At 65.9% G+C, this 55456-nt stretch carries 50 protein-coding genes and 2 tRNA genes (2 of these 52 running past the window's edge); 28 read left to right on the forward strand and 24 right to left on the reverse strand.

All coding sequences use genetic code 11. The features are described from left to right. Positions 1-675, forward strand: the 3' portion of a protein-coding gene (locus ACN6PJ_RS06060) for an N-acyl-D-amino-acid deacylase family protein (RefSeq protein WP_427994989.1). 777 nt of this gene lie to the left of the window's left edge; the window shows 675 of its 1452 coding nt (coding positions 778-1452); its start codon lies beyond the left edge, outside the window; the stop codon is at positions 673-675. Between the two features lie 60 nt (positions 676-735). Beyond that, positions 736-1173, forward strand: coding sequence for a RidA family protein (locus ACN6PJ_RS06065; protein WP_427994990.1), 438 nt, complete (start codon positions 736-738; stop codon positions 1171-1173). A gap of 466 nt (positions 1174-1639) precedes the next feature. Here the strand turns inward: ACN6PJ_RS06065 and lolA are convergent, their stop codons facing one another. Next, positions 1640-2263, reverse strand: a complete 624-nt coding sequence (lolA, locus tag ACN6PJ_RS06070; protein WP_427994991.1) for an outer membrane lipoprotein chaperone LolA — start codon at positions 2261-2263, stop codon at positions 1640-1642. Then, positions 2263-4641: a DNA translocase FtsK gene (locus ACN6PJ_RS06075; RefSeq protein ID WP_427994992.1), complete on the reverse strand. Its 2379-nt coding sequence runs from the start codon at positions 4639-4641 to the stop codon at positions 2263-2265. The genes lolA and ACN6PJ_RS06075 overlap by 1 nt, the downstream gene beginning before the upstream one ends. Before the next feature lie 42 nt (positions 4642-4683). Between ACN6PJ_RS06075 and trxB the strand changes: the two genes are divergently transcribed. From trxB to ACN6PJ_RS06090, 3 genes are read left to right on the forward strand one after another with little or no spacing between them, the layout of a single operon-like run. After that, positions 4684-5643, forward strand: a complete 960-nt coding sequence (gene trxB / locus ACN6PJ_RS06080) for a thioredoxin-disulfide reductase (protein WP_427994993.1) — start codon at positions 4684-4686, stop codon at positions 5641-5643. After that, the gene (locus ACN6PJ_RS06085) at positions 5630-6298 is read left to right on the forward strand and encodes a Smr/MutS family protein (protein ID WP_427994994.1); all 669 of its coding nucleotides are present in this window, start codon (positions 5630-5632) and stop codon (positions 6296-6298) included. The genes trxB and ACN6PJ_RS06085 overlap by 14 nt, the downstream gene beginning before the upstream one ends. Further along, positions 6295-6624: a DMT family transporter gene (locus ACN6PJ_RS06090; RefSeq protein ID WP_427994995.1), complete on the forward strand. Its 330-nt coding sequence runs from the start codon at positions 6295-6297 to the stop codon at positions 6622-6624. The genes ACN6PJ_RS06085 and ACN6PJ_RS06090 overlap by 4 nt, the downstream gene beginning before the upstream one ends. Positions 6625-6759: 135 nt before the next feature. Here ACN6PJ_RS06090 and ACN6PJ_RS06095 read toward each other — a convergent pair whose 3' ends face one another. Both ACN6PJ_RS06095 and ACN6PJ_RS06100 read right to left on the reverse strand, forming a co-directional pair. Beyond that, positions 6760-8868 carry a sodium:solute symporter family protein gene (locus ACN6PJ_RS06095; protein WP_427994996.1) on the reverse strand — a complete coding sequence of 703 codons (2109 nt, stop codon included), beginning with the start codon at positions 8866-8868 and terminating at the stop codon, positions 6760-6762. Continuing rightward, complete coding sequence (locus tag ACN6PJ_RS06100) at positions 8868-9146, reverse strand: DUF4212 domain-containing protein (RefSeq protein WP_427995249.1); 279 nt, start codon at positions 9144-9146, stop codon at positions 8868-8870. The genes ACN6PJ_RS06095 and ACN6PJ_RS06100 overlap by 1 nt, the downstream gene beginning before the upstream one ends. Before the next feature lie 731 nt (positions 9147-9877). Between ACN6PJ_RS06100 and kdpF the strand changes: the two genes are divergently transcribed. From kdpF to ACN6PJ_RS06145, 9 genes are all read left to right on the forward strand, one after another. Beyond that, positions 9878-9967, forward strand: coding sequence for a K(+)-transporting ATPase subunit F (kdpF, locus tag ACN6PJ_RS06105; protein ID WP_427994997.1), 90 nt, complete (start codon positions 9878-9880; stop codon positions 9965-9967). Then, positions 9967-11760 (forward strand): potassium-transporting ATPase subunit KdpA, encoded by a 1794-nt coding sequence (kdpA, locus tag ACN6PJ_RS06110; protein WP_427994998.1) that lies wholly within the window; start codon positions 9967-9969, stop codon positions 11758-11760. Before kdpF ends, kdpA begins: the two co-directional genes overlap by 1 nt. Before the next feature lie 96 nt (positions 11761-11856). Continuing rightward, positions 11857-14016, forward strand: coding sequence for a potassium-transporting ATPase subunit KdpB (gene kdpB / locus ACN6PJ_RS06115; protein ID WP_427994999.1), 2160 nt, complete (start codon positions 11857-11859; stop codon positions 14014-14016). Positions 14017-14040: 24 nt separating this feature from the next. After that, positions 14041-14649 carry a potassium-transporting ATPase subunit KdpC gene (gene kdpC, locus ACN6PJ_RS06120; protein WP_427995000.1) on the forward strand — a complete coding sequence of 203 codons (609 nt, stop codon included), beginning with the start codon at positions 14041-14043 and terminating at the stop codon, positions 14647-14649. Between the two features lie 23 nt (positions 14650-14672). Continuing rightward, complete coding sequence (locus tag ACN6PJ_RS06125) at positions 14673-17459, forward strand: DUF4118 domain-containing protein (protein ID WP_427995001.1); 2787 nt, start codon at positions 14673-14675, stop codon at positions 17457-17459. A gap of 12 nt (positions 17460-17471) precedes the next feature. Beyond that, positions 17472-18164, forward strand: coding sequence for a two-component system response regulator KdpE (gene kdpE / locus ACN6PJ_RS06130; RefSeq protein WP_427995002.1), 693 nt, complete (start codon positions 17472-17474; stop codon positions 18162-18164). Between the two features lie 106 nt (positions 18165-18270). After that, a complete protein-coding gene (locus ACN6PJ_RS06135; RefSeq protein ID WP_427995003.1) occupies positions 18271-19050 on the forward strand; it encodes a TorF family putative porin in 780 nt (259 codons plus the stop codon). A gap of 142 nt (positions 19051-19192) precedes the next feature. Then, the gene (locus tag ACN6PJ_RS06140; protein ID WP_427995004.1) at positions 19193-19516 is read left to right on the forward strand and encodes a hypothetical protein; all 324 of its coding nucleotides are present in this window, start codon (positions 19193-19195) and stop codon (positions 19514-19516) included. Between the two features lie 2 nt (positions 19517-19518). Next, positions 19519-20418 carry a dihydrodipicolinate synthase family protein gene (locus tag ACN6PJ_RS06145; RefSeq protein ID WP_427995005.1) on the forward strand — a complete coding sequence of 300 codons (900 nt, stop codon included), beginning with the start codon at positions 19519-19521 and terminating at the stop codon, positions 20416-20418. A 21-nt stretch (positions 20419-20439) separates the two neighbouring features. On the opposite strand, the gene ACN6PJ_RS06150 is transcribed toward ACN6PJ_RS06145, so the two are convergent. Next, positions 20440-21699: an O-antigen ligase family protein gene (locus ACN6PJ_RS06150; RefSeq protein WP_427995006.1), complete on the reverse strand. Its 1260-nt coding sequence runs from the start codon at positions 21697-21699 to the stop codon at positions 20440-20442. A gap of 109 nt (positions 21700-21808) precedes the next feature. After that, positions 21809-23065: an NADP-dependent isocitrate dehydrogenase gene (icd, locus tag ACN6PJ_RS06155; RefSeq protein WP_427995007.1), complete on the reverse strand. Its 1257-nt coding sequence runs from the start codon at positions 23063-23065 to the stop codon at positions 21809-21811. A gap of 203 nt (positions 23066-23268) precedes the next feature. Here icd and ACN6PJ_RS06160 point away from each other — a divergent pair, with 203 nt between their 5' ends. Next, positions 23269-23694: a DUF1841 family protein gene (locus ACN6PJ_RS06160; RefSeq protein WP_427995250.1), complete on the forward strand. Its 426-nt coding sequence runs from the start codon at positions 23269-23271 to the stop codon at positions 23692-23694. A gap of 129 nt (positions 23695-23823) precedes the next feature. Here the strand turns inward: ACN6PJ_RS06160 and ACN6PJ_RS06165 are convergent, their stop codons facing one another. Together ACN6PJ_RS06165 and ACN6PJ_RS06170 are read right to left on the reverse strand one after the other, a co-directional pair. Then, positions 23824-24186 (reverse strand): c-type cytochrome, encoded by a 363-nt coding sequence (locus ACN6PJ_RS06165; RefSeq protein ID WP_427995008.1) that lies wholly within the window; start codon positions 24184-24186, stop codon positions 23824-23826. A gap of 11 nt (positions 24187-24197) precedes the next feature. Next, positions 24198-24551: a c-type cytochrome gene (locus ACN6PJ_RS06170; protein ID WP_043543710.1), complete on the reverse strand. Its 354-nt coding sequence runs from the start codon at positions 24549-24551 to the stop codon at positions 24198-24200. Positions 24552-24726: 175 nt separating this feature from the next. Here ACN6PJ_RS06170 and ACN6PJ_RS06175 point away from each other — a divergent pair, with 175 nt between their 5' ends. Next, a complete protein-coding gene (locus ACN6PJ_RS06175) occupies positions 24727-25608 on the forward strand; it encodes an AAA family ATPase (protein ID WP_427995009.1) in 882 nt (293 codons plus the stop codon). Between the two features lie 24 nt (positions 25609-25632). Continuing rightward, on the forward strand, positions 25633-26805 hold the full coding sequence (locus ACN6PJ_RS06180) for a vWA domain-containing protein (protein WP_427995010.1): 1173 nt from the start codon (positions 25633-25635) through the stop codon (positions 26803-26805). A 9-nt stretch (positions 26806-26814) separates the two neighbouring features. Here the strand turns inward: ACN6PJ_RS06180 and ACN6PJ_RS06185 are convergent, their stop codons facing one another. From ACN6PJ_RS06185 to ACN6PJ_RS06195, 3 genes are all read right to left on the reverse strand, one after another. Next, a complete protein-coding gene (locus ACN6PJ_RS06185) occupies positions 26815-27372 on the reverse strand; it encodes an N-acetyltransferase family protein (protein WP_427995011.1) in 558 nt (185 codons plus the stop codon). 85 nt (positions 27373-27457) lie between these two features. Further along, positions 27458-27835, reverse strand: a complete 378-nt coding sequence (locus ACN6PJ_RS06190; RefSeq protein ID WP_427995012.1) for a hypothetical protein — start codon at positions 27833-27835, stop codon at positions 27458-27460. 233 nt (positions 27836-28068) lie between these two features. Beyond that, a complete protein-coding gene (locus ACN6PJ_RS06195) occupies positions 28069-28668 on the reverse strand; it encodes a GNAT family N-acetyltransferase (protein ID WP_427995013.1) in 600 nt (199 codons plus the stop codon). A gap of 106 nt (positions 28669-28774) precedes the next feature. On the opposite strand from ACN6PJ_RS06195, the gene ACN6PJ_RS06200 reads away from it, so the two are divergent. Further along, positions 28775-31531: a M16 family metallopeptidase gene (locus ACN6PJ_RS06200; protein ID WP_427995251.1), complete on the forward strand. Its 2757-nt coding sequence runs from the start codon at positions 28775-28777 to the stop codon at positions 31529-31531. A gap of 287 nt (positions 31532-31818) precedes the next feature. Then, entirely contained in the window at positions 31819-32208 is a 390-nt protein-coding gene (locus ACN6PJ_RS06205) for a DUF4148 domain-containing protein (protein WP_427995014.1), read from the forward strand. 260 nt (positions 32209-32468) lie between these two features. Here the strand turns inward: ACN6PJ_RS06205 and dnaJ are convergent, their stop codons facing one another. The 7 genes from dnaJ to hrcA form a co-directional block, all read right to left on the reverse strand. Then, positions 32469-33593 carry a molecular chaperone DnaJ gene (gene dnaJ / locus ACN6PJ_RS06210; protein WP_043543720.1) on the reverse strand — a complete coding sequence of 375 codons (1125 nt, stop codon included), beginning with the start codon at positions 33591-33593 and terminating at the stop codon, positions 32469-32471. Between the two features lie 109 nt (positions 33594-33702). Beyond that, a complete protein-coding gene (gene dnaK / locus ACN6PJ_RS06215) occupies positions 33703-35628 on the reverse strand; it encodes a molecular chaperone DnaK (protein WP_427995015.1) in 1926 nt (641 codons plus the stop codon). A gap of 80 nt (positions 35629-35708) precedes the next feature. Further along, the gene (locus tag ACN6PJ_RS06220; RefSeq protein ID WP_427995016.1) at positions 35709-36113 is read right to left on the reverse strand and encodes a thioredoxin family protein; all 405 of its coding nucleotides are present in this window, start codon (positions 36111-36113) and stop codon (positions 35709-35711) included. A gap of 14 nt (positions 36114-36127) precedes the next feature. Beyond that, positions 36128-36685 (reverse strand): nucleotide exchange factor GrpE, encoded by a 558-nt coding sequence (gene grpE, locus ACN6PJ_RS06225; protein ID WP_427995017.1) that lies wholly within the window; start codon positions 36683-36685, stop codon positions 36128-36130. Positions 36686-36803: 118 nt separating this feature from the next. Continuing rightward, the gene (locus ACN6PJ_RS06230; RefSeq protein ID WP_427995018.1) at positions 36804-37040 is read right to left on the reverse strand and encodes a hypothetical protein; all 237 of its coding nucleotides are present in this window, start codon (positions 37038-37040) and stop codon (positions 36804-36806) included. 12 nt (positions 37041-37052) lie between these two features. Next, on the reverse strand, positions 37053-38144 hold the full coding sequence (gene hemH / locus ACN6PJ_RS06235; RefSeq protein ID WP_427995019.1) for a ferrochelatase: 1092 nt from the start codon (positions 38142-38144) through the stop codon (positions 37053-37055). A gap of 45 nt (positions 38145-38189) precedes the next feature. After that, positions 38190-39194 (reverse strand): heat-inducible transcriptional repressor HrcA, encoded by a 1005-nt coding sequence (hrcA, locus tag ACN6PJ_RS06240; RefSeq protein WP_427995020.1) that lies wholly within the window; start codon positions 39192-39194, stop codon positions 38190-38192. Between the two features lie 142 nt (positions 39195-39336). Between hrcA and ACN6PJ_RS06245 the strand changes: the two genes are divergently transcribed. Together ACN6PJ_RS06245 and recN are read left to right on the forward strand one after the other, a co-directional pair. Then, positions 39337-40236: an NAD kinase gene (locus tag ACN6PJ_RS06245; RefSeq protein WP_427995021.1), complete on the forward strand. Its 900-nt coding sequence runs from the start codon at positions 39337-39339 to the stop codon at positions 40234-40236. Positions 40237-40249: 13 nt separating this feature from the next. Continuing rightward, positions 40250-41911: a DNA repair protein RecN gene (gene recN / locus ACN6PJ_RS06250; protein ID WP_427995022.1), complete on the forward strand. Its 1662-nt coding sequence runs from the start codon at positions 40250-40252 to the stop codon at positions 41909-41911. Between the two features lie 100 nt (positions 41912-42011). On the opposite strand, the gene fur is transcribed toward recN, so the two are convergent. Continuing rightward, on the reverse strand, positions 42012-42431 hold the full coding sequence (gene fur / locus ACN6PJ_RS06255) for a ferric iron uptake transcriptional regulator (protein WP_427995023.1): 420 nt from the start codon (positions 42429-42431) through the stop codon (positions 42012-42014). A gap of 154 nt (positions 42432-42585) precedes the next feature. Here fur and ACN6PJ_RS06260 point away from each other — a divergent pair, with 154 nt between their 5' ends. Both ACN6PJ_RS06260 and dapB read left to right on the forward strand, forming a co-directional pair. Next, the gene (locus tag ACN6PJ_RS06260) at positions 42586-43122 is read left to right on the forward strand and encodes an outer membrane protein assembly factor BamE (protein ID WP_427995024.1); all 537 of its coding nucleotides are present in this window, start codon (positions 42586-42588) and stop codon (positions 43120-43122) included. A 16-nt stretch (positions 43123-43138) separates the two neighbouring features. After that, positions 43139-43930 carry a 4-hydroxy-tetrahydrodipicolinate reductase gene (gene dapB / locus ACN6PJ_RS06265; RefSeq protein WP_427995025.1) on the forward strand — a complete coding sequence of 264 codons (792 nt, stop codon included), beginning with the start codon at positions 43139-43141 and terminating at the stop codon, positions 43928-43930. Between the two features lie 67 nt (positions 43931-43997). Here the strand turns inward: dapB and murB are convergent, their stop codons facing one another. Beyond that, a complete protein-coding gene (murB, locus tag ACN6PJ_RS06270) occupies positions 43998-45044 on the reverse strand; it encodes a UDP-N-acetylmuramate dehydrogenase (protein WP_427995026.1) in 1047 nt (348 codons plus the stop codon). A 202-nt stretch (positions 45045-45246) separates the two neighbouring features. On the opposite strand from murB, the gene ACN6PJ_RS06275 reads away from it, so the two are divergent. Then, positions 45247-45322 (forward strand) — tRNA-Gly (locus tag ACN6PJ_RS06275). 175 nt (positions 45323-45497) lie between these two features. Here the strand turns inward: ACN6PJ_RS06275 and ACN6PJ_RS06280 are convergent. From ACN6PJ_RS06280 to ACN6PJ_RS06290, 3 genes are all read right to left on the reverse strand, one after another. Next, positions 45498-48392: an autotransporter domain-containing protein gene (locus ACN6PJ_RS06280; protein WP_427995027.1), complete on the reverse strand. Its 2895-nt coding sequence runs from the start codon at positions 48390-48392 to the stop codon at positions 45498-45500. A 398-nt stretch (positions 48393-48790) separates the two neighbouring features. Continuing rightward, positions 48791-49852 carry a 2Fe-2S iron-sulfur cluster-binding protein gene (locus tag ACN6PJ_RS06285; protein ID WP_427995252.1) on the reverse strand — a complete coding sequence of 354 codons (1062 nt, stop codon included), beginning with the start codon at positions 49850-49852 and terminating at the stop codon, positions 48791-48793. Positions 49853-49919: 67 nt separating this feature from the next. Continuing rightward, positions 49920-50942: a hypothetical protein gene (locus ACN6PJ_RS06290; RefSeq protein ID WP_427995028.1), complete on the reverse strand. Its 1023-nt coding sequence runs from the start codon at positions 50940-50942 to the stop codon at positions 49920-49922. 347 nt (positions 50943-51289) lie between these two features. Between ACN6PJ_RS06290 and ACN6PJ_RS06295 the strand changes: the two genes are divergently transcribed. After that, positions 51290-51365 (forward strand) — tRNA-Gly (locus tag ACN6PJ_RS06295). Between the two features lie 133 nt (positions 51366-51498). On the opposite strand, the gene ACN6PJ_RS06300 is transcribed toward ACN6PJ_RS06295, so the two are convergent. Continuing rightward, a complete protein-coding gene (locus tag ACN6PJ_RS06300; protein WP_427995029.1) occupies positions 51499-52431 on the reverse strand; it encodes a LysR family transcriptional regulator in 933 nt (310 codons plus the stop codon). A 112-nt stretch (positions 52432-52543) separates the two neighbouring features. Here ACN6PJ_RS06300 and ACN6PJ_RS06305 point away from each other — a divergent pair, with 112 nt between their 5' ends. From ACN6PJ_RS06305 to ACN6PJ_RS06315, 3 genes are all read left to right on the forward strand, one after another. After that, positions 52544-53356, forward strand: a complete 813-nt coding sequence (locus tag ACN6PJ_RS06305) for a phytanoyl-CoA dioxygenase family protein (protein WP_427995253.1) — start codon at positions 52544-52546, stop codon at positions 53354-53356. 85 nt (positions 53357-53441) lie between these two features. Continuing rightward, the gene (locus ACN6PJ_RS06310; protein ID WP_427995030.1) at positions 53442-54629 is read left to right on the forward strand and encodes a M20 aminoacylase family protein; all 1188 of its coding nucleotides are present in this window, start codon (positions 53442-53444) and stop codon (positions 54627-54629) included. Between the two features lie 83 nt (positions 54630-54712). Then, positions 54713-55456 carry the 5' portion of an MFS transporter gene (locus ACN6PJ_RS06315; RefSeq protein ID WP_427995031.1) on the forward strand. The gene runs 588 nt beyond the window's last position, so 744 of the gene's 1332 nt are visible here — the first part of the coding sequence; it begins with the start codon at positions 54713-54715; its stop codon lies off the right edge, out of view.

The following is a 55456-nucleotide window of genomic DNA, read 5'->3' on the forward strand; positions in this document are numbered from 1 at the left end:
GTGCTGTCCACGCTGGAAACCGCGGGCCGGCTGCAGCACGTGGGCTGCGACTGCTACCCCTACTCCGCCAGTTCGTCCACGCTGGATCTGAAGCAGGTCACGGACGAGTTCGACATCGACATTACCTGGTCCGTGCCGCATCCCGAGCAGGCCCGCCGCAAGCTGGCCGCCATCGCCGCCGACTGGGGCGTGAGCCTGATGGAGGCGGCCGCGCGCCTGCAGCCGGCCGGGGCGGTGTACCACAACATGGACGAGGAAGACGTGCGCCGCGTGCTGTCGCACCGGCTCACCATGGTGGGATCCGACGGCCTGCCCAACGATCCGATGCCGCATCCGCGGCTCTGGGGCGCCTTCCCTCGCGTGCTGGGCCATTACAGCCGGGAGGTGGGCCTGTTTCCGCTGGCCGAGGCGGTCCACAAGATGACCGGCCTGTCCGCGGCGCGCTTCGGCCTGGCCGAACGCGGCCTGGTGCGCGAGGGCTATCACGCGGACCTGGTGCTGTTCGACCCCGCCACCGTCATCGACCGCGCGACCTTCGCGGCGCCGGTGCAGACGGCCGCGGGCATAGAGGCAGTGTGGGTCAATGGCGCGCTGTCGTACCGGCACGGTCAACCCACCGGCGATCGCGCCGGCCGCTGGCTGCCCCGCACCGGCGACCTGAGAAAGAATTACTAACCGGACGCCCGGCGCCCCGCGCGTCCGGCGCCTGTCGAATCCATCCCCCAAGGAGCCCCCATGACCACTACCCCCACTCCCGACAAGAACGGCATCACGCGCTACGGCGTCGCTGGCGGCACCGGCCAGGGCGGCTCGCACATGCCCTTCGCCCGCGCGGTCGCCGCCGACGGCTGGCTGCAGGTATCCGGCCAGGTGCCGATGGAAAACGGAGAAGTCATCGAAGGCGGCATCGTCGCGCAAAGCCACAAGGCCATCCAGCAGGTGCTGGCCATCCTGAAGGAAGCGGGCTACGGACCCGAACACGTCGTGCGCTGCGGCGTGTGGCTGGACGATGCGCGCGACTTCGCATCGTTCAACAAGGTGTTCAGGGAATACTTCGGGGAAAATCCCCCCGCCCGCGCCTGCGTGCAGTCGTCGCTGGTGGTGGACGCCAAGGTCGAAGTGGACTGCGTGGCGTATAAGAGCCCCCACGCCGCGCCCACTAACGTGGGCTAGCTGCCCCCCCAAGGGGGCTGGCCCGCCTTGGGACGGCCCGGCGGCGGGGCGGAGCCCCCACGCCGCGCCCACTAACGTGGGCTAGCTGCCCCCCCAAGGGGGCTGGCCCGCCTTGGGACGGCCCGGCGGCGGGCCGGCGCCCCCACGCCGCGCCCACTGACGTGGGCGAGCTGCCCCCCAAGGGGGCTGCCCCGCCTTGGGACGGCCCGACGGCGGGGCGGAGCCCCCACGCCGCGCCCACTGACGTGGGCGAGCTGCCCCCCAAGGGGGCTGCCCCGCCTTGGGACGGCCCGGCGGCGGGGCGGAGCCCCCACGCCGCGCCCACTGACGTGGGCTAGCTGCCCCCCAAGGGGGCTGGCCCGCCTTGGGACGGCCCGGCGGCGGGGCGGAGCCCCCGCGCCGCGCCCACTGACGTGGGCGAGCTGCCCGAGGTTTCAGGTGTCTGACACCATGGGCAAGGCGCTTGCTACATCTTCACCACGTCGACGCCCTTGGGCGCGACGAATTCGAATTCCTTGGCGGGAAGCCGCGGATTGGCGGAGATGCCGGACAGGTCTACGCGGGTTGTCTGGCCGAACGAATCCAGCAGCTCCACGCGCACGGGCAGGTTGTCTTTCATGCCGATGTCCACCCGCGAGAAGCCCGCGTCCGCGGTGCGCGGCTTGGCGCGCAGCCATTCGACACCGTCCTTGGCCGGCAGGGCCGACACGTCGAACGACTGTTCGAGCGAGCCCGAACCGAACAGAATGGCGGCGGGCGAAGTGCCGATGGCGGCGTCCACCTTGCGCTCGGTCACCTGGGCCAGGTCGGGATCGAACTGGAACACCTTGCGGCCGTCGGAAATGACCAGCTGCTCATAGGGCTTTTGCACCGCCCACTTGAACTTGCCGGGGCGCTGGAACGAAAACACGCCGGTCTGGGCCGGCTGCGTGCGGCCCTGGTTGTTCACCGTGTACTGCGAGAACGAACCGGTGGCGGCCGTGACCGTGGCCACGAAGGCGCGCAATTGCTCCTGCGCGCTGGCTGCCAGCGCCATGGCGGGCGCCAGGGCCAGGGCCGCGACGGCGGCCAGTCGGCGAAACGTCTTCATCAGGCTTCCTCTCGGGCGGCTGCCGCGGGAACGAGGATCTCGCGGTTACCATTGGACTGCATCGCCGACACCATACCCGATTGCTCCATCTGCTCCAGTAACCGCGCCGCACGGTTGTAACCAATCCGCAGGTGGCGCTGCACCAGCGAAATGGACGCGCGGCGATGCTTGAGCACCACTTCGCAGGCCTGGTCGTACATCGGATCGGATTCGGCGTCGCCACCGATGCCGGTGACGCTGCTGGCGCCTTCGCCGTCTCCGTCCAGGCCGCCTTCCAACAGGCCTTCGATGTAATTGGGCTCGCCCTGCGCCTTCAGGCTCTCCACCACGCGGTGCACTTCGTCGTCGTTCACGAAGGCGCCGTGCACGCGCACCGGCAGGCCGGTGCCCGGCGGCATGTAGAGCATGTCGCCCTGGCCCAGCAGGGTTTCCGCCCCCATCTGGTCAAGAATGGTGCGCGAGTCGATCTTGGATGACACCTGGAACGCGATGCGCGTCGGGATGTTTGCCTTGATCAGGCCGGTGATGACGTCCACGCTGGGGCGCTGGGTGGCCAGGATCAGGTGGATGCCGGCGGCGCGCGCCTTCTGTGCCAGGCGGGCGATCAGCTCTTCGATCTTCTTGCCCACGACCATCATCAGGTCGGCCAGTTCGTCGATGACCACCACGATGGTGGGCAGCGGCGCCAGGGGTTCGGGCTCGTCGGGAGTCAGCGAGAACGGATTGGGGATCGGCTCTTCGCGCTTGATCGCGTCGCGGATCTTGGTGTTGTAGCCCGCCAGGTTGCGCACGCCCATCTTGCTCATCAGGCGGTAGCGCTTTTCCATTTCGCCCACGCACCAGTTCAGCGCGTTGGACGCCTGGCGCATGTCCGTGACGACGGGCGCGAGCAGGTGCGGAATCCCCTCGTAGACGCTCATTTCCAGCATCTTCGGATCGATCAGGATCAGGCGCGTGTGGGACGCGTCCGCCTTGTACAGCAGCGACAGGATCATGGCGTTGATCCCGACCGATTTGCCCGAACCGGTCGTGCCCGCCACAAGCAGGTGGGGCATCTTGGCCAGGTCGGCCACCACCGGGTTGCCGGCGATGTCCTTGCCCAGCGCCATCGTCACGACGGAATGGCTGGCATGATAGGTCTGCGAACCCAGGATCTCGGACAGGCGCACCATCTGGCGGCGCGGGTTCGGCAATTCCAGGCCCATCAGGTTCTTGCCGGGAATGGTCTCCACCACGCGGATGCTGACCAGGCTCAGCGCCCGCGCCAGGTCCTTGGCCAGGTTGACGATCTGGCTGCCCTTCACGCCGGTGGCCGGCTCGATTTCGTACCGCGTGATGACCGGTCCGGCCTGCGCCGCCACCACCGTGACGGACACGCCGAAGTCGGCCAGTTTCTTTTCGATCAGGCGCGAGGTGAATTCGATGGTCTCGGCCGACACCGTTTCCTGATTGGCCTGCGGCGGATCCAGCAGACTGATGGCCGGCAGGTCGCCTTCGGCGCCGCCCGAGGGCGCGAAGAACAGCGACTGCTGCTTTTCCTTTTCGACGCGTTCGGACTTGGGCACCACGGTAATGGCGGGCTCGATCCGCACCGGCTGCTCGTGGACCAGCTTTTCCTGCTTGGCCACGACCTGTTCGGTGCGCACGGCCTTGGCCACCTCGCCGACCTTGCGGTCTTCGCGGGCGGCGTAGGAATTGCGGATGCGGCGCACCAGGCCTTCCAGCCACGAACCGACCCGTTCGGCGACGGACAGCCACGAGAACGAGAAGAACAGGCTCAGGCCGATCGCCACCATGACGAGGAATGCCAGCGTGCTGCCGGTGAAGCCGATGCTGCGGCCGATCAGGTCGGCCAGGGTCTGGCCGATGACGCCGCCCGCGCCGCTGGCGCTTTCCGAGGCTCCCGGCAGGTGCGTGCCCCGGCTGGCCAGGCGCAGGGCTTCCATGCCCAGGGAACCGACCAGCAGCAGGAAAAAGCCGATGCCCTCTTCCCAGTGGACGCGAGGCAGCACTTCCGGTTGCTTACCATTCGTAACGCGCAAATGGCTGGCCAGGCGGCGGTACCCCGCGCGCACGCGGTGCAGCAGCAGGACGACCCACCACCAGGCGGAAAAGCCGAACAGATAGAGGAGAATGTCCGCCAGGTAGGCGCCCAGGGTGCCGCCACGGTTGTGGATGGCCCCGGCGGGGACGGAGTGCGACCAACCTGGGTCGGACGGGCTCCAGGTGGCGAGCACCAGGGTGAGCCACGCCGCCAGCGCGGCGAAGAGGATCCAGCGGGCTTCGCGCAGCAACGCGGAAAGACGCGTCTGCAGGGGCGAGGGCCCGTTTCGGGTATTGCGCGAGGCGCGCGGAGAAGCAGTCGAGATACGCGGCATGCGGCTCATTATAATTGGGCGTTAACCTAAAGATACCCGCCCATGTCCACGCCTACGCACGCTAAAGTTTTGATACTCGGTTCCGGCCCCGCCGGTTACACGGCGGCCGTCTATGCGGCACGCGCCAATCTGAGCCCCGTTCTTGTTACAGGTCTGGCCCAAGGCGGCCAGCTCATGACCACCACGGACGTCGACAATTGGCCGGCGGACGCGGACGGCGTGCAGGGTCCGGACCTGATGCAGCGCTTCCAGAAGCACGCCGAGCGCTTCAACACCGAGATGCTGTTCGACCACATCGCCAAGGTGGACCTGTCCAAGCGTCCGTTCACCCTGACGGGCGACACCGGCAAGGTCTATACCTGCGACGCCCTGATCATCGCCACCGGCGCCTCGGCCAAGTACCTGGGCCTGCCCTCCGAACAATCCTTCATGGGCCGCGGCGTGTCGGGCTGCGCCACCTGCGACGGCTTCTTCTACCGCAACCAGGACGTGGTCGTGGTGGGCGGCGGCAACACCGCCGTGGAAGAGGCCCTGTACCTGTCCAACATCTGCCGCAAGGTCACCCTGATCCACCGCCGCGACAAGTTCCGCGCGGAACCCATCCTGGTCGACAAGCTGATGAGCAAGGTCGAGAACGGCAACATGGAACTCAAGCTGTTCCATACGCTGGAAGAAGTGCTGGGCGACGACAGCGGCGTTACCGGCGTGCGCGTACGCCACGTGGACACCGGCGTCACCGAGGACATGGCGGCCACCGGCGCGTTCATCGCCATCGGCCACCAGCCCAACACCGAGATCTTCCAGGGCCAGCTCGAAATGAAGGACGGCTACATCGTCACCAAGAGCGGCCTGTCCGGCATGGCCACGATGACCTCCGTCCCGGGCGTGTTCGCCGCCGGCGACGTCCAGGACCACGTCTACCGCCAGGCCATCACCAGCGCCGGCACGGGCTGCATGGCCGCGCTGGACGCACAACGGTGGCTGGAGAATGCGGGGCAGTAAGGTCGGCCTGGCCGACCTGAAACGCCTGAAGAAAGACCTCCAGGAAGAGCGCGAGCGCGCCGCGCTCGCGTCCCGGGTGGCGGCGGTCCGCAAGGCCGAGGCCGCCCCCGTGGACGCGATGGCGGCGTTCAAGCGCAGCATGCAATCGGTCACGCCGCTCAAGCAATCCGCCCGCGTGGAGCACAAGCCGGCGCCGCAGCCCTCGCCAGCGTTGCGCCGCGCCAACGCGCTGGGCGAAACGCCCTCCCGCGCGGACGCCGGCGTCTCCGACGGCGGGGAAATCACGCACCTGCTGTCGGAAGGCGGCACCGCCTTCGTGCGCAGCGACGCCGCCCCCGACACCGCGCGCAATCTGCGCCGCGGCCAATGGCGCGCCGGCGCCGAGCTGGACCTGCACGGGCTGCGCGTGGAGCAGGCCCGCCACGCATTGCTGTCGTTCCTGGATGAATGCCTCGAGCACGGCATCCGCTGCGTGCGCATCGTGCACGGCAAGGGCTACGGCTCGCAGGGGCTGGAACCGGTCCTGAAGGACAAGGCGCGCACCTGGCTCGTCCAGAAGAACGACGTGCTGGCGTTTTCCGAAGCGCCCGAGCGCGAAGGCGGCGCGGGCGCCCTGCTGGTGCTTCTGCGGCAATCGGAAGGGTCCCGCAAATGAAATGGCTTTATCTGGGCGTGGCGATCATCGCGGAGATCTTCGCGACGAGCGCGCTCAAGGGGTCCGAAGGCTTCACCCGCCTGATGCCGTCCCTCGTCACGGTGTTCGGCTACCTGGTCTCGTTCTATTTCCTGTCGCTGACTTTGCGCGAGATCCCGGTGGGCATCGCGTACGCGATCTGGTCCGGCGTCGGCATCGTGCTGATCTCCATCGTGGGCGCGGTGCTGTTCAAGCAGCACCTGGACACCCCGGCGCTGATCGGCATCGGCCTCATCATCGCCGGCGTGGTGGTGATGAACGTGTTCTCGAAATCCGTCTCGCATTGACGGCCTAGGCGGCGTCGCCGTATATCGGCTGACGCGCCGCTTGACGGCGGCCTGGCCAGGCGCCCGGGGCTGCCGGCGGACCGCGCGCCAGGCGCTGCCGTACGCGGCTCGGGCCGCCCGCGCGAACCCGGCCGCTCAGCGCGGGGGCGCCTGCTCCGCCCCATAGGCGTCGCCCCGGGACGATCCCGGATTGCGCAGGTAATCCACCAGGGCCAGCGTTGCCCGGTCCGGCGCGGGGGTCAGCAGGGACACGACGATGATGGTCAGGAAGGCCACCGGCGCCCCGAACACGCCCGCCGCGATCGGCTGGATGCCCCACCACAGGTCCACCGGCTGGGCGCGGGACACGCCCAGCACCCATTCGCGCAGCCAGGGGTGCGTATGCGTCATATAGGCGAAAGTAACCGCCAGCCCCGCCGCCATGCCGAAGGTCGCTCCCCATTTATTGGCGCGCCGCCAGAACACGCCCATGACCAGCGCGGGGAAGAAGGACGAGGCGGCGAACGAGAATGCGGCCGACACCATGAAGAGAATGTCCGCCGGCTTGCGCGCCGCCACCCAGGCCGCGCCGAACGCCACCACCAGCAACAGGATCTTGGAGACCATCACGCGTCGCGCCGCCGACATGCGCGGCGACACCATCCGGTACCACATGTCGTGGGACAGGGAGTTGGACAGGGTCAGCAACAGGCCATCGGCCGTCGACAGCGCGGCGGCCAGCCCGCCCGCCGCCACCAGGCCCGAAATCACGTAGGGCAGCCCGCCGATCTCCGGCATCGCCAGCACCACCACGTCGGCGCCCATGCTGATCTCGCTCAGTTGCACGATGCCATCGCGGTTGAGGTCCGTGACGTCCAGCAGGTTGGTATCGACCGCGCTCCAGGCGTGCACCCAATTGGGCAGGCTGAGAAAGCTGGAACCCACCACCTGCGTATAGACCTCGTACTTCACCAGCAAGGCCAGCGCTGGCGCCATGAAATACAGCAGCAGGATGAACAGCAGCGACCAACATACCGACCGGCGCGCCTCGATGACCGAGGGCGTGGTGTATGAACGCATGAGGATGTGCGGCATGCCCGCGGTGCCCAGCATCAGGCAGAGCACCAGCGCCAGGAAGTTGACGCGCATATTGCGCTGTTCCTCGGGATCCTTCGCGGGAAATGGCTCCGCATGCGGCGTGGGCGGCGCGGCGCGCGCCTCGAAGGAAACCCTGGCCTGCGACCACACGATGCGCGCCTCTTCGACGCTGGCGGGATAGCTGGCCAGTTCGCGCTCGGCCGAACGGATCTCGACCATGGGCGCGTCGGTGGCGTTCAACTGCGCCAGCCGGCTGCGCAGCTTGTCCTTTTCCAGCGTCCAGGATTCAGGCAGCGCCTGCACCCGGCGCGCCATTTCGTCGGCGTGCTGCTGCCACAGCCGGCGCACCTCGATTTCGGATGGATCGTTCTGCAGATACACCTCTTTCTCGGTCACCTGCTGGAGCACGGCGCCGGCGGAGAGCTGCGGCACCGGCACGTGGGTATGCTTGACCGACAGCCAGATCACCGGCACCAGGTAAGCGATGACCAGGATGATGTATTGGCCCACCTGGGTCCAGGTAACGGCGCGCATGCCGCCGAGGAACGAACAGACCAGCATGCCGCCAAGCGCCACGAAGATGCCCAGCTCGAACGAAATCCCGGTCATGCGCGTGGTGATGATGCCCACGCCGTAGATCTGCGCCACCAGATAGGTGAAGGAACAGAGGATGGCGCACGCCACCCCGGCCAGGCGCGGCATGTTGCCGCCATAGCGCGCGCCCATGAAATCGGGGATGGTGTACTGGCCGAAGCGGCGCAGATAGGGCGCCAGCAACATCGCCACCAGCACGTAGCCGCCCGTCCAGCCCATGATGTAGGCAAGGCCGCCATAGCCTGTCAGGTACAGCGTGCCGGCAACGCCGATGAAGGAGGCCACCGACATCCAGTCGGCGGCCGTGGCCATGCCGTTGTAGATGGCGGGCACGCGCCGGCCCGCCACGTAGTATTCCACCTGGTCCGAAGTGCGGCAGACGATGCCGATGCCGGCATACAGGCTGACCGTGACCAGCAGGAACACATAGCCGATCCAGTTGCGCGGCATGCCCAGGATCTCCGCCAGCGCCATCAGCAGGATCATCAGGGCGAATCCCGCCGTGTACAGCACGTAGATCCGCCGCAATCGGACTCGGAACTGATGGGGCGTGTCTCCGCTGAAAAACGGCATCAGCGGTGTTCTCCGGTCGTTTCCGCGCGCTCATCGGCGCGATTCATGACACGGGCGTAGACAGCGATGATGATGAGGTAGGCCAGCGGCGCGCCATAAGCGGCCATCCAGAACGCGAACGGCCAGCCGATGAAGTCGAAGCTCAGGCCGCGGGCAAAATAGGAAGGGACGAAGGTCAGCGCCACCCAGACGGCGAGCAATAGCGCGATCAGCCACAGGTTGCGGCGCCAATAAGGGGACGGTACGGATTTGGGATGTGAAAAACGCGATTCCGGCATAGCTAGGATGAGCGTGGCCCTACCTAAATATCGCGAAACGCGGCGCTTGAAAAGCCCCCTGCGGAAGCAATGCCGGCTTTTTATGCGACAACGGCTGGCACTACCAGGTGCCAGCCGTTGTGCGTTTTGCTTTTTTTCTGGGTACTGCTTTACTTTTTTTATGTACCGGTGCCGCCGGTATTTGCCCATGCAGGGCTTTGTCTCCTCACCTGCATGGGATGAGATTCTGCACCAGATGCGGGCTTGTCACACTAGGGGAATGCCCTAAGACAGCGCATTCATTTACATATTCACCGCACCATATAAGTGCATTTTCGACCGAAATTTCCAAATATTGGGATTTTCCCGGATTTTCTCCCTGATCCGCGCCTGGATTCCTCATCTCCCCGCCCTGGCTTCACGGCTTATCCATAGCCGTGCACGGCCCGGCCTAGCGATGCCCGGAACCGTGCACGCGCCACGGCGGCCGGTTTTTACGTTTTCTTTATCCCCCTCTTCCAAACCTATACCCCGTTTTTACCCCCCGCTCCGTAACCTGCCGGTGTCCTGATTGGTCGCTACACCTGCCGGCGCGCATCCGCCTTTGCCGCACAGGCCCGACGTTCGAGGGGAGCCCCGCTCCCGGGAGGAAAAAACGTGGACGCCATTTACATCGCCATTTTCGCCGCCATGGCCGGGCTGGCTTTCGCCCTGCTCCGGTTCTGCGAAGCCTTGTCTTCGGAAGAACAGCCATGAGCTCGCTCTACTGGTTGAGCGGCCTGACGGCCGCCCTGCTGTTCGTGTACCTGCTGGTCGCGCTGTTCAAACCGGAGAAATTCTGATGACCGCCGAATTCATCGGGCTGCTGGCCGTGTACCTGGCGGTCCTGCTCGCCATCGCGCCCCTGCTGGGGCGCTACATCCGCATCGCCATGGAGAACGGGCAGTCCCGGCTGACCGCCTGGGGCCGTCCGCTGGAGCGCGGCATCTACCGGCTGGCGGGAATCGACCCGCGGGCCGAGATGGGCTGGAAGCGGTACGCCCTGGCCGTGCTGGCCTTCAACATCGTGGGGATCGCGGCGGTCTACGCCTTGCAGCGCCTCCAGGGCGTGCTGCCCCTGAACCCGGCGGCGCTGGGCGCGGTATCGCCGGACTCGGCCCTGAACACCGCCATCAGCTTCGTCACCAACACCAACTGGCAAGGCTACGCCGGCGAATCGACGATGAGCTACCTGACCCAGATGCTGGCGCTGACGGTGCAGAACTTCGTCTCCGCCGCGACGGGCATCGCCGTGCTGTTCGCGCTGATCCGCGGCCTGTCGCGCCATTGCTCGGCCACTGTCGGCAACTTCTGGGCCGACATGGTCCGCTGCACGCTCTACGTGCTGCTGCCGCTATGCCTCGCGCTGGCGCTCGCCCTGGTCAGCCAGGGCGTGATCCAGAACGTCAGCCCCTACCTCGAAGCGCAGACGGTCGAGCCCGTGCACTACAGCCAGCCGCGCCTGGGCGCCCAGGGCCAGCCCGTGCTGGACGCACAGGGCCAGGCCGTCTCGGACCCCGCCGTGGCGCGCACGCAGGTGCTTGCCATGGGTCCGGTCGCTTCGCAGGAGGCGATCAAGCTGCTGGGCACCAACGGCGGCGGCTTTTTCAACGCCAATTCTGCGCACCCCTACGAAAACCCGACGCCGCTGGCCAACTTCCTGGAAATGCTGGCGATCCTGGCGATCCCGGCCGCCCTGTGCTTCACCTTTGGTGAAATGGTGGGCAGCCGGCGCCAGGGCGTCGCGATCCTGGCGGCGATGACCTTGCTGTTCGCCGGTTTCGCGCTGTCGACCGCCTACTTCGAGCAGCAGGCCAATCCGATGGCCGTCGCGGCGGGCGCCGACAGCGCCGCCGGCGCATTCTCGCCGGGCGGCAATATGGAGGGCAAGGAAACCCGCTTCGGCATCGCCGCCACCTCGCTGTTCGCGACGGTCACCACGGCGGCTTCCTGCGGCGCGGTCAACGGCATGCACGACTCCCTGAATCCGATGGGCGGCCTGTCGCCGATGCTGTTGATGCAGCTGGGCGAGGTGGTCTTCGGCGGCGTGGGCTCCGGCCTGTACGGCATGCTGGCGTTCGCCATCCTGGGCGTCTTCATCGCCGGCCTGATGATAGGCCGCACGCCCGAGTACCTGGGCAAGAAGATCGAAGCCTATGACATGAAGATGGTGTCGATCGTCATCCTGGCGACGCCCTTGCTGGTGCTGGGCGGCACCGCGCTGGCCGTGTCGGTGACGGCTGGCCAGGCGGGCGTGCTGAACCCGGGCATTCATGGCTTTTCGGAAATCCTGTATGCGCTGACCTCCGCCGCCAACAACAACGGCAGCGCCTTTGCCGGGCTGTCGGCCAACACGCCCTTCTACAACGTGCTGCTGGGCATCGCCATGTGGTTCGGCCGCTTCGCGATCATCGTCGCCGTCCTGGCGATGGCCGGTTCGCTGGCCGCCAAGCGCCGCCTGCCTGCCGGTCCGGGCAGCATGCCCACGACCGGCCCGCTCTTCGTGGTGCTGCTGATCGGCGCCGTGCTGCTGGTGGGAGCCCTCACCTACGTGCCCGCGCTGGCGCTGGGCCCCGTCGCGGAACACCTGGGATGAGGCCCGCCCCATACGCGCTGCGCGCACTGATGCATAGGCATTGCGAGCCGTGTGATTACGCCGCAAACAACTGGAATCGAAAGGCTGGGAAAGAAAATGGCCAAGATTGAAACCCCTATTTCCGGCGCCGGAGGCGGCAACGCCGTCGCCGCATCGAGCGGCGCCTCCGAGCGCGCATTCGGCATGTGGTCGCGCGCCCTGTTGGGCCCCGCGATGCTGGAGAGCCTGCGCAAGCTCTCCCCCTCCGCCCAATTGAAGAACCCCGTGATGTTCGTGGTCTACGTGGGCAGCATCCTGACGACCGTGCTGTGGGTCATGGCCCTGCGCGGCGCGGCGGAGGCCCCCGCCGGCTTCATCCTGGCGATCAGCATCTGGTTGTGGTTCACGGTGCTGTTCGCCAACTTCGCCGAAGCCCTGGCCGAAGGCCGGGGCAAGCAGCAGGCCGCCACCCTGCGCGGGCTGCGCACGACCGTGGAGGCCCGCCTGCTCAAGGGCTTTCGCGACGCGGACGCCAGCCGGGCCCAGCCGGCCGACTGGCGCGGCCGGGCCGTCAGTCAGCCCTCGGGCCTGCTGCGCCGGGACGACGTCGTGCTGGTTGAAGCGGGCGAAACCATCCCCGGCGACGGCCAGGTCGTGGCCGGCGTGGCCTCGGTGGACGAAAGCGCCATCACCGGCGAATCCGCGCCCGTGATCCGCGAATCGGGCGGCGACTTCTCCTCCGTCACCGGCGGCACGCGGGTGCTGTCGGACTGGATCTTCGTGCGAATCGCGGCCGATCCCGGCGAGAGCTTCCTGGATCGCATGATCGCCATGGTGGAAGGCGCCAAGCGCCAGAAGACGCCGAACGAGCTGGCGCTCACCATCCTGCTGGTGGGGCTGACGGTCGTGTTCCTGCTGGTCGTCGTCACCCTGATGCCGTTCTCGCTATACGCCGTGGCCGCCGCCGGCGGCGGCGCCGCCGTCACCGTGACGGTGCTGGTCGCCCTGCTCGTCTGCCTGATCCCCACCACCATCGGCGGCCTGCTGTCCGCCATCGGCGTGGCGGGCATGAGCCGGATGATGGGCGCCAACGTCATCGCCACCTCGGGCCGCGCCGTCGAAGCCGCGGGCGACGTGGACGTGCTGCTGCTGGACAAGACCGGCACCATCACGTTCGGCAATCGCCAGGCGTCGGCCTTCCTGCCCGCGCCGGGCGTGTCCCCGCGCGAACTGGCCGATGCCGCGCGCCTTGCCTCGCTGGCCGATGAAACGCCCGAAGGCCGCAGCATCGTCGCGCTGGCCGACAAGGCCCTGCACGCGCCGGCCGCCTCCATGCCAGGCGCGGAGTTCGTGCCCTTCACCGCGCAGTCGCGCATGAGCGGCGTGAACGTGGACGGCCGCATGATCCGCAAGGGCGCGGTCGATGCCGTGCAGTCGTGGCTGGAAGCGCAGGATGCGGCGGTGCCGCCGCAGGCGCTGCAGCTGGCCGAGGACGTGGCGCGGCGCGGCAGCACGCCGCTGATGGTGAGCGACGGCAGCCGCGCGCTGGGCGTCGTAGAACTGAAGGACATCGTCAAGCCCGGCATCCAGTCGCGCTTCGCCGAACTGCGCCGCATGGGCATCAAGACCGTGATGATCACGGGCGACAACAAGCTCACGGCCGCGTCCATCGCCGCCGAGGCCGGCGTCGACGATTTCCTGGCGCAGGCCACCCCGGAGGCCAAGCTCAAGCTCATCCGCGCCTATCAGGCGGAGGGCCGGCTGGTCGCGATGACCGGCGATGGCACCAACGACGCGCCCGCGCTGGCGCAGGCCGACGTGGCGGTCGCGATGAACTCGGGCACCCAGGCCGCCAAGGAAGCCGGCAACATGGTGGACCTGGACTCCAACCCCACCAAGCTCATCGAGATCGTCGAGATCGGCAAGCAGATGCTGATGACCCGCGGCGCGCTCACGACCTTCAGCGTCGCCAACGACGTGGCGAAGTACTTCGCGATCATTCCCGCCGCCTTCGCCACGGTCTACCCCCAGCTCAACGTGCTGAACGTAATGGGGCTGGCCACGCCCGCCTCGGCAATCCTGTCGGCCGTGATCTTCAACGCGCTGATCATCGTGGTGCTGATACCGCTTGCGCTCAAGGGCGTGCGCTACCGGCCGCTGGGCGCCTCCGTGCTCCTGCGCCGCAACCTGCTCATCTACGGCCTGGGCGGCCTGCTGGTGCCCTTCGCCGGCATCAAGCTGGTCGACATGGTGCTGGCCGCGCTGGGCTGGGTCTAGGCCGCTGACAACAAAGGAATCCTCATGAACCCGTCCATCCCTACGCCGCGCCGCGGCGGTATCCTGCGCCCCGCGATCACCGTCTTCGCGGCCCTGTCCCTGGTAACCGGCCTCGCCTACCCCTTCCTGACGTCGGGCATCGCCGCCGCCGTCTTCCCCCACGAGGCGGCCGGCTCGCTCATCGAACAGGACGGCCGCCTCGTCGGCTCGGAACGCATCGGCCAGTCGTTCAGCTCCCCGGGGTACTTCTGGGGCCGTCCATCGGCCACCGCGCCGATGCCGTACAACGCGGCCGGATCCGGCGGCTCGAACCTGGGGCCGCGCAATCCGGCGCTGGCCGAGGCCATCCAGGCCCGCATCGCGGCCCTGAAGGCGGCCGATCCCGACAACCCCGTGCCCGTGCCGGTGGAACTGGTCACCGCGTCCGGCAGCGGGCTCGACCCGCACATCAGCCCGGCCGCGGCGGCCTACCAGGCGGCGCGCGTGGCGCGCGCGCGCCACCTGCCCCGCGACCAGGTCGACGCGCTGATCAAGGCCCACACCGACACCCCCTTGCTCGGCGTGCTGGGCGAGCCCGCGGTCAACGTCCTGACGCTGAACCTGGCGCTGGACCGCTTGAGCGCTGGACGCTGAAGCCGCGGCGTATAGTTGCGGTCATGGCAGACACTGCGGGCGAGCGTCCCGATCCCGACGCCCTCTTGAAAACCCTGGACGACGCCGCGCGGCAGGCGGTGCGCGGCAAGCTTCGCGTCTATTTCGGATCTTCCGCCGGCGTGGGCAAGACCTACGCCATGCTGGTGGCGGCGCGCGCCCAGGCCGCCCAGGGCGCGGACGTGCTGGCGGGCATCGTCGAAACCCACGGCCGGCGCGAAACCGCCGGCCTGCTCGAGGGCCTGCCCGTGCTGCCGCTGAAGGAGGTCGCCTACCGCGGCCATCTCCTGAAGGAATTCGACCTGGACGGCGCGCTGTCGCGGCGTCCGGGCCTCGTGCTGGTCGATGAGCTCGCGCATTCGAACGCGCCCGGCTCCCGCCACGCCAAGCGCTGGCAGGACATCCAGGAACTGCTCGCGGCCGGCATCGACGTCTGGACCACGCTCAACGTGCAGCACCTGGACAGCCTGAACGAGGCGGTGGGCAGCATCACCGGCGTGCGCGTCTGGGAAACCGTGCCGGACGAGGTCTTCGACGCGGCCGACGAGGTCATCCTCGTCGACCTGTCCGCCGACGAACTGTTGCGCCGCCTGAAGGAAGGAAAGGTCTACCTGCCCGAACAGGCGCGCCACGCCACCCGCAATTTCTTCCGCAAGGGCAATCTGATCGCCCTGCGCGAACTGGCGCTGCGCCGCACCGCCGACCACGTTGACGACGATGTGCAGGCCTACCGCCGCGACCGCGCCATCGAACCCGTGTGGCGCACGCGCGAAGCGGTGGTCGCCTGCATCGGCCCGGACGTCGACGCCGAGTACGTCATCCGCAGCGCCCACCGGCTCAGCCAGCAGCTGGAATGCGACCTGCACGTCGTCACCATCGACACTCCGCGCGCGGCCCCGCCGCCCCAGGCGGAGCAGGAACGCATGCAGCGCAGCCTGGCCCTGGCGGACTCGCTGGGCGCCCGCAGCGAGACGCTGGCGGGCGGCGACATGGTCGACGCGGTCGTGCGCTACGTGCGCCGCCACAACATCACCAAGGCCATTCTCGGCCGCACCCGCGCCAGCGGCCTGGAGCGCCTGCGGCTGTCGCTGTCCGCCATACTGACGGCGGCCATCGCGCCGGGCTGGCTGTGGCGCCGCCACAGCTTCGCGGACATGCTGGCCGCGGGCTGCCCCGAGATCGACGTCATCCGCCTTGGCGCGCCGCCGCTCCCCGAAGGCCCCGCGCCCGGGCGCGACCCGCTCACGCTGGGTCGCCGCCCGCGCCCGGTCGGCGACGAGCGCGGCGCGCGGCCGCTGGCGGGCTACGCCTGGGCCCTGTGCTACTGCGCGGCGGCGACCGCGCTGTCGGCGCTGGCCTTCCCCGCCCTGCACCAGACCAACATCGTCATGCTGTTCCTGCTGGCGGTGGTGGCGGTCGCGCTGCGCCATGGCCGGGGCCCCGCCGCGCTGGCGTCGGTCGTCAGCGTCGGGCTCTTCGACTTCTTCTTCGTGCAGCCGCTCGCTTCGTTCGCCGTGTCGGACGTGCAGTACCTGCTGACCTTCGGCGTGCTGCTCGGCGTGGGGCTGCTGATCGGGCAACTGACCGCGGGCCTGCGCCTGCAGGCACAGGCCTCCGTCAAGCGGGAAGCCGACGCGCGCAACCTCTATGAGTTCGCGCGCGAACTGTCGTCCGCGCTGCTGCCTGAGCAAATCGTCGCGCTGGCGGGGGCCTTCGTGCACGCCACCTTCGGCTCGCGCTGCGCGCTGTACCTCCTGGGCATGGACGACCGCCTGAAGCTGGCGTCGCCTCCCGCCCCCGACATGCCGCCCCTGGAATCCGCCCTGGCGCAATGGGTCTACGACCACGGCAGGCCGGCGGGCGCGGGCACCGCCACGCTTTCCAACAGCGACCTGCTCTACCTGCCGCTCAAGGCGCCCATGCGCACCCGCGGGGTGCTGGCGCTGGCCGCTCCCCGCCGCAGCCTGTTCTCGAACCCCGATTCTCGCCGCCAGATCGAGGCCTACGCCACCCTGATCGCCATCGCGCTGGAGCGCCTGCACTACGTGGAAGTGGCGCAACAGGCCCTGGTGAGCATGGAGTCGGAGAAGCTGCGCAACTCGCTGCTCGCGGCCGTGTCGCACGACCTGCGCACCCCATTGACGAGCCTGGTCGGCATGACGGACACGCTGATGCGCCAGCAGGCGGCATTGCCGCCGGATTTCCACGACACCTTGCGCGCCATGCGCGATCAGGCGCAGCGCATGCATGCGCTCGTCGTCAACCTGCTCGACATGGCGCGGCTGCAGAACCGCGATACGCCGCTGCGCCTGGAATGGCAGTCCATCGAGGAGCTGGTGGGCGCCGCCCTTGGCGACCTGCGGGAACCCCTGGCCGCGCACCGCGTCGCGGTGGACAGCCTGTCGGATCTGCCACTGGTGGAGTGCGACGGCGTGCTGATCGAGCGCGTGCTGTGCAATCTGCTGGAGAACGCGGTCAAGTACACGCCGGCCGGCAGCGCCCTGCGCGTGCACGCCGCTGTCCAGGACGGCGAGCTGCGCGTGGCCGTCGCCGACAACGGCCCGGGCGTGGCGCCTGGCGCGGAACGGCGTATCTTCGAGAAATTCACGCGCGGCGACCGCGAATCCGCCACGCCCGGCGTCGGCCTGGGCCTGGCGGTCTGCGAGGCGATCATCGCCGCCCACCGCGGGCGGATCTGGGTCGAACAGGCGCCGGGCCAGGAGTCCGGCGCGCAGTTCGTCTTCACGCTTCCGCTGGGGTCCCCTCCTTCCCTCCAATCCGATCTCCCTTGAACGGCGCACCGCATGTTCGATTACCAGCCCACCGTCCTGATCATCGAAGACGACGCCAATATCCGGCGCTTCGTGCGCCACGCCCTGGAAAGCGAAGGCTGCGTGATCCATGAGGCCGACACGGTCAGGCGCGGGCTGATCGAGACCGGCACCCGGCAGCCGGATGCGGTGGTGCTGGACCTGGGCTTGCCCGACGAAGACGGAATGACCTTGATCCGCGAATTGCGCGGCTGGACCGAAGTGCCCGTGTTGGTCCTGTCGGCGCGCAGCGCGGAGGCCGACAAGGTCGCCGCGCTGGATGCCGGGGCGGACGACTACCTGACCAAACCCTTCGGGGTCAGCGAGTTGCTGGCCCGGTTGCGCGTCCTGCTGCGGCGGCATGCCCGCGGCGGTGCCGGCAATGCGTCGGAGATCGTCTTCGGCGACGTGCGCGTCGACTTCGCGCGCCGCGTCGTCGAGCGCGGCGGCGAGCACGTGCACCTGACCTCCATGGAGTACCGGCTGCTGGCCGCCCTGCTGGCGCACCGCGGCAAGGTCATGACGCATCGCGAGCTGCTGCGGGCGGTATGGGGGCCCGCGCACGTGGAAAGCGTGCACTACCTGCGCATCTACATGGGCCACCTGCGTCAGAAGCTGGAAGCTGATCCCGCGCAGCCGCTCTATCTGCTGACCGAGATCGGCGTGGGCTATCGCTTCGCGGGCTGAAGCTGCGCGCATTGACGCCGCGTTTACGCCCCGCCCGCAAGTCTTGTCTCGGCCTTTATGCCGTTCCTCCTATTGTTGCGATCCGATCCAACAACAGGAGATTCCCATGCCCCGCCACTCACGGGCCGCGGCCGCGCTGCTGGCCCTTGCCGCCGCGCACGCCGGCAAGGTCTGCGCCGCCGAAACGCCAAGCGTTGAAACGCCGGCCTCCGCTTCCCGCTATACGCTGACGGCCAACCTCACGCTGGCCAGCCAGTACCGCTATCGCGGCCTCATGCAAAGCAACAACAAGCCCGCCATTCAGGGCGGGTTCGACCTCGCCCACGCCAGCGGCTTCTACCTCGGCAACTGGAATTCCAGCATCAGCTGGCTCGACGACGCCGACAGCCGCGTCTCCGCCCCCGTGGAAATGGATGTCTATGGCGGCTACAAGGGCAATCTGGCCCGGGACGTTCCCGTCGACCTCGGCGTCCTGCAGTACTACTACCCCGGCGATTACCCGTCCCACTTCACCAGCCCCGATACCACCGAGCTGTACGCCGGCATCGGCTACGGCCCATTCATGTTCAAGTATTCCATCGCCCTGACCAATCTGTTCGGGTTTGCAGACAGCAAATACAGCCAGTACTTCGATCTGTCCGGCAATCTCGATACGGGCGTCTGGGGCCTGACGCTCAATGCCCACATCGGCCGCCAGGCGGTGCGCAATGTGGACAATGGCTCGTACGTGGACTGGAAACTGGGATTGACGAAGGACGTCGGCCAGAACCTGTCGGTATCGCTGGCCTATCTGGACACCAATGCCGACCGCGCCGTCTACACCAACAGCCGCGGCCGCGACATGGGCCGCGCCACCGGCCTGCTGTCGCTGACCAAGACGTTCTGATTCCGCCCGGGCGTTGACGCGCTTTTTACGCATCGCGCCCGCATTTATCGGCAGGATTTATGGCGCGGTTCCTATAGTGAAACCGTTATCAACCAACCGGATCCCCGGACCGCGGCAAGCCGCGTCCGTCCCGCCTCGAGCCATGATCCCCCGACTGGAAGTCCATCATTTCCCATCGCCGGCCAACCTGCCCGCGCGCGACGCGCAAGCGCAGCCCGACCGGGTTCTGCTCACCATCAGGATCGACACGCTGGACGCCCTGAACCTGCGGATAACGCTGCATCGCACTCTGGGCAGGCGCATCGGGGTCTACGTGATTTCCGTGGACCGCGCCCACGCGCAGAGCATTCTCCAGCTGCAGTGCGACCGCAGCCAGCTGGACACGCTGATGCACGCGGTGATGTCCGGCCTGCCGCGCGCGGAGTTCGGCGCGGTGCGTCCCTTGCCGGCGATGGCGGCGCGATAACCATGGACGCGCAGAAGACGACTCCGTTCGAAGGCATCTGGCTGCCCATGATCACGCCGATGCGCGCCGGCCACGTGGATCTCGACGCCGCCCAGGCGTTGGCGCGCTACTACCGCAACGCCGGTATCGCGGGCCTGGTATTGTTCGGCTCGACGGGCGAAGGCAACCTTTTGAGCATGCCGGAGAAGATCGGCATGATCGAAGCGATCTCCAGCGATCCCGATGCGCTGCCGCTGGTGTTCGGCGCGGGCGGCGTCGACACGCGCGGCGTGGCGGCCGCGATCCGGCGCCTGGACCGCTACCGCCCCGCCGGCTATCTGGTGCCGCCGCCCTACTACCTGGGGCCGTCCCAGGCCGGCATCCTGTGGCACTACCGGCAGATCGCCTGGGCCACGGAGCGCCCTATCATTCTGTACAACATACCCAAGCGCACCGGCGCCACGATGACGGTGCAGACCATGGAGACCCTGGCCGCGCTGCCCAATTTCAATGCCGTGAAGGAATGCAACCCTTCTGTGCTCGCCACGCTGAATTCGCGCGGCCCGCTGGCCCCGCTGTGCGGCGAGGACCTTGCGCTGCTCGATCATTTCCTGGCCGGCGGGCGCGGCGCCATTGCGGCCGCCGCGCACCTCTACCCCGACCGCTACGTCGAAATCATGCTGCTGGCCCGGGACGGGCACGCCGAGGCCGCGCGCGAACTGTTCGAGCCCTTGCGGGGCCTGATCCGCCTGCTGTTTGCCGAGCCCAATCCCGCGCCGATAAAGCGCGCGCTCGCCATGCAGGGCCTCGTCGCCGATGAACTGCGCATGCCCATGACGAACGCCTCCCGCGAACTGGGCGCGCGCCTGCAACGGGCGATGAGCATGGTGCAAGGCTCGCCCAGCCGGCTGCAGACCGCTTGAGCGCCGCGGCCGCGGCGCATCCTATGCCTTGCGCGGCGCCGCCTCTGCGGAGCGCGGCGTCGTCAGCGCGATCAGCGCCACGACGATCAGCGAGTACGTGGGTACGCTGCGCATATTGCGGAACATCATTTCCGTCAGGCTGTAGGCGCAATAGCCGAGACAGAACAGCAGGCCCATCTGCGCGCCCACGCGTATGACGCGATCATCGCTGGCCAGCCTGCGCAGGAAGACCCCTGCCGGCACCAGATACAGCGCCAGGATGCCCGCCAGGCCCAGCAGCCCGTATCCCGAGAGGGCCGCGAGCAGGTCGTTGTGCGGTTCGCCATAGCCTTCGACGACCTCGTGCGACACGATCCCTTGCTTCTCCAGCTGCAGGAGCTCGCCGCGGAAGTTGCTTGGCCCCACCCCGACGATGGGGCTTTTTTCGAACATCAGCAAGGAGGCGTGCCACAGCTGCAGGCGGATGCCGAACGAGGTGTCGCGGTCGGTCGAGGTCGCAAAGCCCTGCAAGTCGGTCCGGATCATGTGCATGCGGCTGCTGAAATTCCAGATGCCGACCGCGGTGACGGCCAGCACCACGGCCAGCGCCAGCGCGCAGTACAGCTTGTGGCGCCGGTTCCATCCATGCAGCCCGAGCAGGAAGACCACCGCCAGGATGGGAAGCAGCATCCAGCTGCTTCGCGTCTCGGACAACCAGGTGGCCCAGATGCTGAGCCCGGCGGCCAGCAGCTTGAGGGCATTCTCGGCGCGCGGCCAGCGCGTGCTGGCGCCCCAGCCCATGCTCAGCAGGGACATCATGCCGAACAGCAGCGTCAGGTTCGCGAAGGCAACGGCGTTATAGCGCCCGCCCACCTCGACCACGGCATTGCGGTCCGCTGTCATCATGATGGCGATCAACATCGCCGAGCCGGCGAGCGCGCCGGCCACGATGCTCCATTGGATCTGCCTGAGCCACTGCCGCGGCGCCCTCAGCAATAGCCATAGCACCGGCAGCGCCAATGCGAACCGCAGCAGTTTCTCAAGCTCCGAATCGCTCCAAACGCCGCGCGCCGCCGACGTGACGAACAAGCAAACCAGCGGCAGCAGCAAGGCCACGGCCATGGGCCACAGTGCCCGGAAATCCGCCGGCTCGTAGCGCCGGACCGCATTGGCGGCAAGCGCGGCCAGCGCAATCAGGCCAGCGAGATACACAATGGCCGGCCCGCCCACCGGGCTGGTCAACGCCAGCGCCGGCACCAGCAGCACCAGCCAGGTGGCCAGGGAAACGTACAGTCGGGGCACAACAATCAACCTGGAAAAAAGGCGGCATGCATATGCCGAACCGCTAGACAAAACCCGCCCGCCATGACGGCGGGCGGGTTTATGGGACGTGCAGGCGGGAAGCCGCCGATTACATGTTTTCGATCATGACCTGGCCGAAACCCGAGCAGGATACCTGGGTCGCGCCTTCGAGCAGGCGGGCGAAGTCGTACGTGACCTTCTTGGACAGGATGGATTTCTCCATGCTGGAGATGATCAGGTCGGCGGCCTCGGTCCAGCCCATGTGGCGCAACATCATTTCGGCCGACAGGATTTCGGAGCCCGGGTTCACGTAGTCCTTGCCGGCGTACTTCGGCGCGGTGCCGTGCGTGGCTTCGAACATGGCGACCGAATCGGACAGGTTGGCGCCCGGGGCGATGCCGATGCCGCCCACTTGCGCGGCCAGCGCGTCAGAGATGTAGTCGCCGTTCAGGTTGAGGGTGGCGATCACGTCGTATTCGGCGGGGCGCAGCAGGATCTGCTGCAGGAAGGCGTCGGCGATCACGTCCTTGACGATGATCTCGCGGCCCGTCTTCGGGTTCTTGAACTTGCACCACGGGCCGCCGTCGATCAGCTGGGCGCCGAACTCCTTCTGCAGCAGGGCATAACCCCAGTCGCGGAAGCCGCCTTCCGTGAACTTCATGATATTGCCCTTGTGCACCAGGGTCAGCGACGTGCGGTCGTTGTCGATGACGTACTGCGCGGCCTTGCGCACCAGGCGCTCGGTGCCTTCGCGCGACACGGGCTTGATGCCGATCGACGACGTGTTCGGGAAACGGATCTTCTTCACGCCGAGCTTCGTCTGCAGGAACTGGATCAGCTCCTTGGCCTGCTCGCTTTCGGCCATGTATTCGATACCGGCATAGATGTCTTCCGAGTTTTCGCGGAAGATCACCATGTTCGTCTTCTCGGGTTCGCGGACCGGCGAAGGCACGCCCTTGAAGTACGCCACCGGACGCAGGCAGACGTACAGGTCCAATTGTTGGCGCAGCGCCACGTTCAGCGAACGGATGCCGCCGCCGACCGGGGTGGTCAGGGGGCCTTTGATGGAAACCACGTAGTCTTTGACGACTTCCAGGGTTTCGTCGGGCAGCCACACGTCCGGGCCGTAGACCTTGGTGGCCTTCTCGCCGGCATAGACTTCCATCCAGTGGATCTTGCGCTTGCCGCCGTAGGCCTTCTGCACCGCCGCGTCAACGACCTTGATCATCACCGGAGTGATGTCGGCGCCCGTGCCATCGCCCTCGATGAAGGGAACGATGGGCTGCTCGGGCACATTCAGCGAGAAATCGGCGTTGACCGTGATCTTCTGGCCGCCGGCGGGAACCTTGATATGTTGATAGGACATGAATGCTCCATTTGCTCCGGGTGATTTTTCTGCACGCGCCGGCATCGGGAAGCGTCCGATTCCGCGGGGAATACCGTCCTCGAGAACCGCACACCGGATGGCGGATAGCAACCCATTCTATATCGCAAAGGGGCCGGCCGGCCCGGCGGCCCGCGCCGGGCGGTAAAATAATGCATCGACAGCCCGCCTTCCGTCCTCCGCAGATGTTCAATCCCTCCCGCGACCAAGTCCGCGAATTCTTTATCGAAACCTGGCGCAAGCACCGTGCCGCCGAGGTGCTGACCCCTCTCGAGGCCATCGCCCTGGACTGGATCATCGAGCACCCGGAATATCACGGCGACTTGGAAAACCCCGAAGCCATGACGGCGGAGTACGCGGTGGAAAAGGGGCGCACCAACCCTTTCCTGCACCTGTCCATGCACCTGGCCATCGCCGAGCAGCTGTCCATTGACCATCCGCCCGGCATCCGCAGCGCCTACCAGCAGCTGGTGGCCCGCAGCGACGCGCACCAGGCCGCGCATGAAATCATGGAATGCCTGGGCCAGGTCGTCTGGGAGGCGCAGCGGCTGGGCACTCCGCTGGACAGCGACACTTATATCGACCTGATCCGCCAACGCGTCGGACGCTGAACGCCGCGACCTCTCAGGGAAAACCATAAAAAAACCCTCGGCATGCCGAGGGTTTTTTTGTCGCCTGGCCGCCCCAGGACCAGCCCGCCCGGGTGGCGGCAAGCCCGCAAGGCAGCGGGCGGGCAAGGCCTATTTGCGCACGCCCAGGTCGCTCGGCTGCGCCGAAAGCCATGCCGCCACGTTGGAGATGTCCTGGTCCGACAGCTGCGTGGCGAAGGCGCCCATGATGGGGTTCTTGCGCACATTGGCCGTGGCCGCGCTGCCGGAGGCGCCGCGCTTGTAGGCCTTCAGGGCATGGACCAGATAGTCCGCGTGCTGCCCCGCCAGGACCGGGTAGGCCGGATCCACCGCCGTCTTGGCGTCGGCGCCGTGGCAGGATGCGCAATTGAATTTGTCGAATACGGCCTTGCCGGCCGCCAGTTCCTGGGCCTGCGCGGCAGTGCCTGCCATGGCCAGGGTCGCGCCCGCGAGGGCAAGCATGATGCGATTCATCTGTTTGCCCCTTATTTGAGATTCGAGTAGTACGCGGCAAGGTCGGCGATGTCCTGGTCGGACAGGCTGCCGGCGATGGCATCCATGGTGGGATGGCTGCGCGCGCCTTTCTTGTACTCGTTGAGGGCGGTTTCGATGTACTTGGCGTTCTGGCCAGCGATCATCGGAACGTGGTAAAGCTCGGGAAACGTCGCCTTGTAGCCTTCGATGCCGTGGCAACCGATGCACATGGAAACCTTGTCGCGGGCGTTCTGGACATTACCGACCGGTGCTGCGTCCGCAGCAACAGCCTGGCCGGCGATCGCACAGGATGCCATAGCGGCCAACACGGATAGCGTGTACTTCAGAGAGGTTCGCAACTTCATTGGAGTGGCTCTTCTTCGTATGGCTAAGGACTAGGGCCTGCTCTCAAGAAAAGGCCCTCGGCAAACACGTTGCGGGTCGAACCCAAAGCAAAACCGCCTGATTGTACGATAATTGCTCAGGATTAATACCTTACGATGGTATTGATCCCCATCAAACCACATATACCATCCGACCATGTCCGCAGCCCAGTCCGCCACTTCCGCCTCGCCTGACCGCTTCGACGGGACCGACAGCTATGTCGCCACCGACGATCTGAAACTTGCCGTGAACGCCGCGCTCGTCCTGCAGCGCCCGCTCCTGATCAAGGGAGAACCCGGCACCGGGAAAACCATGCTGGCGGAAGAGGTGGCGCGCGCGCTGGGCCGTCCGCTGCTGCAATGGCACATCAAGTCCACCACCAAGGCGCACCAGGGCCTGTACGAGTACGACGCCGTGTCGCGCCTGCGCGATTCGCAGCTGGGCGACGAGAAAGTCCGCGACATCCGCAACTACATCGTGCAGGGCACCTTGTGGCAGGCCTTCCAGTCGCCGGAGCCTGCCGTGCTGCTGATCGACGAGATCGACAAGGCCGACATCGAATTCCCCAACGACCTGCTGCGCGAGCTGGATCGCATGGAGTTCCACGTATACGAAACGCGCGAGACCATCTCGGCGCGGCACCGCCCGCTGGTCATCATCACGTCCAACAACGAAAAAGACCTGCCCGACGCCTTCTTGCGGCGCTGCTTCTTCCACTACATCCGCTTCCCCGACCGCGAAACGATGCGCGATATCGTGGCCGTGCACTATCCCGACCTGAAGCAGGACGTGCTGCGCGCGGCGCTGGACACCTTCTTTTCGCTGCGCGACGCGCCGGGCCTGAAAAAGAAGCCCTCCACGTCCGAACTGCTGGATTGGCTGCGCCTGCTGCTGGCCGAGGGCGCCACCGCCGCCGAGATCGACGCGCACACCGCCACGGCCGTGCCGCTGATGGCCGGCGCGCTGCTCAAGAACGAGCAGGACGTGCACCTGCTGGAACGCCTGGCGGCCATGACGCGCGGCGGCCAGCGCCGCTGATCCGCCATCCATGGGCGCCCGCAGATGCTGATCGACTTCTTCTACCACCTCAGGGCGCACAAGCTCCCCGTCTCGGTCAAGGAATACCTGACCCTGGTGGACGCCCTGCGCCAGGGCCTCATGGCGCCCACGCTGGATGATTTCTACTTCCTCGCGCGCGCCGCCCTCGTCAAGGACGAGGCGCTCTACGATCGCTACGACAAGGCATTCGGCGCGTACTACCGCGGCATTGCCGCCGCCCTGCCCCCGGGCAAGGAAATCCCGCTCGACTGGCTGATCAAGCAGTTCGAGAAGAGCCTTACGCCCGAGGAGAAGGCCGCGATCGAAAAGCACGGCTGGGACAAGCTGATGGAGCTCTTCAAAGCGCGCATGGAAGAACAGAAGGAACGCCATGCCGGGGGCAGCAAGTGGATCGGCACCGGCGGCACCTCGCCCTTCGGCAACGGCGGCTACCACCCCGAAGGCATCCGCGTGGGCGGCGAATCAGCCGGCAACCGCAGCGCGGTCAAGGTGTGGGACATGCGCCAATTCAAAGACTACGACGACCAGGTCGAACTGGGCACGCGCAATTTCAAGGTTGCGCTGCGCCGCCTGCGCCGCTTCGCCCGGCAAGGCGCCGACATGGAACTGGACCTGGACGACACCATCGCCAGCACCGCCCGCAACGCGGGCCACCTGGACCTGCGCATGGTTCCGGAGCGCCACAACACGGTCAAGGTGCTGATGCTGCTGGATGTGGGCGGCAGCATGGACGATCACATCGGACGCGTCGAGGAGCTGTTCTCCGCGGCCCGCAGCGAATTCCGCAACCTGGAAGTCTATTACTTCCACAACTGCCCATACGAAAGCCTGTGGCAGAGCAACCGCCGCCGCCAGAGCGAGCGCTTCGACACCTGGGACGTGCTGCGCAAGTACAACCCCGACTGGCGCCTGATCATCGTCGGCGACGCGACCATGAGCCCCTACGAAATCCTGCAGGCGGGCGGCTCGGTCGAGCACTACAACAAGGAGCCCGGCGCGGAATGGGTGCGGCGCCTGCTGGAAGCCTGGCCCAAGTCCGTCTGGCTCAACCCGGAGCCCACCGCATCCTGGCAGTACCGCCAGTCCATCGCGCTGCTGCGCGACATCATGCAGGGCCGCATGTATCCGGTCACGGTCGCCGGCCTGGAACAGGCCATGCGCACGCTATCGAAATAAGCCGCCGGCTCAGCCATCCACAGGCGTATCGGGCGTATCCAGCGTCAACTGGTAGAACGCCAGGTCCAACCAGCGCCCGAATTTGAAGCCGGCCTCGCGGATCGTGCCCGCATGCGTGAAACCGAGCCTCTCATGCAGGCGTATGCTGCCCTGGTTGGCCGCGTCGATGCCGCCGATCAGCACGTGGACCTGTCCGGCCCGCGCCCGCGCGATCAGCTCGCGCATCAGCGCTTCTCCCAGCCCGCGCCCGCGGAAGCGCCCGTCCACGTACACGGAATGTTCGACCGAATATTTGTAGGCCGGCCACGCGCGGAACGTGCCGTAGCTGGCGAACGCCATCAGTTCGCCGGCTTCGTTTTCGTATCCCACGACCGGGAAGCCTCCCTGCCGCTTCGCCTGGAACCAGGCCGCCATCGCTTCGCGCGGACGCGGTTTGTAGTCGTAGAGCGCGGTCGAGGTGGCGATCGCGTCATTGAAAATGGCGAGGATCTGGTCCGCGTGACGCTCATGCGTGCAGTCGACCAGGATGGCGCCTTCCGGCGCGCGCGTTTTGGCGTGCGTAGTCATGGCGAAAATTGTAGTGCGATGCCCGGGAACAAAAAAACCGGCGATACCCGCCGGTTCAGTGAAACATTGCCGCTTCTGGCCACTCTCAGGCGGCGCGGCTCTCCACAGATCGGTCGGCCGGAGGAGGCTGGCGCAGGCCCGGGCATTGGCGCCACGACAGTTCGTCGGCATCCATGTCCAGGTCGAACAGGTCGTTCGCGGCGGGCCAGGGATGGCTGCGCGCCGCGACGCCCTCCATCTCCAGCACGTGCCCGGCGAATCCCCTGGGAGATCCTCCGCACTCCGCAAAATATCGTTGTGTGCTCAGGTCCACCACATAGGTGGTCATGTCGTGGGTCAGTATGGCCACGAATTGGCCGTCATCACTGGCATAAGCGTACTGGAACTGCCCCTTGATCCCGTCTCCGCTCAGGCGGGTTCCGGTCAATTGGGACAGCGCACGCGTGACGATCTCGGTCAGCATGGGTCGTTCCTCCGAAAGATGCGCCGGCAGGATACCGGCAGCGAAGGCGCGAACGACAAGCGCCCGCGCCGCGCGCATCGGGCGGCGCCAGGCGTTGGACGGGAAGCCTGTAGGGGGCTATCGCGCATCCCGTCGGCGGACTGCTACTACGTCCTGGACAGCTTACACCCGCAGGCCGGGACACCTCAAATCGGCCCTTGCGGCCGCAGGGTCGCGGCCTCCGGGGCCTTCCGTCACCCCAAGGCGACCGGCGCCTCGCCCGAGTCTGCGTCACCGTTTTTCTGCGCGCGCCAGTCCTCTCGGCCGATCCGATAGAGCACGTGCTGGCGCAGCGGGCTTCCCTCCGGCACGGCGGGATGGTCGAAAAAGGCCTGGTCCGCCTTCATGCCCAGGCGCTCCATCACCGCCCGCGAGCGCTGGTTTCCCGTCACGGTAAAGGCCACGATTTCAGCCAGCCCCACCTGTTCGAACCCCACTTTCAGCGCGGCCGCGGCCGCCTCGCTGGCATAGCCCTTGCCCCAGTGCTGCCGCGCCAGGCGCCAGCCGATCTCCACGCCGGGGGCGAATGGCAGCGTGGGCGGCAAAGGCTTGATGCCCACGAAACCGATGAATGGCGCGAGGCCCGGCGCCTCCACCGCCCAGAATCCCCAGCCGTGCTCGTCGATGCCGGCGGCCAGCCGGTCCGCCAGCGCGTCGCTCTCGGCCGCGGTCAGGGGCAGCAGGTACTCGGTGACCCGGGAATCGCCATTCAGCTCCGCGAACGGCGCGCGGTCGTCCGCCCGCCATTGCCGCAGCACCAGGCGCGGCGTTTCGACTGCGATGGATATGGACATTCCGGATTTCCTTGCCTTGGGGCCTGGGGACACGCTTCGCGGCCCCTGAACCATTGCCAACGTATACACTCCAACGGATTCTGCCATGCCAAAGGAATTGTCCGCCATGCGCCTGTCCCTATCGAAGCTGCCGCGCCCGCTGGGCGCGCTGCTGTTTACCTCCTTCCTGGCCTTCCAGGCCGGGGCCGCCAGCCTGCCGGCCGGCGTCTCGGAGGCCGCCTCGATCGAAGGCATCACCGAATACCGCCTGGCCAACGGCCTGCGGGTGCTGCTGGCCCCCGACGAATCCAAGCCTTCCACGACCGTCAACATGACCTACCTCGTGGGCTCGCGCAACGAGAACTACGGCCAGACGGGCATGGCCCACCTGCTCGAACACATGCTGTTCAAAGGCACCTCGACGACGCGCAACGCCATGGGCGAATTCTCGCGCCGCGGCCTGCAGGCCAATGGCTCGACTTCCAGCGACCGCACCAATTACTTCGCCAGCTTCGCGGCCAATCCCGACACCCTCAAGTGGTACCTGGGCTGGCAGGCCGACGCCATGGTCAATTCCCTGATCGCCAAGGAAGACCTGGACTCGGAAATGACCGTGGTCCGCAATGAAATGGAAAGCGGCGAAAACAGCCCCTTCCGCATCCTGATGCAGAAGATGCAGTCCGTGGCGTTCCAATGGCACAGCTACGGCAAGAACACCATCGGCGCCCGTTCCGATGTCGAAAACGTCGACATCGCCCAACTGCGGGCCTTCTACCATGAGTACTACCAGCCCGACAACGCGGTGCTGATCGTTGCGGGCAAATTCGATCCTCAGTCGACGCTGGCCGACATCGAGGAAACGCTGGGCAAGCTGCCCAAGCCCGATCGCAAGCTGCCGCCCGAATACACAGTCGAGCCCGCCCAGGACGGCGAACGTTCCGTAACGCTGCGCCGCGCGGGCGGCACGCCGCTGGTGGCCGCCATGTACCACATCCCCGCCGCGGGCAGCCCCGATTTCGTGCCGCTGGACCTGGCCGCCACCATCCTGGCGGACACGCCTTCCGGCCGCCTCTACCATGCCCTGGTCCCCACCAAGCTGGCCTCGGGCGTGTTCGGTTTCACCATGGAGAACCTGGACCCCGGCCTGGCGATGTTCGCCGCCCAGCTGACGCCGGGCAAGAGCCTGGATGCCGCGATGACAGCGCTGACCGGCGCGCTGGAGTCCCTGGGCAAGAAGCCGTTCACGCAGCAGGAGCTCGACCGCGCCCGCAGCAAGTGGCTGACCGCCTGGGAGCAGACCTACAGCGATCCGGAGCAGGTCGGTATCGCGCTCTCCGAAGCCATCGCCGCCGGCGACTGGCGCCTGTTCTTCCTGCAACGCGACCGCGCGCGCAAGGCCACGCTGGCCGAGGTTCAGCACGCCGCGACCTCCTACCTGGTGCAGAGCAACCGCATCGAAGGCCGCTACATTCCCACGGACAAGCCCGTGCGGGCCCCGCAGGCGCAGCGCGTGGACCTGACGGCCGTTTTCAAGGACTACAAGGGCGATCCGGATTTCAAGGCTGCATCCGCCTTCGACCCCTCGCCCGAGAACATCGACAAGCTGACCCAGCGCAAGAAGCTGGACCTGCCCAATGGCCCCGTGCAGCTGGCGCTGCTGCCCAAGGCGACGCGCGGCAACCGCGTGCAGGCGCAGATGCTGATCCAATTCGGCAACGAGAAAGACCTGCGCGGACAGCGCGTGAATGCCAGCGCGGCGGCCGACCTGCTCTCGCGCGGCACGGCCAAGCTGTCGCGCCAGGACATCCAGGACCGCCTGGACGCGCTGCAGGCGGAGCTGGGCTTCAACGGCAGCGGCACCACGCTGAAGATCGCCATGTCCACCAAGGGCGAGAACCTGCCCGCCCTCACCGCGCTGGCGCTGGACATCGTCCGCAACGCCAACTTCCCTCAGGAACAGCTGGAGGAATACCAGCGCCAGATGGAAACCTCGATCCGCAACGCCATGACCGAGCCCTCGGCCCTGGCCGGCCGGGCCATCGCCCGCCAGGACAATCCCTGGCCCGCCGATGACCTGCGCTATGTTCCCACCTTCGAGGAGGCGCTCGCCAGCGCGCAGGGGCTCACGCGCGACGCTCTCGTCAAGTTCCACGCCAAGTTCTATGGCGCGGGCAATATCGAGTACTCGGCCGTCGGCGACTTCGAGCCCGAGGCCGTGGAAAAGGCGCTGAAGACCGGGTTGGCCGGCTGGAAGAAGGCGCCCGCCTACACCCGCGTTCCCAACCCGTACCGCGACGTCCCCGCCAGGCAGTTCGACATCGACACGCCCGACAAGGCCAATGCCTTCTACATATCGCGCATGCCGCTGAAGCTGCAGGACACGGATCCTGACTATGCCGCGCTGTACCTGGGCAACTACCTGTTCGGCGCATCGGAAACCTCGCGCCTGTGGAACCGCGTGCGCGAAACCGAGGGGCTGTCCTACAACGTGCGCAGCTCGCTGTCCGTTTCGTCGTTCGAGCCCGCCGCAAACTGGACCATGTATGCGATCTACGCGCCGCAGAATCGCGAACGCCTCGAAAAGGCGATCGGCGAGGAACTGGCCCGCGTGCTGAAGGAGGGCTACACGGACAAGGAAATCTCGGACGGCATCAACGCGCTGCTGAACTACCGCAACCTGGCGCGCGCCCAGGACGACGTGCTGGCCAGCACCTGGCTGGACTACCTCCAGCGGGGCCGCACCTTCGCCTGGTCCGCCGAAATGGACAAGAAGATCTCGGCGCTGACGGCCGACGAAGTCAACGCCGCCCTGCGCAAGTACCTGCGCCCGGACGGCTTCAGCACGGCGGTGGCCGGGGACTTCAAAAAGAAGACTGCCCCCTGACGGCCCGCCCCGCCCTACGAAAGCCCCGCTCCGGCGGGGCTTTTTTTGGCATGTACGCCCTGCCCTGCTAGCAACTCGGCCTGAGTGGCCCCCGAGACAATGCCACTCATGGCAATAATATTTGGAAAAAAGCTAATTACTCGAATATTTGGAAAGATGTTTTCAAGAAATACGGGTTTATCCCAGGTGGGATAGCGATCACAATTCAGTCATCGGGAACAAACAACGAACCACGACGGAGGGCCGCCGGATTCGGTCCCCACACAAAGACGAATTGGAGGTCTACCATGAAAAGCCTAACCACCACCCTTCTTCTGTCCCTGGCCCTGGCGGGCGTCGGCGCGCAAGCGGCCGGCCTGGAACAAGCCAAGAGCAGCGCCCAGGTGGCGACCGAATTGCAGGAAGCCAAGGCCAGCGGCCAATACACCTTCGGCGAGCTGGATTATCCGCCCGCCCGGCCGCAAACGACGGGCCTGAGCTCGCAGGAAGTGCAATCGCAACTGCAGCAGGCCAAGTTCAACGGCCAATACACGTTTGGCGAACTCGAATACCCGCCCGTCGCGACGGCGTCGGCCAGCGCCAAGTCGCGCGCCGACGTCCAGGCTGAACTGGCGCAAGCCAAGGCCAGCGGCCAATACACGTTCGGCGAGCTGGAATACCCGCCGATCTCCCGGTGAGCTGCTTGCTGTGGCCCGGCCGGCCTCGGGCGGCATCATGGCTTGAGGCCGGTTTTTTCCGGCGACGGCAGCGGTCGATGTAGCAGCAGAAGTAGCAGTAGTAGCAGTTGAAGTTGCTGTAGCAGTAGCAGTAGCAGTTGAAGTAGAAGTGGCAGTACGACCGCGGCGCAAGCCGCGGTTTTCTTTTGCGCCCCCCTTGGGCGATGACGGACGAAAAAAAGCCGCGACGGTTGTCGCGGCTTTTTGCCTGGTCAGGCGGTTCAGCTGAAGAACTCCTTCACCCGGTCCGTCCACGATTTGCTCTGCGGCGAGTGGCGGTCGCCGCCATCGTTCAGCGAAGCCTCGAACTGGCGCAGGATGTTCTTCTGGTCGTCGCTCAGCCGCACCGGCGTTTCGACCACGACGTGGCAGTACAGATCTCCCGGATAGCTGCCCCGCACTCCCCGGATGCCCTTGCCGCGCAGGCGGAATGTCTTGCCGGACTGCGTGCCCTCGGGAATCGAGATCTCGGCCTTGCCGCCCAGCGTCGGCACCTGGAGCTCGCCGCCCAGGGCGGCCGTGGTGAACGGGATGGTCAACTCGCAGTGCAGGTCATCGCCATCGCGCTGGAAGATCTTGTGCTGCTTGATGTGGATTTCCACATACAGGTCGCCCGGAGGCCCGCCATTGATGCCGGGCTCGCCGTTGCCGCTGGAGCGGATGCGCATGCCGTCGTCGATGCCGGCCGGAATCTTGACCTGGAGGGTCTTGTTGCGGCGGATGCGGCCCACGCCGTCGCAAGCCTGGCAGGGATCCGTGATCTCCTTGCCGTTGCCATGGCAGGTCGGGCAGGTTTGCTGCACGCTGAAGAAACCCTGCTGCATGCGCACGGCGCCGGAACCGCCGCAAGTGCGGCAGGTCTTGGGCGAGGTGCCGGGCTTGGCGCCCGAACCGTGGCAGGTATCGCAGTTTTCCCAGCTGGGCACGCGGATCTCGGTATCGAAGCCCGCCGCGGCCTGCTCCAGCGTGATCTCCAGCGCGTATTTCAGGTCGGCGCCGCGGTAGACCTGCGGGCCGCCGCCACGACGGCCTCCGCCGCCCCCGAAGATTTCGCCGAAAATATCGCCGAACGCGTCGGCGAACCCGCCGCCCATGCCGCCGCCCATGCCGGCGGCGTTGGGATCCACGCCCGCATGGCCGTACCGGTCATACGCGGCGCGCTTTTGCTCATCGCCCAGGACCTCGTAGGCTTCCTTGGCTTCCTTGAACTTCTCTTCGGCTTCTTTGCTGTCCGGATTGCGGTCCGGATGGTATTTCATGGCCAGCTTTCGATAGGCCTTCTTGAGTTCGTCGTCCGAGGCGTTCTTGGCCACACCCAGGACGTCGTAATAGTCGCGTTTTGCCATGATCCGTGGGCTCGAAAACGAGCCTTCTTTTCAGTGCTACAGAATGAGTACGCCCGGTAGGCGGATTTCTCCGGCTACCGGGCGGCAGAGGCAGGTCAGCGCCCGGCCATTATTGGTCGCGCTTGACTTCCTTGAAGTCGGCGTCGACGACGTTGTCGTCCACCGGCTTCGCGTTGTCGGCCGCTTGCTGCTGGCCGGCGGCTTGCTGCGCCTGCATGTCGGCGTACATCTTTTCGCCGAGCTTTTGCGATGCGGTCGACAGGGCTTCCACCTTGGCGTCGATCGCGGCCTTGTCGCCTTCCTTCAGCGTGTCTTCCAGGTCCTTGATGGCGGCTTCGATGCTTTCCTTTTCGGAAGCTTCGAGCTTGTCGCCGTACTCGGTCAACGACTTGCGGGTGGCATGCACCAGCGCATCGGCCTGGTTGCGCGACTGGGCCAGTTCGGCAACGCGGTGATCTTCCTCGGCGTTGGCCTCGGCATCCTTGACCATGCGCTGGATCTCGTCTTCCGACAGACCCGAGTTGGCCTTGATGGTGATCTTGTTTTCCTTGCCGGTGCCCTTGTCCTTGGCGGACACGTGCAGGATGCCGTTGGCGTCGATGTCGAACGTGACTTCGATCTGCGGCATGCCGCGCGGCGACGGCGGGATCCCTTCGAGGTTGAACTCGCCCAGGGCCTTGTTGCCCGCGGCGATTTCGCGCTCGCCCTGGAACACCTTGATCGTCACGGCCGGCTGGTTGTCGTCGGCGGTCGAGAAGGTCTGCGAGAACCGGGTCGGGATCGTCGTGTTCTTCTGGATCATCTTCGTCATCACGCCGCCCAGGGTTTCGATACCCAGCGACAGCGGCGTCACGTCCAGCAGCAGCACGTCCTTGCGGTCGCCCGACAGCACGGAGCCCTGGATGGCGGCGCCAGCGGCGACGGCTTCATCGGGGTTCACGTCCTTGCGCGGATCCTTGCCGAAGAATTCCTTCACCTTCTCCTGGACCTTGGGCATGCGGGTCATGCCGCCGACCAGGATCACGTCGTCGATGTCGGAAACCTTCACGCCGGCGTCCTTGATGGCCACGCGGCAGGGCTCGATCGTGCGTTCGATCAGTTCTTCGACCAGCGCTTCCAGCTTGGCGCGCGTGATCTTCAGGTTCAGGTGCTTCGGACCCGAGGCGTCCGCCGTGATGTACGGCAGGTTGATTTCGGTCTGCTGGGCCGAGGACAGCTCGATCTTGGCCTTTTCGGCGGCTTCCTTCAGGCGCTGCAGGGCCAGCACGTCCTTGGACAGGTCGACGCCCTGTTCCTTCTTGAACTCGCCGATGATGTAGTCGATGATGCGCTGGTCGAAGTCTTCGCCGCCCAGGAAGGTGTCGCCGTTGGTCGACAGCACTTCGAACTGCTTTTCGCCATCGACGTCGGCGATTTCGATGATGGACACGTCGAACGTGCCGCCGCCCAGGTCATAGACGGCGATCTTGCGGTCGCCCTTTTCGGTCTTGTCCAGGCCGAACGCCAGCGCCGCGGCGGTGGGTTCGTTGATGATGCGCTTGACTTCCAGGCCCGCGATGCGGCCGGCGTCCTTGGTGGCCTGGCGCTGGCTGTCGTTGAAGTAGGCGGGCACGGTGATGACGGCCTCGGTCACTTCTTCGCCCAGGTAGTCCTCGGCGGTCTTCTTCATCTTGCGCAGCACGTCGGCCGACACTTGGGGAGGCGCCATCTTCTTGCCGCGCACTTCCACCCAGGCGTCGCCGTTGTCGGCCTTGACGATGGCGTAGGGCATCAGGTTGATGTCCTTCTGCACCGCCTTTTCCTCGAACTTGCGGCCGATCAGGCGCTTCACCGCGTACAGGGTGTTCTTCGGGTTGGTCACCGCCTGGCGCTTGGCCGGCGCGCCGACCAGGGTTTCGCCATCGTCCATGTAGGCGACGATGGAGGGAGTCGTGCGAGCGCCTTCCGCGTTTTCAATGATTTTGACCTGCCCGCCGTCCATGACAGCCACGCAGCTGTTGGTCGTGCCCAGGTCAATGCCAATAATCTTGCTCATGGTGGGTTACCTTGATTGAATCTATGAAAATAGGGAGAAACTTCTTGTCCCCACGTAACTGGGGCTGCCCGCAGGGTTTTTCAAGACACCCGGCTCGAATTTTCCGATGCCGCTTCCTGCAGGCGCCGGACCGCCGCCGTGAACTGGGGCAGTCCGGGCCAGCCTGTAATGCGCCCTAGGCGCTTTCCGGCCCGATACATCACGAAAGTGGGGACGCCATGCAGCGAAAAACGCCGGCCCAGCGGTTCGTCGGCGTAGACGTCGGCCTCGAACCAGGTCAGGCCCAGGCCCAGCAGCGCGTCCTGGTGCAGCAGCGCGGCCTGCTTGAAAAGATTGCAGTTATAGCAGTCCTGGCCCCACAGGAACACGCAGCGCAGATCTTCCCCGGGCGCCTGGACCACGGCCGCGTCGAAACCCTGGGTATCGACGTGGCGCATGCCGAACGCCTGGAAAACCTGGGCGGGGTCGAAGCGGGGGGTCGTCATGGCGCGCGGGCCGTTCAGCCTTGACCGGCGGATACCACCACCAGCGCCGGGCGCAGCGTCCGGTCGGCGATGGAATAGCCCTTTTGCAGCAGCTGAACCACGGTATTGGCGGGCTGCTCGTGGGGAATGGACGAAATCGCCTGGTGCAGGTGCGGGTCGAATTTGTCGCCCTGCGCCGGCGCGATGTCCTTGAGCAGATTGCGTTCGAAGGCGGCCGTCAGCTGCTTGAGCGTCACTTCCACGCCTTCCCGCAGCGCGTCGACCGTCTGGTCAGGCTGGGCCAGGGCGGCTTCCAGGCTGTCTTTCACGGGTACCAGGCTTTCGGCGAACGATTCGATGCCGAACTTGCGTGCCTTGGACACGTCTTCCTGGGCGCGGCGGCGCACGTTCTCGGCTTCGGCCTGCGCGCGCAGAAGCTGGTCGCGCTGCTCATTGACGGTGGCTTGGGCGGCGTCCAGCTGGGCGCGCAACTCGTTCAGCTCGGCCTGCGCGGCGTCCTGGTCGGCGGGGGCCGCGTCGGCGTTCTGGCCGATTTCAGGCGCCTGGTCCGCAGGCTCGTGGGGTGCCGTCATGGGGAATCCTCCAAAAAGAATGGCTTTCGCAGACATGAATGGGGGCCAATACCCCTATTTCAAGCCCGGGAAAGCGAAATATTCCCTGGAGGCGCCCCGGGGCCGCCCTCCTGGCCGCCTACTTCCGGGGAGGCTGCGCCGGCGCGGCCGGATCGCTGGCCGGGAAGGTCTCCTTCAGCGCACGGTCCACGCGCTTTTCGTCTTCGTCGGGATCGGGGTGGACCGCGATGGGGTCGCTGGCCGGGAAGGTCTCCGCAAGCGCCTCGTCCAGTTCGTGCTCGACCTGATCCTCGCTCACCGGGGTGCTAACCGTCCCCTTTTTCACTACCTTGCCAGTCTTGGGATCATGGTGCATGCGCCTTCTCCTTCAAGTCCGTGATTGCGTGGGCCACCCCTGCAAGTGCCGTGCCACCAGGCCAGCCAGCCCCGCGATCCAGGCAGGATCGTCATTGATCGCGGGGATGTAGCGGAATTGCCTGCCGCCCGCCCCGATGAATGCGTCGCGGCATTCCAGGCTGATCTCTTCCAGGGTTTCCAGACAGTCTGCCACAAAACCCGGGCACACCACATCGACCTCGGTGGTGCCCGCCGCCGCCAGCGCCTTCAGCGTGGGTTCCGTATAGGGCTCGAGCCAGCGGGCGGAGCCGAAACGGCTCTGGAAAGTCACCTCGATCTGCCCGCGCGGCAACGACAGGCGCTCGGACAAGAGCCGCGCGGTATCCATGCAATCGCGGTAATAGGGATCGCCCAGCTCGATCGAATAGCGCGGCAGGCCGTGGAAGCTCATGACCAGCTTCTGGGGCTTGCCATGCTCCTGCCAATATCGCTCGATGCGGCCCGCCAGCGCGTCCAGATAGCCGGCCTCTTCGTGGAAGCGCTTGATGAAGCGCAGTTCGGGCTGGTCCCGCAGGCGGCTGGCATGGCGGGTCACCGCGTCCACCACCGTCGCGGTCGTGGACGCGGCGTATTGCGGATAGAGGGGAACGGTCAGGATGTGTTCGCAGCCTTGCGCGCGCAACCGCGAAATGGCATCGGGGATGGACGGGTTGCCGTAGCGCATGCCGAGCTCCACCACGGCATCGATCCCTGCCTCCTCCAGCGCGGCGCGCACGCCGTCGGCCTGCCGCTGGCTGTAGACCATCAGCGGCGACCCTTCCTTCAGCCAGACCCCGGCATAGCGGGGTTCCAGCTTCTTCGGCCGCATCGTCAGGACCAGTCCGTGCAGGATCGGCTTCCACAGATAGCGCGGGATTTCGATCACGCGGGGGTCGGACAGGAATTCGCCCAGGTACTTGCGTATGTCCTTCTTGGCCGGCGTGTCCGGCGTGCCCAGGTTCGCCAGCAGGACGCCGACCTTGCCGGGACCGCGCGGCGGCGGGTTTTCATCGAAGGGGTCGTCCTGCTCGGGCTCGGGCAGGTAGCGTTCAGGCCACAAGTACTTGAACAGGCGAAGAAACACAAAAACTCCCCTTCCTCCGCAAGGAGGATGTCGCTTTGAATGGGCCTACTGGTTGTGGCTGAGGGCGTTGGAAAGCAGGCGGGCCGTGATGTCCACGATGGGGATGACGCGCTCGTACGCCATGCGCGTGGGACCGATCACGCCAAGCGTGCCGACCACCTTGCCGTCCACCCCATAGGGCGCGGTGATGACGGAGACCTCCTCCATCGGCACCAGTTGCGAATCGCCGCCGATGTAGATCTGCACGCCCTGGGCCCGGCTGGAGACATCCAGCAGCTGCAGCAGATCGGTCTTTTTCTCGAACAGCGAGAACATTTTGCGCAGACGGTCCATGTCGGACGCGATGTCGGTCACGTCCAGCAGCTTGCGCTCTCCCGAGATCACCATGGCGTCGCCGTCCTCGGCCGCCTCCGCGCTGGCCTCGACGGCCGCCTGCATCAGACGCGAGATGTCCTCTCGCAGCTGGGCCAGCTCGGTGGACAGGGTCTGGCGCACGACGTTGAAGGACTTGCCGGCGAAATGCATGTTGAAGAAATTGCCGGCCTCCAGCAGTTCCGCCTCGGAGTAGTCGCGCTGGACGAAAAGAATGCGGTTCTGGACGTCGCCGTCGGGCGTCACGATGATGAGCAGCACCCGCTTGTCGGACAGGCGGATGAATTCGATCTGGCGGAACACCTGCGCGCGCTTGGGCGTCAGCACCACCCCGGCGAACTGGGTCAGGTTGGACAGCAGCGCCGCCGCCGCGTTGACGGCCCGCGTGGGCTCCGCCGCGGCCAGCATCTCGCCCATGTTGTGTGGCTCCAGCTGGTAGGACTGCACCGCCAGCAGGGAATCGACGAACATGCGGTAGCCCCGCGGCGTGGGTATGCGGCCGGCGGAGGTATGCGGACTGTGGATCAGGCCCAGTTCTTCCAGGTCCGCCATGACGTTGCGGATCGTGGCGGGGGACAAATCGAAGACTTTCGATAGCGTCCGCGAGCCGACTGGCTGCCCATCGGCGATATAGCGTTCGATCAACGCTTTCAGTAGTGCGCGTGCACGGTCATCCATAACAGGTATTTTAGGGAAACTTTTCCAATTGAGGCGATTTTTGTCCCGCAAGCCGATATGCGGCCCCATATAATCGGCTAAACAGCCCATTCCGGGCGGGTTGCGGCCTTATGGCCCGCCCTTTTTGGATTCGCAAGCCGCCATGCACTTTCCTACCGTCGCCCTGATCGGCAGATACCAGGACACCGGCCTGGACACACCGTTGAGAGCACTTGCCCACGCGCTGGCGCAGGCCGGCCGGCACGTGCTCATCGACGCCGACACGGCGCGCAATACCGGGCTGACCGAATACCCCGTCGCCACGCTCGAGGAAATCGGCAAGAACGCCTCGCTGGCCGTCGTGATGGGCGGCGACGGCACCGTGCTGGGCGCGGGCCGCCACCTGGCTCCCTACGGCGTGCCGCTGATCGGCATCAACCACGGCCGGCTGGGCTTCATCACCGACATTGCGCTGCAGGACGCGCATGGCGCCCTGGCGCGCGTGCTCGAAGGCAGCTTCCAGATCGAAGAGCGCACGCTGCTGGAAGGCAGCGTGTGGCGCGGCGACCAGAAAATGTATTCCGCCACCGCCCTGAACGACGTGGTCCTGAACCGCGCCGGGCGCGGCGGCATGATCGAAGTGCGGGTGGAACTGGACGGCGCCTTCATGTACACCCAGCGCGCCGACGGCCTCATCATCGCCACGCCCACCGGCTCCACCGCCTACGCGCTGTCGGCCAACGGCCCGATCCTGCACCCCGGCATGAACGCCATGGTGCTCGTGCCCGTGGCGCCGCAAACGCTGTCCAACCGCCCGATCGTGATCCCCGACACGGGCGTGCTCAACATGACCCTGACGGCCATGGGCCGCGTGGAAGTCGGCGCCAGCGTGCACTTCGACATGCAGACCTGGTCCGACCTGCAACCGGGGGACCGCATCGTCGTGCAGCGCGCGCCGTACGTGATCCGCTTCGTGCACCCCGAGGGCTACAGTTTCTTCTCCACGCTGCGCCGCAAGCTGCACTGGAACCTGATGCCCCAAGCCACCGACAACGTAGAGTAGTAAGCGCCCCGACATGCTGCGCACCCTGCATATCCGCGACTTCGTCATCGTAGAACAGACCGAGATCCATTTCGGCCCCGGCTTCACCGTCTTTTCCGGCGAGACCGGCGCGGGCAAATCCATCCTGGTGGACGCCCTGGCGCTGGCGCTGGGCGAACGGGGCGACGCCAGCATGCTGCGCGAAGGCGCGCCGCGCGCCGACATCACCGCCGTCTTCGATACCCCTCCTGCCCTGCATGCCTGGCTGGAGGAACGCGAGATCGACGCCGACGCCGAACTGTCGTTGCGCCGGGTCATCGACGCCCAGGGCCGCAGCCGCGCCTACATCAACGGCACCCCCGCCACCGTCGCGCAGCTGCGCGAACTGGGCGACAGCCTGGTCGACATCCACGGCCAGCACGCGCACCAGAGCCTGATGCGGCCCGACGCGCAGCGCGACCTCCTGGACGCCCATGGCGGCCACGGCGATCTGCGGCTTGCGGTCGGCCAGGCCTGGAAGCAATGGCGCGCATTGTCGCGCCAGCTGGAGTCCGCCGAAAAAGACGCCGAGAGCCTGGCTTCCGAGCGCGACCGCCTGCAATGGCAGGTCGACGAACTGGACCAACTGGCCCTGGGCCCGGACGAATGGGAATCCCTGCAGTCCGAGCACACGCGCCTGTCGCACGCGCAATCCCTGCTGGACGGCGCCACGCAGATCCTCGACGCCCTGGACGGCGAAGGCGATTCGGCGCATCACCGCGTCACCCAGGCCAACCAGCGCATCCAGCAGATGCTGCGCCACGACCCCGGCCTGCAAGGGGTATACGACGAACTGGAATCCGCGCGCATCGCCATCAGCGAAGCGGTGTCCGATCTGAACAACTACGTAAGCCGCGTCGACCTGGACCCCCAGCGGCTCGGCGCCGTGGAAACCCGGCTGGGCCTGGTATTCGAGACCGCCCGGAAGTTCCGAGTCGAACCCGACGCCCTGTGCGACCTGCGCGAAACGCTGCACGCCCAGCTGGCTGCCCTGCAGGCCGCGGGCGACATCGAGGCGCTGCGCGTCCAGACGCAGGCCGCGCAGGCGCAATACGACACGGCCGCCGCCAAGCTCACGACGGCCCGCCGCAAGACCGCCAAGGACCTGGGCAAGCTGGTCACCCAGGCGATGCAGACGCTGGCCATGCAGGGCGGCAAATTCGAGCCCACGCTCGCCCCCTCTGCGCCCTCCGCCCACGGCAACGAACAGGTCGAATTCCTGGTGGCCGGGCATGCCGGCACCACCCCGCGTCCGCTGGCCAAGGTGGCCTCGGGCGGCGAGCTGTCACGCATATCGCTGGCGCTCTCCGTCATCGCCAGCCGCGCCGCGCGCGTGCCCACCCTGATCTTCGACGAAGTCGACAGCGGCGTGGGCGGCGCGGTGGCCGAGGTCGTGGGCAAGCTGCTGCGCGAGCTCGGCGAGCGCCATCAGGTGCTGTGCGTCACGCACCTGCCGCAGGTCGCCGCCTGCGGCAATAACCAGTTCCTGGTCAGCAAGGCCGAATCGCGAGGCACCACGCGCTCCCGCATCGAGGAACTGGACGCCCAGGCCCGCGTCGAGGAAATCGCCCGGATGCTGGGCGGCATCAAGCTCACCGCCACCACGCGCGAGCACGCGCGGGAAATGCTGCAGGGCGTCGGCCAGGCGCCCGCCTAGGCCGCCCTCCGGAATAAAAAAAGCCCCTTCATATCGAAGGGGCTTTGGAATTCACTGGCCCGCTGCGAGCGCAGCCACGGGCCGGGGGATCAGCCTGGGATCAGCGTCCTTTCACGCAGCTGCCGCAGATGCCGTACAGCACCATGGCGTGGCTTTCCAGGGCGAAGGAGTTGTCCTTGGCAATCTTCTGCTGCCGTTTTTCGATCTCCGGATCCGAAAATTCGACCACCTTGCCGCAATTCGTGCAGATCAGGTGATCGTGGTGGTCCCCGTCGTTGAGTTCAAACACCGCCTTGCCACTGTCGAACTGGCTACGGGCAAGGATGCCGGCCTGTTCGAACTGGGTCAGGACGCGGTATACGGTGGCCAGGCCGATTTCGACGTTTTCGCCGATCAGGGCGCGATAGACGTCTTCGGCGCTGAGGTGCCGCTGGTCCGATTTCCGGAAAATATCAAGAATTTTCAGGCGCGGGAACGTCGCCTTCAAACCCATGTTCTTCAGTTCGCTTTGGTCGCTCATGGTGTAATCGCTCTCCGTCCGCGTTGGCATGGGCAGGATATGGGTGCACCGCGAGCCGGCTCACCGAAATCATGCCGCCACGCGGAACTATCCTTATGAAACCTTTATGATAACGGTTTTGTCTGCTTCCAAATAATAGGGGCGCGTAGTGTCCATGATTGCACGAATTCCCTCCCGCTCGCTCAAGGCCGGTCTGGCGGTCGCCGCCCTGGCCATCGCCCTGGCCGGATGCTCGGGCGACAAGTGGGGCTTCCCCTACAAAGCCTCCGTCCAGCAAGGAAACTGGATCACCCAGGAACAGGTCGCGCTGCTGCAGCCGGGCATGACGCGTGAACAGGTGCGTTTCGCGCTCGGCAGCCCCACGCTGACCAGCGTGCTGCACGCCAACCGCTGGGACTACCCCTACTACTTCAAGCCCGGCTACGGCGAGGCGCAAGAGCGCAAGTTCACCGTCTGGTTCGAAAACGACCGCCTGGTCCGCTGGGAAGGCGACAAGCAGCCCGACCTGCAGCCTTACCAGATCAACACGCCCAGCTCGGTCGCCGACGAGAAGGCGGACAAGCGCCTGAACGAAGAGGAAGCCCGCCAGCAGGAAGAAGACGCCGAGAGCCGCCGCGACTCCGCCGCCCCCTCCAGCCCGCTGAACCAATACCCTGGCCAACCGGGCAATGCGCCCGAGCCGCTCAATTAATTCCGAGGATTCCGCCATGCGTATTGCAATCGCCGGCGCCAGCGGCCGTATGGGCCAGATGCTGATCGAGGCCGTCCTGAACGCCCCCGACCTGCAACTTGCCGTCGCGCTCGACCGCAAGGGTTCGTCCGCGCTGGGCCAGGACGCGGGCGCGCCGTTCGGCAAGCAGACCGGCGTGGCCATCACGGACGATCTCGACGCCCTCGCCCAGGCCGACTGCCTGGTCGACTTCACCCGTCCGGAAGGCACGCTCGAACACCTGCAGGCCTGCGTCAGGCATGGCGTGAAGGCCGTCATCGGCACCACCGGCTTCGACGACAACGGCCGCGCCGCGATCGAGGTCGCCGCCCAGAAGATCGGCATTGTCTTTGCGCCCAACATGAGCGTGGGCGTCAACGCCACGCTCAAGCTGCTCGACATGGCCGCGCGTATCCTGAACGCCGGCTACGACGTCGAAGTATTCGAAGCGCATCACCGCAACAAGGTCGACGCCCCCTCCGGCACCGCGCTCAAGATGGGCGAGACCATCGCCTCGGCCTGGGACGTCGCCCTGCCGGACGTCGCCACCTGGAGCCGCCATGGCGACACCGGCGTGCGCAAGCCCGGCACCATCGGCTTCTCGGTGCTGCGCGGCGGCGACATCGTGGGCGACCACACCGTCTCCTTCTGCGGCATCGGCGAACGCGTCGAGATCACGCATCGCTCTTCCAGCCGCGCCACCTACGCGGAAGGCGCCTTGCGCGCCGCCCGCTTCCTGGACGGCAAGCACAACGGCCTGTACGACATGCAGTCCGTCCTGGGCCTCTGACGCCCATCCGCCGGAAACGGAAAAGGACCCTGCGGGGTCCTTTTCGTTTTTACCTTCGGAGCTTGCGTCAAACCACCACGGGCTCCGGGTCGAGCCGCACGCCGTAGCGTTCGAACACCGAGTCCTGGATGGCGCGCGCCAAGGCCATGATGTCGGCGGCGCCCGCGCCGCCGCGATTTATCAGCACCAGGGCCTGCCGGTCGTGCACCCCCGCAGCGCCCAGCGCGCGGCCCTTCCAGCCGCATTGGTCGATGAGCCAGCCCGCGGCCAGCTTGTAGCGGCCGTCCGCCTGCTCGTAGGACACCAGGCCGGGGTGGCGGCTGGCCAAGGCATCGCGCGTTGCGGCCGGAACGATCGGATTCTTGAAGAAGCTGCCGGCATTGCCCGTCACTGCCGGGTCGGGCAGCTTGGCGCGACGGATGTCGCAGATGGCGTCGAAGATGTCCCGTGCGGTCGGGGAGCCGGCCGCCAGCCGCGCGTGGCGCTGCAGATCGGGGTAGCCCAGCACCGGCCGCCACGGCCGCGGCAAGGCGAAACGCACGCTCACGATGATCCAGCGCCCCGGCTCGTCGTGCTTGAACACGCTATCGCGATAGGAAAAACGGCAATCCGCCGCATTCATTTCGACGTAGCGGCCCTCGCGCACGTCCCAGGCGGTCAGCCCATGGAAGCGCTCCTGCAGCTCTACGCCATAGGCGCCGATGTTCTGCACGGGCGCCGCGCCGACCGTGCCGGGGATCAGCGCCAGGTTTTCCAGCCCGTCCCATCCCTGCCCGACGCAGGTTTCGACGAAGGCGTGCCAGGTCTCGCCGCCCGCAGCCTCGACCAGCCAGGCATCCGGCCCGGCCTCCAGCAGGCGCACGCCCTTGAAGGCCACCCGCGCCACCAGGCCCTCGACCCGCTCCGGCAGCACCAGATTGCTGCCGCCGCCCAGCACCAGCAGGGAAGATGCCCGGCCCGCCAGGCGCGACAGTTCGGGCAATTGCGCCGTCTCTCCCAGCGTCACGAAGGCATCCGCCCTCGACGCCAGGCCCAGGGTATTCAGCCGGGAAAGATCCTGGCCGGCGGGGATCAAGGCGGGGGACACGGAATCGGTAGCGGGCAAATTTGACATGGGTGCTGCAAGGCATGCTATAGTTTCTGTCTTCGCTCATATTACTTGATTGAGTGTTTGCCCTGAATCCGGGCCTTGTTGGATGGCTCGCCCATTGCGGCGAGCGGCACGGCAAGAAATCCAGCCAGGACAAACTCAAAAAAATCGTGTAGAATGCGCGCCTTCTGATCGATAACCAAGTTGATCAGTGTGAATAAGAAATGCGGGAGTAGCTCAGTTGGTAGAGCGCAACCTTGCCAAGGTTGAGGTCGCGAGTTCGAGACTCGTCTCCCGCTCCAGAATTTGATCTGCAGTGTTTTGACGGATTTCCGGAAAGACTGCAAATCCCCGAATCCAGGGGCGAATCGAAAGATTCGCCCCTTTTTCATTGGCGTTGCGGATCCCGTGCCGGCTCCGCCCCGGCGGCAGGCGCCGCGATCCTGCCGCGACGCCTGCGCACCTGTCCGCTCCGGGTTAGAAGCGCACGGCCAGCTTCAGCAGGCCCGACTGCTGCCGGTTGCCGCCGCCGAACTGCGCGTCGTAGGAAACGCCGGCCGTCGTGTTGCGCGTGAGAGCCACTTCGGCGCCCAGCCCGACCACGGCGGCGTCGCGCGCGATCGGCACGCCCGTCACCGAGAACGTGCTGCCGCCGTCGAAAGCCAGTTCCTGCTTCGGCTTCACATCGCCCATTGCGTGGCGCCAGCCCAGCGACGCGGTCAGGCGGCCCGGCGCGCGGTCGGAGCCGAACTGCCATGCGCCGCGCAAGCCCAGCGTGGTGCTGGTCACGTCATCGGTGCTGCCCTTGCCGCTCAGGGCCGCGGTGCCGCCCGATTCCTCGAAGCCGCGGGTGCGCAGCTGGTTCCACGCCAGGCCGGCGTAGGGTTCGATGGAGTAGGCGTCGCCCAGCGGCAGGTTGTAGCCGAGTTCGGTGAACACCTGCGTCGACGAGGCATGGTAAGACGACTCGAGCCGCTGGTTCAGGCTTCCGGCCGCCACATCGCGTTTCGCGTCGATGTCGTGCCAGGTGTAGGCCGCGCCGGCCATGAAGCGGAAATGGCCGGGGCCGGCCTGGAAATTGCGTCCGCCGAACAAGGCTGCCGTATAGCTATCGACATCCGTGCGCGAAGCCGTGTCGTCGATCGAATTGTGGCTGCCGATGTAGCCGACCGCGCCGCCCAGCCGCCAGCCGCCGCCCACGGCGCCGTCGCCGCCGACGAAGAGTCCGCCGGCCGATTGGCTCACGCTCGACGCGTTGCCATCGCTGCCGAACTTGCTCCAGTTGCCGAAGGCCTGGGCCCAGAGCGGGGAAGCGCCGCTTTGCGGCAGGGCCTCGGACGACGCCGCACCCAGTTGTGCCGTGGGCCGTCCGGCGAGCGGCGGCGCATCGAGGTTGCCGCGCAGATGGGACAACGGCATCGCGCGCACGGTATCCGCCTGGCTTTGCAGCACACTGGCGGTGCTTGCGTACGCTTCGCCGGAAAGCATCTTCAAGGCCGAACGCGCCTCGCCCGGCGTCATGGAAAGAACCGCCGTCGTCACCTGGCTGGCGCCGGTCGCCTTGCCCGATGCGCTGCCGCTCCCGATCAAGGACGATCCGTTCCCAGCCACCGCAGACCCGCTGCCGGTCGACGCTGCGCCATTGCCGGCCGGGGCCGAGCCATCGCCGGCCGCAGTCGAGCCATTGCCCGCCGGCGCCGAACCGTTGCCGGCCGAGGTCGAGCCATTGCCGGCGGACGACGATCCATTGCCGGCTTCGGGCGGCGCTTCGTTATCCAGCGCACCGCCCACGCTGCTCTCGTTTTCCGTGCCGCCGATGCTGCCGATCGGCACGTCGTTGCGCGTCAGCGTCATGAACGCGTTCTTGGCGTCGTAGCTGAGCGTGGGCGTCAGGAAGGCATACGCGCTCGACGTGCCGGCGAACCGGCCCTGTATGCCCCCGTCGGCCGTCAGGATGTTGTAGGTCGTGCGCGGCGCATAGTCCCCATTGGGCCCCACGTGCGCCACGGTGCCGTCGAGATAGGCGACGCCGGTGACGTGGATGCGGTCGCTGGCGCTGCTTGCCGGATCGGCGTGCACGCGATAGATGGTGTTTTCGCCGAAGCTAAGGTTGCCGTTGATCGTGAGCGTGCCGATGGGCGAGCCATCGTTGCCCGGAGAGACGACGGCGGTGGGATAGAGGGTGGTGGTGCCCAGTTGGCCGACGCCGGCCAGCACGACTTCACGGCCGATATCGACGGGGCCGTTCAACTTGCCGTCGATTTCCAGGGCGCCGTCGGCGATCAGGATGGGGCCGCTCAGGCCGCTGCTATCGGCGGTCAGGATCACCGACCCCGGGCCCGTCTTCACGAAGCCCTGCGTGCCCTGCAGGGGGTTGTCGATGATGTCGACGAATTGGCCCGAGGCATACGTGCCGTCGCCGACGACGATCGCCGGCTGGTTGCCCCCGCTGCCGACCAGGGTGATGGGAGCGCCCTGCAGGCGATAGCGGTCGGTCGCGAACTGGATGCCCGACGCGCGCACCGGGCCGGCGCTGCCGTCCACGGTCACCGTGCCGGCCGCGCCGGTGAAAATCGCGTATCCGCCATCGGGCAGGGCTCCGGCGGCATTGGTCGGACTGTTCCAGTTCGTGCTGGCGGCGCTCCAGGTGCCGTTGCCGCCGCCGGCCCGGGTGGCGGACGCCGCGCCGTTGCCGTTCCACAGATTGGTGGTGCTGGGGCCCAGGATGAGGTTGATCTGCTTGTCGCCCGTCAGCGACTGGATGGTCGCGGCCGGCAAGGATTCTCCGGTGACCGAACCCAACGACAGGCCGCTGCCGCTCAAGGTGCCGCCGTATGACAGGATACGGTAGTAGCCCGCGGTGACGCCTGGCGTATTGACGGAAACGTTCAGCGTCGTGTTATTGAGGGCGACATTGCCGCCGACCGTAACATTGTCGCCCGTGCCGGGCTGCGTAATGGGCAGCCCCGCATACCCGGTCTCGAAGTCGAACACGGCATTGCTCATCGACAGATTGCCATTGACGACGAGATTGCCGTTCGAAACGCCGGTCGGCGTGCCAACGGAATACCCCGGCGCAACGCGCGAGCCGCCCGTCACGCCGAGGTCGCCATTAATCGAACCGAAGCCCGCGATGGTGCCGTTCGACATCGCATTGACATTCCCGGTGATTGCGACGCCGCTCCCCCCGCCATTGCCGCCGATCACCAGCGTGCCTCCATTGACGTCGATCCCGCCCGGGAAACTGGCCGAACCGTCGAACACCCGCGTGTCGCCGGCGGCAACGGTCAGGTCCGCGGCAACGGCGCCTCCGCCATAGGACGCGCTTAGCGCGAGTGTCGCCGTCAGCCACTTCTTCGTGCCATGTATCAACGTGGATTCTCCATTATCTCGGTTAATAAAATCTGATACCAATTCATTACTCGATTACCGAAAACGTATTACTACGTAACAGCGCAGATAAAATGAATTGAACGATTTTTCGCAAAAAAGGAGGCAATTTATACCCCTTTTTTTGCAATACCAAGATTTAACGGAGAGATACCATCTAGATTATTGAAATAGCCCGGATGGATGCAAACCACGCCTTTAAATTAATAAAATGGATACCATCCATAATGCTATTTTCTAATTAATGGATACCATCCTTATTAATAAACAGAAAAAGCGGATACCATCCGCCGCCATGCGCCTCAAGCCGCTTGCAAAGCGTTCCGGCGCCACATCGAAACAAATAAACACAAACTCCCGCGGGACGGAGCGCGCCTCGCTCAGGATGCCTCCGCGCCAGGCAGCAGATGCTCGTCATCCACCACCGTCGGCCGTTGCCGGGCATTGAAGCCTTCCGTGAATATCGCTTCCGGCGTCGCCCCTTGCCGCAGGGCGGCCTCAACGCTTGACGCAACAAAGCCGGGGCTTCCGGCCGCAAATACCGTATGCCGGGACAAGTCCGCAAAAATGGCGGGCAACACCTCCCCTATGCGGCCGGAAAGACCATCGCCGCCCGCTTCGCGGGTCAGCGCGATCCGGTAATCGAATTTCCGGTGTTTGGCCCGCCACCATGCCAACATGCCGAGCCCGTAGACGTCGGCGCGCGTGCGCGCCGAAATCACCAGCATGACCGGCTGCCGGAATCCGCGGCGCATCGCGGCCTCGGTCAGGGCGAGAATCGGGGCCAGGCCGGTGCCGGCGGCCAGGCAGAGTACGGGAGCGTCCACGGCAGGATCTCCAATGAATGTGCCGTACGGCCCCGACAGCTTGACGCTGTCGCCGGGCATCAGCGCCCCGTGCACCCATGAGCTGGTGGCGCCGCCCTCCATCCGGGCGATCTGCAGAACCAGTTCGCCATCGGGCCGCGGGGCATTCGAAATCGAATACGCCCGAGGGGCGATCCCGGCGCCGGGATCGCCAAGCATCACGTATTGCCCCGGCCAATAGCGCAGGGGCTTGCCCAAGGGCCGCAGGCGCAACTCCGCAACGCGAGGAGTGAGCGGCCTCTTGTCCGTCACGACGAACAACGCGTTTTCTCGCGGCGGAAAAAGCTTGGGCCGCGCATCGGCCGCGCCCCACTCGATCTCGAGGCTGCCCTCCAGCGGCTTGGCCATGCACATGAGGCCATAGCCCTGAGCCCGTTCGTCGGCGGTCAGGGCCATGTCGAGCACGGTGCCCTGATCAAAGGAGCCGGCAAGCACCTTGACCTTGCATTCGCCGCAGGCTCCCGCGCGGCAGTTGTTCGGTAATGCATATCCCGCCCGCTCCAGCGCGGTAAGCACCGTGTCGCCGGACGCGCACTCCACCGTCCTGCCGGACGGCTGTATCGTGATTATTGCCATGACTTTCGGCCGCTCCCTGCGGGACCGGCGCCATGCGACATGCGCGCCGGCCGCCACGCCATAGTGATCAGAACACGGGGATAATGTCTTCCAGATCCACGTCGGATACTTCCTGCCCCGTTATGCCGACCTCCGGAATGGCCGGGAACGGGATGTTGTACCGGTCCAGGACGCTTTTCAGGTTGATCATCGCGTTGCGCCAGTTCTCCAGCTTTGCTTCATAGCTGGGGATGCCGAAGCCCGCGGCGCGCGCCACCTCCTCCGCCTCCCGCTGGTTCGCGATGAAGTCGGAGGGCAGGTCCCAGAACTCCATCGGCGGCTCGAAGAGCACCGCGGACAGGAACAGGTAGCCGGCGCGGATCTGCTTGGTCACCACGGCCTTGACATCGTCCTTGAGCCCGGGGTAATCGCGCTCCATGACGGCCATGCAAATCGCCATGTGGCGGCCCTCGTCGCGGCCGATGTTCTTGAAACCCTCCTTGAACACGATCTCGCGGGAGTTTTCGTACATCTGCTTGAAGATCGTCGCGGCCGCGATCTCGCCCATCAGGAACGAGCTGAACAGCACCGCGAGGTCGTACTTGGGCACGGCTTTCTTGTAGCCGGTCCAGTAGCGCGAACCGTTGAAGTACAGCCACTGGGCGTTCTTCTGCAGGCGCCTGCCCAATTCGGTCTTGGGCTTGTAGGTCAGCGGATCCGGATGGCCGAGCAGGCGGGTGATCGCCAGGCCGCACATGATCTCGTGGTTCTGCTCATCACGCGTGACGGAGAAGAAGCATTTGCGGACCACGTCCTCTTCGTGCACCTCATAGGTCTTGATCAGCGCCTCGGCGAATACGGGCGGCGCCGAGGCGTCGAACACGGACAACAGCGTCCACCAATAGGCGATCGACTCCCGCTCTTCCCAGCTATAGCTTTCCAGATCCAAGGTGTCCCAGGGCAGCTTCTCGGGATCCCACGTTTCCCGCAAGGAAGCCTCCCAGACCTCCTGCAGCTTCTTGGTCTTACAGACCCAGGACAAGGGATACACGTTGGGCTGCTCTATCGGGGGCGGCAATTCCTGCGTGTCCGCATAGCGTTGCTTTTCCATGGCTACATCTCCTCCTTGATCGTGCTTGGCACGGTTCAATCGCGAGGCATCGCGACCGGATTATTTGATACTTAATTTATTTGACTCCATATTTTTTTGTATCACTTTATCCGTTGCAGAGTATGGAACCCGACGCTCGGCGATGTCCATCAACGCAAGGCAGGAACGTTGACATAGATCAAACGAGAGCTCTGCGCCCCCCCCCGCCCAGGCACCGAACCGGACGACGGCCCGGTCACCTCCCCTGCGCGCGTGCAAACTTTCAAAATTTGGGTATACTTCCGCCTCTCTTGCAAAGAACAGCCTTCGGATTGCATGCATCCAGATGGCGTTCGGCGCGGGAAAATGCGGGAGTAGCTCAGTTGGTAGAGCGCAACCTTGCCAAGGTTGAGGTCGCGAGTTCGAGACTCGTCTCCCGCTCCAGGATTTTTTTCCATGGACGTCCTGACGACCCCATGGAATCACAAAGAAAAGGAGCCTCGGCTCCTTTTTTTGTTTCCGAGCCGCCCCAAGACAGAAATTCCTCCCCGGGGGGGCAGCGCCCGATACAGGGCATCTAGGGCTGCAAACTCTGCGCCCGCCACCCAAACACCGGATTCTCCGTAAACCACTGGAGCGCCTGCTCCCGCAACGCATTGACCAGCGGCGAATCGCAACGGCCGCGGGGCTGGGCCAACACAATGCGTTGCAGCGGCAGCGGATCGGCAATAGGACGGACCGCCAGCGGCTGGCCGTCGTAGCTGTGATCGCCAAAGGGCCTGGTATAGGCCACGGCCACGCCAAAGCCATTGGCCACCAGGCCGCGCTGCAATTCGAACGAATAAGTCTTGCTGAGGCTTCGCGGTTGCAGTCCGTGGAACCGGAACAAATCCAGGAAGTGCTGCGAGCTATAGGCCTGCTCCGTCAGCACCAGCGGATGATCGCAGAGCTGCCGCAGGCTGATCTTGCTGTGACGGGCCAGCGGATGCTCGGCGGGCAGCAGCGCATAGGCCGCGAGCTCGCAGAGCACTGTGCTCTGGATACCTTCCGGTAGTCCGAGATCGTAGGTGAGCGCCGCGTCCAAGGTTCCGTTGCCAAGCTGCTTGCCGATCTGATCAAAACCATATTCGCGGATCGTCACTGCCATTACAGGATGGCGCCCCTTCAGCCCGCGCAGCAGCTGCGGCAGACAATAGGGAGCCAGATCCTCGAAGCAACCGAGCATCAGATCGCCGGACAGAGTATTGCCGCTTTCCGCAAGATGCTCGAATTCATGCACGCTGGCCATCACCCGCAGGGCCTTGTCCATTGCCTGGCGGCCGAATGGCGTCAACGTCACGCCTTGGCCGCGCTGACGAACGAAGAGCACCTGCCCCAGGTGCTCTTCCAACTCATTGAGGGCGGCGGAAACTGCCGGCTGCGACACATTCAGATGCTCGGCTGCTTGTGTGATGTTGCCGTGACGCGTGACTGCCAGGGCACAACGAATGTGGCGCAAGCTGATCTTCATAAGAAAATCCGAGGAGTCTGATCCAAACATATTATTTTATTTTTTGAAATGCCTGGGGAATAGTCCAGCGGTGGTCGCCGCGATCATGGCGGCCCTCTACATGGAGCCCCTAATGAACAAGTCAGTTGCCCCCTTGGTATCAAGGGCGGACATCTCGGATTTCCAACGCGATGGCGCAGTCTGTCTACGCGGCGCGTTCAAGGATTGGGTTGGGCTGATCGCCGACGGTATCGCGCGCAATCAGCTTGAACCGGGCCCCTTCGCCACCAACGTGGTCGCGGCGGGCGAGCCTGGAGGCTTTTTCGACGATTATTGCAACTGGGAGCGCATTCCCGAGTTTTGCAGCATCGTCCGGGAGTCGCCCGCGGCCGCGATCGCCGCCGCCGTCATGCAGTCACCCTGCGCCCAATTCTTCCACGATCATGTGCTGGTCAAGGAACCGGGGACCCAGAAGCCCACGCCCTGGCACCAGGACATCCCCTACTACTTTCTCGATGGCGAGCAGACCGTAAGCCTGTGGATCCCGGTGGATCCGGTGCAGGAGGCCACTTTGCGCCTGATCGCGGGATCCCACCGATGGTCCCAGTGGGTGCTGCCGCTGCGCTGGAAAGACGACACCAGCTTCTATGACGATGGCAGCCGCTATCGGCCAGTGCCGAACCCCGACGTCGATCCGGACATGCGGGTACTGGAGTGGGAAATGGAACCGGGAGACGCAGTGTTATTCGATTTCCGAACCGTGCACGGCGCGCGCGGCAACCTCAGCCGGGACCGCCGGCGCGTGCTGTCGCTGCGCTGGTTGGGCGAAGACGTGCGATACGCCGAGAGGCCTGGCAGGACATCCCCTCCGTACCCCGGCCACGGCATGCAGCCCGGCCAACGTCTGCGCCAGGACTGGTTCCCGCAGATCTGGCCGAAAGCCTGAGCGCCACTCGCTTGCAAGACCGACCAAGAGCCTGACGCGGCACCCGCCGACGATCGGGCCACCCATCACTGCTGAGGAGACAGCAATGTCGTGCCAAACAATCCTTCCCGAGGTTCGCGACGTGACGCCGGCCATGGTCGCGCTGCGCCAGCATCTGCATGCCCATCCTGAACTGGGCTACGAGGAGTTTGAAACCAGTCGGCTGGTCGCCGACAAACTACGCGGCTGGGGTTATGAAGTCCATCATGGACTGGCGGGCACCGGCGTCGTGGCAACGCTGCGCAAGGGCCGAGGAGGCCGGGTCATCGGCCTGCGCGCGGACATGGACGCACTGCCGATCATGGAGGCCAGCGGCTTGCCTTACGCGAGCCGCCATGATGGAAAAATGCACGCCTGCGGCCACGACGGGCACACGGCAACGCTATTGGCGGCCGGCCAATGCTTGGCCCAGAGCATCGACTTCGATGGCACCGTGCGCCTGATCTTCCAACCCGCCGAGGAAGGATATCTGGGCGCGCGGAAGATGGTCGAGGAAGGCCTGTTCCAGCGATTTCCCTGTGACGCGGTATTCGCCATGCACAACTGGCCGGGATTGCCTGTGGGCACGTTTGGCTTCCTGTCCGGGCCGTTCATGGCCTCGGCCGATACCGTGACGATCCGTCTCAACGGCCGCGGCGGGCATGGCGCCATGCCGCAAGACACGGTGGACACCGTGATCGCCGCAGCCTCGCTGATCATGGTGCTGCAGACCGTGGTGGCTCGCAACATGCCTCCTCTTGATACGGGAGTGGTAGGGGTCGGGTCTATCCATGGCGGCACCAGTTCCACGGTGGTCCCGGCCAGCGTGGAACTGGCAGTGACGGTCAGGGCATTGAAAGAATCCACCCGTCAGCTCTTGTTGCAGCGTATCGAAGCGCTGGCCCATGCCCAAGCCGAGGCCTTCGGAGCGACAGCGGACGTATCGGTCAGCGCCAATGCGTTCCCGGTGCTCTACAACCATCCGCGGGAAACGGCTTTGGCCCGCGAGGTAGCCCTCGAATGGCTGGGTGAGGATGGACTGGTCGCCGATATGCAGCCAATGACCTGTAGCGAAGACTTCTCCTTCATGCTCCAGGCCTGCCCCGGCAGCTACCTGATCATGGGTAACGGCGAAGGAGCCGAGGGCGGCTGCTTATTGCACAACCCCGCCTACGACTTCAATGATGCTTCGCTGCCCTACGGAGCCAGCTACTGGGTAAAGCTGGCGAGCGCGTTTCTCAAACCCGCCGGCTGATTCCCCGCTGCCGCAGTTCGTTCCGGCCGGCCCAGCCCAGGCCCGGCCGCTGGTAGACGCGCATCCCTATTCAGGAGAATGTCATGGCTGCGATTTCCGAGGTCTTCGCCCCAGTTGCGGAGACCAATATGCAGGTTTCCCGCCGTCGGGTGATTGCCGGCACCACCATCGGCAATGCGCTGGAGTTTTTCGACTTCACCGTTTTCAGTTTTCTGATGCTGTTCATCGGCCCATTGTTTTTTCCCGAGGCATCCTCTTATGGCCAGTTGCTATTGACCACGGCGACCTTTGGCGTGGGGTTCCTGATGCGCCCGGTCGGCGCGCTGCTCATCGGTTCCTACTCCGATCGTTTTGGCCGGCGGGCGGCGATGACCTTGACCCTGTTCCTGATGGGACTGGGTTGCGGCATGATGGCCTTGACGCCGACCTATGAGCAGATCGGCGTCGTTGCGCCCGTGGCCATCGTCACGGCACGCCTGATCCAAGGCTTCGCCGCCGGAGGCGAGGTCGGAGCCGCCACCACCCTTCTGATCGAACACGCGCCGCCATCGCAGCGGGGCTACTATGCCAGTTGGCAATTCGGCAGTCAGTCGCTGGGGGTTTTCCTCGGCGCGATCATGGTGGCAGCTTTGGTGGCAGGCCTGGATGGGCAGGCGATGAACGAATGGGGCTGGCGAATACCATTCTTCATCGGCATGCTTACCGCTCCCGCGGGCTGGTATATCCGGCGCCACCTCGAAGAGACGCTGGTGGCCGGCGTGCCGGACTCTCTCAGCCAACGTGCCAGGGAACGAGCTGCCCGCAGCAGCCCCCTGCGCGAACTGTTC

This window comes from Achromobacter sp., from assembly GCF_050285585.1.
Taxonomy (GTDB): Bacteria; Pseudomonadota; Gammaproteobacteria; order Burkholderiales; family Burkholderiaceae_B; genus Achromobacter.

What these genes read in the sequence shown, in the direction of transcription:
- ACN6PJ_RS06065 (WP_427994990.1), top strand. Translation starts at nt 736, where the DNA reads ATGACCACTACCCCCACTCCCGACAAGAACGGCATCACGCGCTACGGC.
- lolA (WP_427994991.1), bottom strand. Translation starts at nt 2,263, where the DNA reads ATGAAGACGTTTCGCCGACTGGCCGCCGTCGCGGCCCTGGCCCTGGCG.
- ACN6PJ_RS06075 (WP_427994992.1), bottom strand. Translation starts at nt 4,641, where the DNA reads ATGCCGCGTATCTCGACTGCTTCTCCGCGCGCCTCGCGCAATACCCGA.
- trxB (WP_427994993.1), top strand. Translation starts at nt 4,684, where the DNA reads ATGTCCACGCCTACGCACGCTAAAGTTTTGATACTCGGTTCCGGCCCC.
- ACN6PJ_RS06085 (WP_427994994.1), top strand. Translation starts at nt 5,630, where the DNA reads ATGCGGGGCAGTAAGGTCGGCCTGGCCGACCTGAAACGCCTGAAGAAA.
- ACN6PJ_RS06090 (WP_427994995.1), top strand. Translation starts at nt 6,295, where the DNA reads ATGAAATGGCTTTATCTGGGCGTGGCGATCATCGCGGAGATCTTCGCG.
- ACN6PJ_RS06095 (WP_427994996.1), bottom strand. Translation starts at nt 8,868, where the DNA reads ATGCCGTTTTTCAGCGGAGACACGCCCCATCAGTTCCGAGTCCGATTG.
- ACN6PJ_RS06100 (WP_427995249.1), bottom strand. Translation starts at nt 9,146, where the DNA reads ATGCCGGAATCGCGTTTTTCACATCCCAAATCCGTACCGTCCCCTTAT.
- kdpF (WP_427994997.1), top strand. Translation starts at nt 9,878, where the DNA reads ATGAGCTCGCTCTACTGGTTGAGCGGCCTGACGGCCGCCCTGCTGTTC.
- kdpA (WP_427994998.1), top strand. Translation starts at nt 9,967, where the DNA reads ATGACCGCCGAATTCATCGGGCTGCTGGCCGTGTACCTGGCGGTCCTG.
- kdpB (WP_427994999.1), top strand. Translation starts at nt 11,857, where the DNA reads ATGGCCAAGATTGAAACCCCTATTTCCGGCGCCGGAGGCGGCAACGCC.
- kdpC (WP_427995000.1), top strand. Translation starts at nt 14,041, where the DNA reads ATGAACCCGTCCATCCCTACGCCGCGCCGCGGCGGTATCCTGCGCCCC.
- ACN6PJ_RS06125 (WP_427995001.1), top strand. Translation starts at nt 14,673, where the DNA reads ATGGCAGACACTGCGGGCGAGCGTCCCGATCCCGACGCCCTCTTGAAA.
- kdpE (WP_427995002.1), top strand. Translation starts at nt 17,472, where the DNA reads ATGTTCGATTACCAGCCCACCGTCCTGATCATCGAAGACGACGCCAAT.
- ACN6PJ_RS06135 (WP_427995003.1), top strand. Translation starts at nt 18,271, where the DNA reads ATGCCCCGCCACTCACGGGCCGCGGCCGCGCTGCTGGCCCTTGCCGCC.
- ACN6PJ_RS06140 (WP_427995004.1), top strand. Translation starts at nt 19,193, where the DNA reads ATGATCCCCCGACTGGAAGTCCATCATTTCCCATCGCCGGCCAACCTG.
- ACN6PJ_RS06145 (WP_427995005.1), top strand. Translation starts at nt 19,519, where the DNA reads ATGGACGCGCAGAAGACGACTCCGTTCGAAGGCATCTGGCTGCCCATG.
- icd (WP_427995007.1), bottom strand. Translation starts at nt 23,065, where the DNA reads ATGTCCTATCAACATATCAAGGTTCCCGCCGGCGGCCAGAAGATCACG.
- ACN6PJ_RS06160 (WP_427995250.1), top strand. Translation starts at nt 23,269, where the DNA reads ATGTTCAATCCCTCCCGCGACCAAGTCCGCGAATTCTTTATCGAAACC.
- ACN6PJ_RS06165 (WP_427995008.1), bottom strand. Translation starts at nt 24,186, where the DNA reads ATGAATCGCATCATGCTTGCCCTCGCGGGCGCGACCCTGGCCATGGCA.
- ACN6PJ_RS06170 (WP_043543710.1), bottom strand. Translation starts at nt 24,551, where the DNA reads ATGAAGTTGCGAACCTCTCTGAAGTACACGCTATCCGTGTTGGCCGCT.
- ACN6PJ_RS06175 (WP_427995009.1), top strand. Translation starts at nt 24,727, where the DNA reads ATGTCCGCAGCCCAGTCCGCCACTTCCGCCTCGCCTGACCGCTTCGAC.
- ACN6PJ_RS06180 (WP_427995010.1), top strand. Translation starts at nt 25,633, where the DNA reads ATGCTGATCGACTTCTTCTACCACCTCAGGGCGCACAAGCTCCCCGTC.
- ACN6PJ_RS06185 (WP_427995011.1), bottom strand. Translation starts at nt 27,372, where the DNA reads ATGACTACGCACGCCAAAACGCGCGCGCCGGAAGGCGCCATCCTGGTC.
- ACN6PJ_RS06190 (WP_427995012.1), bottom strand. Translation starts at nt 27,835, where the DNA reads ATGCTGACCGAGATCGTCACGCGTGCGCTGTCCCAATTGACCGGAACC.
- ACN6PJ_RS06195 (WP_427995013.1), bottom strand. Translation starts at nt 28,668, where the DNA reads ATGTCCATATCCATCGCAGTCGAAACGCCGCGCCTGGTGCTGCGGCAA.
- ACN6PJ_RS06200 (WP_427995251.1), top strand. Translation starts at nt 28,775, where the DNA reads ATGCGCCTGTCCCTATCGAAGCTGCCGCGCCCGCTGGGCGCGCTGCTG.
- ACN6PJ_RS06205 (WP_427995014.1), top strand. Translation starts at nt 31,819, where the DNA reads ATGAAAAGCCTAACCACCACCCTTCTTCTGTCCCTGGCCCTGGCGGGC.
- dnaJ (WP_043543720.1), bottom strand. Translation starts at nt 33,593, where the DNA reads ATGGCAAAACGCGACTATTACGACGTCCTGGGTGTGGCCAAGAACGCC.
- dnaK (WP_427995015.1), bottom strand. Translation starts at nt 35,628, where the DNA reads ATGAGCAAGATTATTGGCATTGACCTGGGCACGACCAACAGCTGCGTG.
- ACN6PJ_RS06220 (WP_427995016.1), bottom strand. Translation starts at nt 36,113, where the DNA reads ATGACGACCCCCCGCTTCGACCCCGCCCAGGTTTTCCAGGCGTTCGGC.
- grpE (WP_427995017.1), bottom strand. Translation starts at nt 36,685, where the DNA reads ATGACGGCACCCCACGAGCCTGCGGACCAGGCGCCTGAAATCGGCCAG.
- ACN6PJ_RS06230 (WP_427995018.1), bottom strand. Translation starts at nt 37,040, where the DNA reads ATGCACCATGATCCCAAGACTGGCAAGGTAGTGAAAAAGGGGACGGTT.
- hrcA (WP_427995020.1), bottom strand. Translation starts at nt 39,194, where the DNA reads ATGGATGACCGTGCACGCGCACTACTGAAAGCGTTGATCGAACGCTAT.
- ACN6PJ_RS06245 (WP_427995021.1), top strand. Translation starts at nt 39,337, where the DNA reads ATGCACTTTCCTACCGTCGCCCTGATCGGCAGATACCAGGACACCGGC.
- recN (WP_427995022.1), top strand. Translation starts at nt 40,250, where the DNA reads ATGCTGCGCACCCTGCATATCCGCGACTTCGTCATCGTAGAACAGACC.
- fur (WP_427995023.1), bottom strand. Translation starts at nt 42,431, where the DNA reads ATGAGCGACCAAAGCGAACTGAAGAACATGGGTTTGAAGGCGACGTTC.
- ACN6PJ_RS06260 (WP_427995024.1), top strand. Translation starts at nt 42,586, where the DNA reads ATGATTGCACGAATTCCCTCCCGCTCGCTCAAGGCCGGTCTGGCGGTC.
- dapB (WP_427995025.1), top strand. Translation starts at nt 43,139, where the DNA reads ATGCGTATTGCAATCGCCGGCGCCAGCGGCCGTATGGGCCAGATGCTG.
- murB (WP_427995026.1), bottom strand. Translation starts at nt 45,044, where the DNA reads ATGTCAAATTTGCCCGCTACCGATTCCGTGTCCCCCGCCTTGATCCCC.
- ACN6PJ_RS06285 (WP_427995252.1), bottom strand. Translation starts at nt 49,852, where the DNA reads ATGGCAATAATCACGATACAGCCGTCCGGCAGGACGGTGGAGTGCGCG.
- ACN6PJ_RS06290 (WP_427995028.1), bottom strand. Translation starts at nt 50,942, where the DNA reads ATGGAAAAGCAACGCTATGCGGACACGCAGGAATTGCCGCCCCCGATA.
- ACN6PJ_RS06300 (WP_427995029.1), bottom strand. Translation starts at nt 52,431, where the DNA reads ATGAAGATCAGCTTGCGCCACATTCGTTGTGCCCTGGCAGTCACGCGT.
- ACN6PJ_RS06305 (WP_427995253.1), top strand. Translation starts at nt 52,544, where the DNA reads ATGAACAAGTCAGTTGCCCCCTTGGTATCAAGGGCGGACATCTCGGAT.
- ACN6PJ_RS06310 (WP_427995030.1), top strand. Translation starts at nt 53,442, where the DNA reads ATGTCGTGCCAAACAATCCTTCCCGAGGTTCGCGACGTGACGCCGGCC.